This window comes from Sphingobium sp. FW306-1B-F04DB (assembly GCF_058781925.1).
In genome coordinates this window covers 1-57671 of record NZ_JBYSXE010000006.1, presented here as the reverse complement: position 1 = coordinate 57671, position 57671 = coordinate 1, and the positions used below count along the sequence as shown (strand labels likewise).

The 57671-nt window shown below is 59.7% G+C and carries 49 protein-coding genes, 1 tRNA gene and 1 pseudogene; 27 read left to right on the top strand and 24 right to left on the bottom strand.

Annotated features, from left to right (window positions below; all coding sequences use genetic code 11):
* Nucleotides 1-49 precede the first annotated feature (49 nt).
* Nucleotides 50-124, top strand: a tRNA-Val gene (locus AC3WJD_RS05240).
* 41 nt (nucleotides 125-165) lie between these two features.
* Here AC3WJD_RS05240 and AC3WJD_RS05235 read toward each other — a convergent pair.
* The 8 genes from AC3WJD_RS05235 to hppD all read right to left on the bottom strand — a co-directional run bounded on the left by AC3WJD_RS05235 (nucleotide 166) and on the right by hppD (nucleotide 8960).
* A complete protein-coding gene (locus tag AC3WJD_RS05235; RefSeq protein ID WP_492745170.1) occupies nucleotides 166-288 on the bottom strand; it encodes a DUF2474 domain-containing protein in 123 nt (40 codons plus the stop codon).
* Nucleotides 288-1298, bottom strand: coding sequence for a cytochrome d ubiquinol oxidase subunit II (gene cydB / locus AC3WJD_RS05230; RefSeq protein WP_492745168.1), 1011 nt, complete (start codon nucleotides 1296-1298; stop codon nucleotides 288-290). Before cydB ends, AC3WJD_RS05235 begins: the two co-directional genes overlap by 1 nt.
* Complete coding sequence (locus tag AC3WJD_RS05225) at nucleotides 1295-2695, bottom strand: cytochrome ubiquinol oxidase subunit I (RefSeq protein ID WP_492745167.1); 1401 nt, start codon at nucleotides 2693-2695, stop codon at nucleotides 1295-1297. The genes cydB and AC3WJD_RS05225 overlap by 4 nt, the downstream gene beginning before the upstream one ends.
* Nucleotides 2696-2814: 119 nt before the next feature.
* Entirely contained in the window at nucleotides 2815-3552 is a 738-nt protein-coding gene (locus AC3WJD_RS05220) for a 3'(2'),5'-bisphosphate nucleotidase CysQ (RefSeq protein WP_492745166.1), read from the bottom strand.
* Nucleotides 3549-5456: a sulfate adenylyltransferase subunit CysN gene (cysN, locus tag AC3WJD_RS05215; RefSeq protein ID WP_492745165.1), complete on the bottom strand. Its 1908-nt coding sequence runs from the start codon at nucleotides 5454-5456 to the stop codon at nucleotides 3549-3551. Before cysN ends, AC3WJD_RS05220 begins: the two co-directional genes overlap by 4 nt.
* On the bottom strand, nucleotides 5456-6379 hold the full coding sequence (cysD, locus tag AC3WJD_RS05210) for a sulfate adenylyltransferase subunit CysD (protein WP_492745270.1): 924 nt from the start codon (nucleotides 6377-6379) through the stop codon (nucleotides 5456-5458). Before cysD ends, cysN begins: the two co-directional genes overlap by 1 nt.
* Before the next feature lie 159 nt (nucleotides 6380-6538).
* Nucleotides 6539-7804: a homogentisate 1,2-dioxygenase gene (gene hmgA, locus AC3WJD_RS05205; protein WP_492745268.1), complete on the bottom strand. Its 1266-nt coding sequence runs from the start codon at nucleotides 7802-7804 to the stop codon at nucleotides 6539-6541.
* A 73-nt stretch (nucleotides 7805-7877) separates the two neighbouring features.
* Nucleotides 7878-8960 carry a 4-hydroxyphenylpyruvate dioxygenase gene (gene hppD, locus AC3WJD_RS05200; RefSeq protein ID WP_492745164.1) on the bottom strand — a complete coding sequence of 361 codons (1083 nt, stop codon included), beginning with the start codon at nucleotides 8958-8960 and terminating at the stop codon, nucleotides 7878-7880.
* Nucleotides 8961-9050: 90 nt separating this feature from the next.
* Between hppD and AC3WJD_RS05195 the strand changes: the two genes are divergently transcribed.
* From AC3WJD_RS05195 to AC3WJD_RS05100, 20 genes are all read left to right on the top strand, one after another.
* Nucleotides 9051-9545, top strand: coding sequence for a MarR family winged helix-turn-helix transcriptional regulator (locus tag AC3WJD_RS05195; protein ID WP_492745163.1), 495 nt, complete (start codon nucleotides 9051-9053; stop codon nucleotides 9543-9545).
* Between the two features lie 160 nt (nucleotides 9546-9705).
* Nucleotides 9706-10713, top strand: a complete 1008-nt coding sequence (gene pseB, locus AC3WJD_RS05190; RefSeq protein WP_492745161.1) for a UDP-N-acetylglucosamine 4,6-dehydratase (inverting) — start codon at nucleotides 9706-9708, stop codon at nucleotides 10711-10713.
* Nucleotides 10706-11872 carry a UDP-4-amino-4,6-dideoxy-N-acetyl-beta-L-altrosamine transaminase gene (pseC, locus tag AC3WJD_RS05185; protein WP_492745159.1) on the top strand — a complete coding sequence of 389 codons (1167 nt, stop codon included), beginning with the start codon at nucleotides 10706-10708 and terminating at the stop codon, nucleotides 11870-11872. The genes pseB and pseC overlap by 8 nt, the downstream gene beginning before the upstream one ends.
* Nucleotides 11873-11874: 2 nt before the next feature.
* Nucleotides 11875-12747 carry an aldo/keto reductase gene (locus tag AC3WJD_RS05180; protein ID WP_492745157.1) on the top strand — a complete coding sequence of 291 codons (873 nt, stop codon included), beginning with the start codon at nucleotides 11875-11877 and terminating at the stop codon, nucleotides 12745-12747.
* Nucleotides 12744-13427, top strand: a complete 684-nt coding sequence (locus AC3WJD_RS05175) for a class I SAM-dependent methyltransferase (RefSeq protein WP_492745155.1) — start codon at nucleotides 12744-12746, stop codon at nucleotides 13425-13427. Before AC3WJD_RS05180 ends, AC3WJD_RS05175 begins: the two co-directional genes overlap by 4 nt.
* Nucleotides 13424-15472 (top strand): aminotransferase class III-fold pyridoxal phosphate-dependent enzyme, encoded by a 2049-nt coding sequence (locus AC3WJD_RS05170; protein ID WP_492745153.1) that lies wholly within the window; start codon nucleotides 13424-13426, stop codon nucleotides 15470-15472. The genes AC3WJD_RS05175 and AC3WJD_RS05170 overlap by 4 nt, the downstream gene beginning before the upstream one ends.
* A gap of 5 nt (nucleotides 15473-15477) precedes the next feature.
* The gene (gene pseG, locus AC3WJD_RS05165; protein ID WP_492745151.1) at nucleotides 15478-17007 is read left to right on the top strand and encodes a UDP-2,4-diacetamido-2,4,6-trideoxy-beta-L-altropyranose hydrolase; all 1530 of its coding nucleotides are present in this window, start codon (nucleotides 15478-15480) and stop codon (nucleotides 17005-17007) included.
* A complete protein-coding gene (gene pseI / locus AC3WJD_RS05160; protein ID WP_492745149.1) occupies nucleotides 16997-18055 on the top strand; it encodes a pseudaminic acid synthase in 1059 nt (352 codons plus the stop codon). Before pseG ends, pseI begins: the two co-directional genes overlap by 11 nt.
* Before the next feature lie 34 nt (nucleotides 18056-18089).
* Nucleotides 18090-18620, top strand: a complete 531-nt coding sequence (locus AC3WJD_RS05155; protein ID WP_492745147.1) for an acyltransferase — start codon at nucleotides 18090-18092, stop codon at nucleotides 18618-18620.
* 231 nt (nucleotides 18621-18851) lie between these two features.
* The gene (locus tag AC3WJD_RS05150; protein ID WP_492745145.1) at nucleotides 18852-20192 is read left to right on the top strand and encodes a class I SAM-dependent methyltransferase; all 1341 of its coding nucleotides are present in this window, start codon (nucleotides 18852-18854) and stop codon (nucleotides 20190-20192) included.
* Nucleotides 20193-20202: 10 nt separating this feature from the next.
* Complete coding sequence (locus AC3WJD_RS05145; protein ID WP_492745143.1) at nucleotides 20203-21057, top strand: phytanoyl-CoA dioxygenase family protein; 855 nt, start codon at nucleotides 20203-20205, stop codon at nucleotides 21055-21057.
* Between the two features lie 3 nt (nucleotides 21058-21060).
* Nucleotides 21061-22374 carry a lipopolysaccharide biosynthesis protein gene (locus AC3WJD_RS05140; protein ID WP_492745141.1) on the top strand — a complete coding sequence of 438 codons (1314 nt, stop codon included), beginning with the start codon at nucleotides 21061-21063 and terminating at the stop codon, nucleotides 22372-22374.
* 31 nt (nucleotides 22375-22405) lie between these two features.
* On the top strand, nucleotides 22406-23758 hold the full coding sequence (locus tag AC3WJD_RS05135) for a capsular polysaccharide export protein, LipB/KpsS family (RefSeq protein ID WP_492745139.1): 1353 nt from the start codon (nucleotides 22406-22408) through the stop codon (nucleotides 23756-23758).
* Between the two features lie 101 nt (nucleotides 23759-23859).
* Nucleotides 23860-25068, top strand: coding sequence for an O-antigen ligase family protein (locus tag AC3WJD_RS05130; RefSeq protein ID WP_492745137.1), 1209 nt, complete (start codon nucleotides 23860-23862; stop codon nucleotides 25066-25068).
* Nucleotides 25069-25156: 88 nt separating this feature from the next.
* Nucleotides 25157-25840 carry a class I SAM-dependent methyltransferase gene (locus tag AC3WJD_RS05125; protein ID WP_492745135.1) on the top strand — a complete coding sequence of 228 codons (684 nt, stop codon included), beginning with the start codon at nucleotides 25157-25159 and terminating at the stop codon, nucleotides 25838-25840.
* Nucleotides 25841-25896: 56 nt separating this feature from the next.
* Complete coding sequence (locus AC3WJD_RS05120; protein ID WP_492745133.1) at nucleotides 25897-26904, top strand: glycosyltransferase family 4 protein; 1008 nt, start codon at nucleotides 25897-25899, stop codon at nucleotides 26902-26904.
* Between the two features lie 189 nt (nucleotides 26905-27093).
* Nucleotides 27094-28509 carry an O-antigen ligase family protein gene (locus AC3WJD_RS05115; protein WP_492745131.1) on the top strand — a complete coding sequence of 472 codons (1416 nt, stop codon included), beginning with the start codon at nucleotides 27094-27096 and terminating at the stop codon, nucleotides 28507-28509.
* Complete coding sequence (locus AC3WJD_RS05110) at nucleotides 28475-29272, top strand: polysaccharide biosynthesis/export family protein (RefSeq protein ID WP_492745129.1); 798 nt, start codon at nucleotides 28475-28477, stop codon at nucleotides 29270-29272. The genes AC3WJD_RS05115 and AC3WJD_RS05110 overlap by 35 nt, the downstream gene beginning before the upstream one ends.
* Before the next feature lie 34 nt (nucleotides 29273-29306).
* The gene (locus AC3WJD_RS05105; protein ID WP_492745128.1) at nucleotides 29307-31532 is read left to right on the top strand and encodes a GumC family protein; all 2226 of its coding nucleotides are present in this window, start codon (nucleotides 29307-29309) and stop codon (nucleotides 31530-31532) included.
* Nucleotides 31533-31537: 5 nt separating this feature from the next.
* Complete coding sequence (locus AC3WJD_RS05100; RefSeq protein ID WP_492745126.1) at nucleotides 31538-32755, top strand: tetratricopeptide repeat protein; 1218 nt, start codon at nucleotides 31538-31540, stop codon at nucleotides 32753-32755.
* A 66-nt stretch (nucleotides 32756-32821) separates the two neighbouring features.
* Here the strand turns inward: AC3WJD_RS05100 and AC3WJD_RS05095 are convergent, their stop codons facing one another.
* A complete protein-coding gene (locus AC3WJD_RS05095; RefSeq protein ID WP_492745124.1) occupies nucleotides 32822-34372 on the bottom strand; it encodes a hypothetical protein in 1551 nt (516 codons plus the stop codon).
* Nucleotides 34373-34785: 413 nt separating this feature from the next.
* Here AC3WJD_RS05095 and AC3WJD_RS05090 point away from each other — a divergent pair, with 413 nt between their 5' ends.
* Complete coding sequence (locus AC3WJD_RS05090) at nucleotides 34786-35793, top strand: glycosyltransferase family 4 protein (protein ID WP_492745122.1); 1008 nt, start codon at nucleotides 34786-34788, stop codon at nucleotides 35791-35793.
* Between the two features lie 205 nt (nucleotides 35794-35998).
* Here the strand turns inward: AC3WJD_RS05090 and AC3WJD_RS05085 are convergent.
* The 7 genes and pseudogenes from AC3WJD_RS05085 to AC3WJD_RS05055 all read right to left on the bottom strand — a co-directional run.
* Nucleotides 35999-37117 (bottom strand): annotated as a pseudogene (locus AC3WJD_RS05085) (IS256 family transposase); the annotation flags it as partial.
* Between the two features lie 192 nt (nucleotides 37118-37309).
* Complete coding sequence (locus AC3WJD_RS05080; protein WP_492745120.1) at nucleotides 37310-38104, bottom strand: TorF family putative porin; 795 nt, start codon at nucleotides 38102-38104, stop codon at nucleotides 37310-37312.
* Nucleotides 38019-39290, bottom strand: coding sequence for a S8 family peptidase (locus AC3WJD_RS05075; RefSeq protein ID WP_492745118.1), 1272 nt, complete (start codon nucleotides 39288-39290; stop codon nucleotides 38019-38021). The genes AC3WJD_RS05080 and AC3WJD_RS05075 overlap by 86 nt, the downstream gene beginning before the upstream one ends.
* Nucleotides 39287-39931: a zf-HC2 domain-containing protein gene (locus tag AC3WJD_RS05070; protein WP_492745116.1), complete on the bottom strand. Its 645-nt coding sequence runs from the start codon at nucleotides 39929-39931 to the stop codon at nucleotides 39287-39289. Before AC3WJD_RS05070 ends, AC3WJD_RS05075 begins: the two co-directional genes overlap by 4 nt.
* Before the next feature lie 10 nt (nucleotides 39932-39941).
* Complete coding sequence (locus AC3WJD_RS05065) at nucleotides 39942-40541, bottom strand: RNA polymerase sigma factor (RefSeq protein ID WP_492745114.1); 600 nt, start codon at nucleotides 40539-40541, stop codon at nucleotides 39942-39944.
* A gap of 87 nt (nucleotides 40542-40628) precedes the next feature.
* Nucleotides 40629-41882, bottom strand: a complete 1254-nt coding sequence (locus AC3WJD_RS05060) for a nucleotidyltransferase family protein (RefSeq protein WP_492745112.1) — start codon at nucleotides 41880-41882, stop codon at nucleotides 40629-40631.
* Nucleotides 41883-41885: 3 nt separating this feature from the next.
* Nucleotides 41886-43604: an ATP-binding cassette domain-containing protein gene (locus tag AC3WJD_RS05055; RefSeq protein WP_492745110.1), complete on the bottom strand. Its 1719-nt coding sequence runs from the start codon at nucleotides 43602-43604 to the stop codon at nucleotides 41886-41888.
* Between the two features lie 331 nt (nucleotides 43605-43935).
* Here AC3WJD_RS05055 and AC3WJD_RS05050 point away from each other — a divergent pair, with 331 nt between their 5' ends.
* A complete protein-coding gene (locus AC3WJD_RS05050; RefSeq protein WP_492745108.1) occupies nucleotides 43936-44295 on the top strand; it encodes a cupredoxin domain-containing protein in 360 nt (119 codons plus the stop codon).
* Nucleotides 44296-44299: 4 nt separating this feature from the next.
* Here AC3WJD_RS05050 and AC3WJD_RS05045 read toward each other — a convergent pair whose 3' ends face one another.
* The 8 genes from AC3WJD_RS05045 to AC3WJD_RS05010 all read right to left on the bottom strand — a co-directional run bounded on the left by AC3WJD_RS05045 (nucleotide 44300) and on the right by AC3WJD_RS05010 (nucleotide 52775).
* Entirely contained in the window at nucleotides 44300-45046 is a 747-nt protein-coding gene (locus tag AC3WJD_RS05045) for a TylF/MycF/NovP-related O-methyltransferase (RefSeq protein WP_492745107.1), read from the bottom strand.
* A 17-nt stretch (nucleotides 45047-45063) separates the two neighbouring features.
* Nucleotides 45064-46431 carry a hypothetical protein gene (locus AC3WJD_RS05040; protein ID WP_492745105.1) on the bottom strand — a complete coding sequence of 456 codons (1368 nt, stop codon included), beginning with the start codon at nucleotides 46429-46431 and terminating at the stop codon, nucleotides 45064-45066.
* A 74-nt stretch (nucleotides 46432-46505) separates the two neighbouring features.
* The gene (locus AC3WJD_RS05035; protein ID WP_492745104.1) at nucleotides 46506-47564 is read right to left on the bottom strand and encodes an amidohydrolase family protein; all 1059 of its coding nucleotides are present in this window, start codon (nucleotides 47562-47564) and stop codon (nucleotides 46506-46508) included.
* A gap of 1 nt (nucleotide 47565) precedes the next feature.
* Nucleotides 47566-48243 carry a class I SAM-dependent methyltransferase gene (locus AC3WJD_RS05030; RefSeq protein WP_492745103.1) on the bottom strand — a complete coding sequence of 226 codons (678 nt, stop codon included), beginning with the start codon at nucleotides 48241-48243 and terminating at the stop codon, nucleotides 47566-47568.
* A complete protein-coding gene (locus AC3WJD_RS05025; protein WP_492745102.1) occupies nucleotides 48240-49763 on the bottom strand; it encodes a B12-binding domain-containing radical SAM protein in 1524 nt (507 codons plus the stop codon). Before AC3WJD_RS05025 ends, AC3WJD_RS05030 begins: the two co-directional genes overlap by 4 nt.
* Nucleotides 49760-50566: a class I SAM-dependent methyltransferase gene (locus tag AC3WJD_RS05020; RefSeq protein WP_492745101.1), complete on the bottom strand. Its 807-nt coding sequence runs from the start codon at nucleotides 50564-50566 to the stop codon at nucleotides 49760-49762. The genes AC3WJD_RS05025 and AC3WJD_RS05020 overlap by 4 nt, the downstream gene beginning before the upstream one ends.
* Complete coding sequence (locus tag AC3WJD_RS05015; protein ID WP_492745266.1) at nucleotides 50563-51375, bottom strand: class I SAM-dependent methyltransferase; 813 nt, start codon at nucleotides 51373-51375, stop codon at nucleotides 50563-50565. The genes AC3WJD_RS05020 and AC3WJD_RS05015 overlap by 4 nt, the downstream gene beginning before the upstream one ends.
* Nucleotides 51375-52775 carry a B12-binding domain-containing radical SAM protein gene (locus AC3WJD_RS05010; RefSeq protein WP_492745100.1) on the bottom strand — a complete coding sequence of 467 codons (1401 nt, stop codon included), beginning with the start codon at nucleotides 52773-52775 and terminating at the stop codon, nucleotides 51375-51377. The genes AC3WJD_RS05015 and AC3WJD_RS05010 overlap by 1 nt, the downstream gene beginning before the upstream one ends.
* Between AC3WJD_RS05010 and AC3WJD_RS05005 the strand changes: the two genes are divergently transcribed.
* From AC3WJD_RS05005 to AC3WJD_RS04990, 4 genes are all read left to right on the top strand, one after another.
* On the top strand, nucleotides 52765-53775 hold the full coding sequence (locus tag AC3WJD_RS05005) for a hypothetical protein (RefSeq protein WP_492745098.1): 1011 nt from the start codon (nucleotides 52765-52767) through the stop codon (nucleotides 53773-53775). The genes AC3WJD_RS05010 and AC3WJD_RS05005 overlap by 11 nt on opposite strands.
* Complete coding sequence (locus tag AC3WJD_RS05000; RefSeq protein WP_492745096.1) at nucleotides 53772-54905, top strand: glycosyltransferase family 4 protein; 1134 nt, start codon at nucleotides 53772-53774, stop codon at nucleotides 54903-54905. Before AC3WJD_RS05005 ends, AC3WJD_RS05000 begins: the two co-directional genes overlap by 4 nt.
* Entirely contained in the window at nucleotides 54902-56020 is a 1119-nt protein-coding gene (locus AC3WJD_RS04995; protein ID WP_492745094.1) for a glycosyltransferase family 4 protein, read from the top strand. Before AC3WJD_RS05000 ends, AC3WJD_RS04995 begins: the two co-directional genes overlap by 4 nt.
* 287 nt (nucleotides 56021-56307) lie before the next feature.
* Nucleotides 56308-57582, top strand: a complete 1275-nt coding sequence (locus AC3WJD_RS04990) for a tyrosine-type recombinase/integrase (protein WP_492745092.1) — start codon at nucleotides 56308-56310, stop codon at nucleotides 57580-57582.
* Nucleotides 57583-57671 lie beyond the last annotated feature (89 nt).

The following is a 57671-nucleotide window of genomic DNA, read 5'->3' as shown; positions in this document are numbered from 1 at the left end:
AGTGACTTGCGCGAGTCAGTAGGCCCCGCTAAAGCCCGCCTCCTCGAGTGGGCGTGTAGCTCAGTGGTAGAGCACTGTGTTGACATCGCAGGGGTCGCAAGTTCAATCCTTGCCACGCCCACCATTTTAAAAAAACCGCCGAGATGCGGGGTTTTTTATTGCCTGCTACCATCTGAGCCAGAGCCGGATCAGCATTGCCACGAGGCCGAGTGCTGCAACGCTGCTCGCCCAGATCAGCACCATCCAACCGAGGCGCTTCCACAGCGGGGCGGGGACTTCGCTGTCCATCAATGATAGCCCTCATGGGCGACCTTGCCGCGGAAGACCCAGTAGGACCATCCGGTATAGGCTAGGATCAGCGGGATCATCAGCCCCGCGCCGATCAGCATGAAAATCTGGCTGCGCTCGGACGCGGCGGCATCCCAGATCGTCACGCTGCCAGGCACGACATAGGGGAACATGCTGATCCCGAGCCCGACAAAGCACAGCAGAAAGATGAAGAGCGCGATCAGGAAGGGCGCGCGTTCCCATCTCTTGCGCAGTGCGATGAGGAAGAGCACCGAGGCAATCGCGACGAGCAGGGGTACCTGCGCCGCGAACAGCACATTGGGCATTTCGAACCAGCGCTGCCAGTAGGTTGAACCAAGAAAGGGCGTGGCGAGGCTGACCGCAGCGATGGCAATCAGCGTGGCGGGACCGAGGATCCAGGCGAGCCGCCAGACATGCGCCTGCACCGCGCCCTCGGTCTTCATGATGAGCCAGGTGGCACCGAGCAGCGCATAGCCGATCGCGACGCTAATCCCGGTCAGGAGGCTGAAGGGGGTGAGCCAGTCGAGCCAGCCGCCCGCATAGGCGCGATCGACCACAGTGATGCCCTGCAGCAGCGCGCCGAGCGTGATCCCCTGCGCCAGTGCGGCGGTAAAGGAACCCGCGGTGAAGGCGAAATCCCAGAAGGCGCGGTGACCCGGATCACGCCAGCGGAACTCGAAGGCGACGCCGCGAAAGATGAGCCCGAGCAGCATCGCGATGATGGGGGGGTAGAGTGCGGGCATGACGATCGCATAGGCGAGCGGGAAGGCGGCCATGAGGCCGCCGCCGCCGAGCACGAGCCAGGTCTCGTTGCCGTCCCAGACGGGCGCGACCGAATTCATCGCGGTATCGCGCTCGGTCCCCACCCCGAACACCGGGAAGAGGATGCCGATGCCGAGATCGAAGCCGTCCATCACGACATAGGCGAAGACGCCGAAGGCGATGATGAAGGCCCAGATCGTGGCGAGATCGAAATTGACGTCGCTCATGACGCTGCCTCCACCGAGCTTGCGGGGGTGATGCCGGCGGTCCGGATGGGCGCGGCCTCGAGCGGTTCCTCGTCGGTGTGCGGCGGCTTGTGCATCAGCTTCAGGATGTACCAGGTGCCGATGCCGAACACCGCGAAATAGACGACCACGAAGGCGATAAGCGAAGTCGCGACAGCGGGTGCGGCAAGCGGTGACACCGAGTCTGCGGTGCGGAGCAATCCATAGACGGTATAGGGTTGGCGACCGACCTCGGTCGTGACCCAGCCCGCGATCACCGCGACGAAGCCCGACGGCGCCATCAGGAGCGCGAAGCGGTGGAGCAGCGGCCAGTCGTAGAGCGACTTGCGCCAGCGCGCGACAAGGCTCCACAGCCCGAGCGCGAGCATGAGCGTCCCGATCCCCACCATGATCCGGAACGACCAGAAAATGATGCTGACAGGCGGTTCCTTGTCGTCGGGAACCGTATCCAGCCCCGCCAGCGGCGCGTCCGGATCGTGCTTCAGGATGAGCGAGCCGAGCTTCGGAATTTCGATCGCCCAATCGAGGCGTTTCTGATCCGGATTGGGGATGCCGAACAGGTAGAGAGGCGCCCCCTCCGGGTGGCTCTCATAATGGCCCTCCATCGCCATGATCTTCACCGGCTGATGCTCGAGCGTGTTGAGCCCGTGCTGATCGCCGACGAGGACTTGGACGGGGGCTACGAGCGCGGCCATCCACATCGCCATCGAGAACATCTTGCGCGCATGCGCGTTGGTCCGGTCGCGCAGCAGGTGCCAGGCGCCGACGCCGCCCACGACGAGCGCAGTGGTGAGATAGGCCGCGATCACGGTGTGGACGAGGCGATAGGGGAAGCTGGGATTGAAGATGATCACCCACCAGCTTTCGCCGGGAACGAACTGGCCCGCAGCGTTGATCTCGTGCCCGACGGGCGTCTGCATCCAGCTATTGGCCGAAAGGATCCAGAAGGCGGAGATGAAGGTGCCTAGCGCCACCATCAGCGTCGCGGTGAAGTGCAGACCCTTGCCGACCTTTTTCATCCCGAAAAGCATGACGCCGAGGAACCCCGCCTCGAGGAAGAAGGCCGTCAGCACCTCATAGGCCATGAGCGGCCCGATCACGCCACCGGCCTTGTCAGAGAATACCGACCAGTTGGTGCCGAACTGATAGGACATGACGATACCCGAGACGACGCCCATGGCGAAGGCGACCGCGAAGATCTTCATCCAGTATTTGAACAGGTCGAGATAGAGCGTCTTGCCCGTCCGGAGCCACAGCCCTTCGAGCACCGCGAGATAGCTGGCGAGCCCTATCGAGAAGGAGGGGAAGATGAAGTGAAAGCTGACCGTGAAGGCGAACTGGATGCGTGCGAGCAGCAGTGCGTCGGCATTGTCGAACATAGCCATCCCCTTGAAGGACGGTCCCCGGTTCGTCGGGGATCGAAGGGCTTGGCCCTCGCCCGACGCTAATGCGCCTTTGACCGCACGATCTCAAGAGGCTGGCGCTGAGGCAAAATGTCTCAGGGGGTGGTACAGCCCGCGACCAGGTGAAGAATCTCGGCGGCACGCTCGCGATGGCAGATGAGCAGGTCGGGCAGGTACGGGTTCTCGCAGTTGTAGACGAGCGGGCTGCCGTCGATGCGCGAGACGTGGAGACCCGCGGCGAGCGCGACGGCCGCGGGCGCGCAATTGTCCCATTCATACTGGCCGCCGGTGTGCAGATAGATATCGGCTTCGCCGCGCACCACCGCCATTGCCTTGGCACCCGCCGAGCCCATCGGCACGAGCGCCGCGCCGAGGCTCTCGGCGATCGACACTGCCTCGGCCGCGGGGCGGGTGCGGCTGACGAGCATGCGTAGCGGCCGGGCCTCGGGGCAGAGCGTGGGGGGGGCGTCGGATGCGAGCGTAAGGCCCAGCCCCGGCAGCGCCACTGCGCCCACCGTTGGCACGCCATTCACGGCAAGCGCAACATGGACCGCCCAGTCGTTGCGGCCTTCCGAATATTCGCGCGTGCCGTCGAGGGGGTCGATTACCCATACGCGGCTGACCGCGCAGCGGGCGACATTGTCCTTTTCCTCCTCTGACAGGATCGCGTCGCCGGCGCGTTCGGCGCGCAGCCGATCGAGGATGAAGCAGTTGGCGGCGCGGTCGCCTTCCTTGCCCAATTCCTTGCCGCCCGCGGGCCGCGCGGCGCGAAGCTGCAGCAGCAGCGCGCCGGCCTGTTCGGCGAGTTGATGGGCGAGCAGCGCGTCGTTCACCCGAGCAGCCTTTCCACGATCAGTTCGGCGGCCTGATCCGGCGTCATCTTCGTCGTGTCGATGCGGATTTCCGCGTTTTCGGGTGCCTCATAGGGGCTGTCGATGCCCGTGAAGTTCTTGAGCTTGCCCGCACGCGCCTTCTTGTAAAGGCCCTTGACGTCGCGTGCCTCGGCTTCGGCGAGCGGGGTATCGATATGCACCTCGATGAATTCGCCGGCGGGCATCATGTCGCGCACCATCCGCCGTTCTGATCGGAAGGGTGAGATGAAGGCGGTTATCACGATCAGACCGGCATCGGCCATGAGCTTCGCGACCTCGCCGACACGCCGGATATTCTCGACGCGATCAGCATCGGTGAAGCCAAGGTCCTTGTTCAGCCCGTGGCGAACATTGTCACCGTCGAGAAGATAGGTGTGCCGGTTCATCCGGTGCAGCCGCTTCTGGACGAGATTGGCGATCGTCGACTTGCCCGCGCCCGAAAGCCCGGTGAACCACAGCACCGCGGCCTTCTGGTTCTTGAGGCTGGCGTGGTTCTCGCGGGTGATGTCGATCGCCTGCCAATGGACGTTCTCGGCTCGGCGGAGCGCGAAGTGGATCATGCCCGCCGCCACCGTGGCATTGGTCAGCTTGTCGATCAGGACGAAGCCACCAAGATCGTGATTGGCCTCATAGGACTCGAACACGAGCGGCTTGTCGGTCGAGAGGTTGGCGACGCCGATGGCGTTGAGGTCGAGCGTCTTGGCGGCGAGATGCTCGAGCGTGTTGACGTTGACCTGATATTTGGGGTGCTGAACGCTCGCGGTCACCGTCTGGGTGCCGAGCTTGAGCCAATAGGGGCGGCCGGGAAGCATCTCCTCATCGGCCATCCAGACGATCGTCGCTTCGAACTGGTCGGCGGCCTGGGGCGGGTTTTCCGCGGTCGCGATGACGTCGCCGCGCGAGCAGTCGATCTCGTCGGCCAGCGTCAGCGTCACCGACTGGCCGGCGACCGCCTCGTCGAGATCGCCTTCCATGGTGACAATGCGCGCAACGGTCGAAGTTTTGCCTGAGGGAATGACGCGGATCGTGTCGCCCGGCCTCACGGTGCCGCTCGCGATCAGCCCGGAAAAGCCGCGGAAGTCGAGATTGGGCCGGTTCACCCACTGGACGGGCATGCGGAAGGGCTTGGCCTGATCGATCGTTGCATCGACCGGGACCGTATCGAGATGCGCGATCAGCGACGGTCCGCCGTACCAGGGCGTGCTGGCCGAGGGGGCAGTTGTGATGTTGTCGCCCCTGATGCCCGAGATCGGGATTGCGGTGAAATCGGCGATGCCGATGCTGGTTGCGAATTCGCGGTAATCCCTGACGATCGCATCGAAGACCGCGCGGTCGTAATCGACCAGATCCATCTTGTTGACCGCGAGCACGATGTTGCGGATGCCGATCAGGTGGGCGAGGTAGCTGTGGCGCCGGGTCTGGGTGAGCACGCCCTTGCGTGCGTCGATCAGGATGACCGCGAGGTCGGCGGTCGAGGCGCCCGTCACCATGTTACGCGTATATTGCTCGTGCCCCGGCGTGTCAGCGACGATGAACTTGCGTTTTTCGGTCGCGAAGAAGCGGTAGGCGACGTCGATCGTGATGCCCTGTTCGCGCTCGGCGGCAAGGCCGTCGATGAGCAGCGCGAAATCGATCTCCTGCCCCTGCGTGCCGACGCGCCTCGAATCCGCCTCGAGCGCGGCGAGCTGATCCTCGAAGATCATCTTCGAGTCATAAAGCAGCCGCCCGATCAGCGTGGATTTGCCGTCATCGACACTGCCGCAGGTGATGAAGCGCAGCAGCGACTTGTTCTGGTGCTGCGCCAGATAGGCATGGATGTCCTCGGCGATGAGCGCATCGGCCTTGTAGGAGGATGCGTCCGCCATCAGAAATACCCCTCCTGCTTCTTCTTCTCCATGCTCGCGTCACCCGCATCCTTGTCGATCGCGCGCCCCTGACGTTCTGAGGTGGTGGTGAGCAGCATCTCCTGGATCACCTCGGAAAGCGTTGATGCCGCGCTCTCGACCGCACCGGTAAGCGGATAGCAACCGAGCGTGCGGAATCGGATCGAGCGTTCGACGGGAACCTCGCCTTCCTTCAGCGGGAAGCGTTCGTCGTCGACCATGAGGAGCAGCCCGTCGCGCTCGACGGTCGGGCGCGGCGCCGAGAAATAGAGCGGCACGATCGGGATGTCGTTCAACTGGATATATTGCCAGATGTCGAGCTCGGTCCAGTTGGAGATCGGGAAGACGCGGATGCTTTCGCCCTTCGCCTTTTTTGCGTTGTAGAGGCGCCAGAGCTCGGGCCGCTGATTCTTGGGATCCCAGCGATGATTGGCCGAGCGGAACGAGAACACGCGCTCCTTGGCGCGGCTCTTTTCTTCGTCGCGCCTGGCCCCGCCAAAGGCCGCGTCGAAGCCATAATGGTCGAGCGCCTGCTTCAGTCCCTCGGTCTTCCACATGTCGGTGTGGAGCGGGCCGTGATCGAACGGGTTGATCCCGCGCGCCTTCGCCTCGGGGTTCTGATAGACGAGCAACTCCATGCCGCTTTCCGCCGCCATGCGGTCGCGTAGCCGGTACATGTCCTGGAACTTCCAGGTCGTGTCGACGTGCAGCAGCGGGAAGGGCGGCGGCGAGGGGTAGAAGGCCTTGCGCGCCAGATGCAGCATCACCGCCGAATCCTTGCCGACGCTGTAGAGCATCACGGGGCGTTCGGCCTCCGCGACGACTTCGCGCATGATATGGATGCTCTCCGCCTCGAGACGCTCGAGATGGGTAAGTGTCTTGGAGGTCACGCCTTCACCTGTCATCGCCACCCAGAGTTGAACGCCCTTGCATCGCGTGCAAGCACGGCGTTGGGCTACCCCGAAATAGGGGGGCGCCGCAAAATGCGAAGCGAGGATTAGTTGCGGGCGCGAAAGTGGTGGTTGCCGGGTCCATCCGCCGATGTGGCGTGACAGGCACCTGCATCAGGGCAGCTTGGCCTTTTCGAACCCCGTCCAACAATCGTCATAGTCGAGCTGGCATGTCGGCGACTGCATTGCCGCGATGCTGGGCAGAATCGGCAGCCGCGTCTCGAACATGAAGGCCATGGTGTTGTCGATCTTGTACGGCTTGAGGTCGGCCTTGACCGCGCCGTCATAGCTCGCCTGGTCGGGTCCATGGCCGGACATGCAGTTGTGCAGGGATGCGCCGCCGGGCGCGAAGCCCCCGGCCTTGGCGTCATAGGCGCCGTGGATCAGTCCCATGAACTCGCTCATCACGTTGCGGTGGAACCAGGGCGGGCGGAAGCTGTGTTCGGCGACTATCCAGCGCGGCGGGAAGATCACGAAATCGCAATTGGCGGTGCCTGGCGTGTCGCTGGGGGAGGTGAGCACGGTGAAAATCGACGGATCGGGATGGTCGTAGCTGACCGTGTTCATCGTGTTGAAGCGCGCGAGGTCGTATTTCAGCGGCGCAAGATTGCCGTGCCAGGCGACGACGTCTAGCGGCGAGTGATCGAAAGTCGTCGCCCAGAGGTTGCCGGCATAGCGCTGGATCACTTCGGTGGGCTCGTCCACATCCTCGAAGGCGGCGACCGGCGTCTGGAAGTCCCGCGGGTTTGCGAGTCCGTTGGAGCCGATCGGCCCCAGATCGGGAAGCCGGAAATGGCTCCCATGGTTCTCGCAGATATAGCCGCGCGCGTGGCCGTCGATCAGCTCGACGCGAAAACGCACGCCACGGGGTATCAGCGCAACCTCGCCGGGTTTCGCCTCGATCACCCCCATTTCGGTGACGAGCCGGAGCGCGCCTTCCTGCGGAACGATGAGCATCTCGCCATCGGCGCTGTAGAAGCAGCGGCGCTCCATCGACGCCGTTGCCACATAGAGATGGATGCTGGCGCCGATCTGTTCGAGGGGGCTGCCGTTGCCCGCCCAGCGGAGAAGGCCGTCGATGAAATCGACCAGGTCTTCCGGATAAGCCTGCGGATCCCAGCGCAGCCGATTGGGGCTCGGCGGCAGGGCGGACTGCTCGGGCTCGCGCGGCGCGCCATAAGGCTTGTATGGCGGGTGATTGGCCGAAGGTCGCAGCCGGTAGAGCCAGCTCCGCCGGTTCTCGCCACGGGGCGCGGTGAAGGCGCTGCCCGAAAGCTGCTCGGCATAAAGGCCGAACGGCGTCTTTTGCGGTGAGTTCTGGCCCTCGGGCAGGGCGCCCGCCACCGCCTCGGTCGCAAAGTGGTTGCCGAAGCCGGACATATATCCGGCTTCGGCGTTCACGGTGTCGCGCTGAACCTGTTGCAGCATTCTAGCGCTCCCCTCTCCAAACCTATTATGCCTCTTCCTTCGCGGGAAGCACGCCGCGGCGAATCTGGTCGAGTTCGATCGATTCGAACAGCGCTTTGAAATTGCCCTCGCCGAAGCCCTGGTTGCCCTTGCGCTGGATGATCTCGAAGAAGATCGGGCCGACCATGTTCTCAGTGAAGATCTGGAGCAGCAGACCTTCGCCCGTCTCGGGCGAGCCGTCGATCAGGATCTTGCGCTTCCGCATCTGCTCCACGTCATGGCCGTGGCCGGGCAGGCGCTTGTCGATCAGGTCGAAATAGGTGTCGATCGTGTCCTGGAAGCGGATGCCGTTTGCACGCAGTCTGTCGACCGTCTCGAAGATATTGTCGGTGGCGAGCGCGAGGTGCTGGATGCCTTCGCCTTTGTAATCCTTGATGAATTCCTCGATCTGCGAATGTTCGTCCTGGCTTTCGTTCAAGGGAATGCGGATCTTGTCGTCGGGCGCGGTCATCGCCTTGGAGACGAGCGCGGTCTGCTTGCCCTCGATGTCGAAATAGCGGATCTCGCGGAAGTTGAAGATGCGTTCGTAATAGTCGGCCCAATAGTTCATCCGGCCGCGCTTCAGATTGTGCGTCAGGTGGTCTAGCGTGTGGAGGCCGACGCTGTTGTCGTTGACGCCCGCGCCCGGAACAGGCTCGAAATCGGTGTCGTAGATCGTCTCGTCGCCATATTTGTCGACCAGGTACAGATTGGCGCCGCCGATCCCCTCGATCGCGGGGATATCGAGCTCGCCGGGGCCGCGCTCGGCCTTGACCTCGATCGCGCCGCGCTCGACCGCAAGCTTGAGCGCCCTGTCGGCATCAGCCACGCGGAACGCCATCGCATTGGCCGATGGGCCATGCTGTTCGCGGAACTCGGCGACCTGGCCACTGGGCTCCATGTTGAGCAGGAAATTGATGTCGCCCTGCGCATAGCGGCGGACATTCTTGGTCTTGTGCGTCGCGACATGCGTGAAGCCCATCGCGGTCAGCAGCCCGGCGAGCGCCTCGGGATCGGGGCCGGTGAACTCGACGAACTCGAAACCGTCCAGGCCGAGCGGGTTGTCGTGCGGGGTGACGGGGGTGGCCATGGAATCGACTCCGATGTCATGAAAGTTTCAAATGCAACTACATGCAGAATCCCTCTTCTGTCAACGCGCGGCGGGGGTAAAAGCGACGACATGCGCGACGATCACGAACAGCCGCCGGTAACGCTGAAGCTCGACCATTTCCTGCCCTACCGACTGTCGGTGGCTTCCAATGCGGTGAGCAGTCGCATCGCGAGGACCTATCGCAAGCGCTTTAATCTGAAGATCACCGAGTGGCGACTGATCGCGATTCTGGCCGAGCATGACCGGATGACCCCGCAGGCGCTGACGCGGGCGACGCGGATGGACAAGATCAACGTCAGCAGGGCGGCGAAGGCGCTGATCGCGCGCGAGCTGGTCGCGGCGGCGCCCAATGGCGAGGACGGGCGATCGCACTTCCTGTCGCTGACCGCGGAGGGGCGAGGGCTCTATGCGGAGATTGCGCCCGAGGCGCTGGCGATGGAGCGGGCGTTGCTGAGTGGATTTTCGATTGATGAGCGCTCTACGCTTGAAATGCTGTTGCGAAAGGTTGAGGCGGCGGCGGAAGGTGGGCGCAGGTTCCCGGCAGATAGCGACGATATTGGCTAGGCAGTTCGTGCGAGAGCGGATCCGTGGCCGTTATTTTCAAGGATGTATCTCTTGTAGTTCGCCTTGCCAGGTTGTAGCAGGCCCATGCCTTTGGCGCCGATAGCTGCATGGAAAGCTACTCCGGACCGTCACAAGATTCTGAGAAAGACCGCGTACAGCTATGTTAAATGCTAAATCTATTCTGATAACTGGTGGAACTGGTTCTTTTGGAAAAAGGTTTGTCGAGACGATACTGAATAACACTGATGTGGAGCGCATCGTTGTTTTCAGTCGTGATGAGTTAAAGCAATTCGAAATGGCGACCATGGAGCCATTTAAATCGAATCTGCATAGATTGCGCTTCTTTATCGGTGATGTTCGTGATTTGCATCGGCTTGAAATGGCGATGGAGTCCATAGACGTGGTGGTTCATGCTGCCGCCCTCAAGCAGGTTCCTGCCGCGGAGTACAATCCGTTTGAGGCAATCAAAACGAACGTCATAGGCGGCCAGAACGTTATTGATGCCTGTAGGCGAAACGGCGTCAAGCGCGTCATAGCGCTGAGCACTGACAAGGCGGCGGCGCCGATCAATCTTTATGGCGCGACGAAGCTCTGTTCCGACAAGCTGTTCATCGCCGCGAACAATTATACTGGCCGTCACGACGTGCGCTTTTCGGTGGTGCGCTACGGCAATGTTCTTGGCAGCCGGGGTAGTGTTGTTCCCTTTTTTCTTCAGCAACGTGAGGCGGGCGCTCTGCCGATTACCGACGAGCGTATGACTCGGTTCAGCATCACGCTGCAACAAGGTGTTGATTTTGTGCTTGCCTGTCTCGAGCGCATGTGGGGCGGCGAACTGTTCGTGCCCAAAATTCCGTCTTACAAGATTCTTGACGTGGCAACGGCCGTGGCCCCCGATTGTGAGATGCGCGTAGTGGGTATTCGCCCCGGTGAAAAGCTCCATGAGGAAATGATCACGGCAACGGACGCTCTCAGCACCATCGAGTTCGACGATTATTTCGTGATTCTGCCCTCGACCCCGCTATGGGATATTGAAAAGTTCCGTCTGGAAAGCGGGTGCAATCCAGGAACTCAGGTTTCAGACTCGTTCAGTTATCATAGTGGTGCCAACCCTCACTTCCTGACGATCGCGGAATTGCAGCAGTTGGTGAGCACCGAGCTCCATGTCTAGCGACTTCATTCCTTATGGTCGGCAGAGCATCGATGAAAGCGATGTGGCTGCCGTGGTTGAGAGGTTGCGGTCGGACTTTCTGACCCAAGGCCCCGTGATCGGTGAATTCGAGGAGGGCATCGCAGCGTTGTGCAATGCGCGTTTTGCGGTCGCTGTGAACAGTGCCACGTCCGCGCTTCATATTGCGTGTCTGGCGCTGGGTATGGGTCCGGGCAAGCTGCTTTGGACTGTCCCCAACACCTTCGTAGCCACGGCAAATTGTGCACGGTACTGCAACGCCGATGTCGATTTTGTGGATATTGACCCGGCGACCTACACGATTTCGGTAGCAGCTCTCGAAGAGAAGCTTCAGGCTGCGAAGGATGCTGGGAGACTGCCGGACGTCGTGGCCGCGGTGGACTTTGCAGGTCAACCCTGCAACTGGTCGGCGCTGGTCGAACTTAAGTCCCAATATGGCTTCGCTTTGATCGATGACGCGTCACACGCGTTTGGCTCCAGCTATCGCGGCCAGCTGGTGGGCAGTCTGCCGGGCGTAGACATCACGATTTTCAGCTTTCATCCCGTAAAGATCATTGCGACCGGTGAAGGCGGTGCTGCTGTGACGAACGATTCGGAGCTTGCTGCAAGCCTCGCTAGACTTCGAACGCACGGTATCACGAAGGAAGCGAGCGAATTCGTCATGCCGTGTGACGGAGACTGGTATTATGAACAGCAGGCCTTGGGCTACAACTACCGCATGACCGAGCTTCAGGCGGCGCTCGGTGCAAGTCAGCTGCAGCGACTGCCGACGTTTCTGGGTCGCCGTAGGTCGCTGGCCAGCCGCTATAACCGGCTGCTGGAAAATGTTCCGGTCAAGCGCCCGCATCAGCACGACGACAGCGTGTCCGCTTGGCACCTTTATGTTGTTCAGACGGAGGCTGCGCTGCGGAAGCTCGTTTTTGACGGTTTGCGCAAGGCTGGCATAGGCGTTCAGGTCCATTATATTCCAGTGCACCTTCAGCCCTACTATCAGAATCTGGGATTCCGCGAGGGTGACTTCCCGGTAGCGGAGGCTTATTATCGGCGAGCGATTTCGCTGCCAATGTTCGCAGATCTCACCGAGGCGCAGCAGGACCGCGTCGTGCAAACACTTTCGGCGCTGGTGACAGGCAGGGATTAATTATGCCAGAGATTGCGATCGGCACCGCGCAATTCGGGCTCGATTACGGCGTAGCCAATCGAAATGGCCAAGTAGGCGCGTCCGTAGTGCAGACCATTCTCGGCCATGCGACTATTCGTGGATGCAACTGGATTGATACGGCCGTTGCCTATGGCGAAGCTGAGCGGGTGCTTGGCCAAGTCGCGGCGACCGAGGCCTTCCACATCTGCTCGAAAGTCGGTGCCGATGCGAGCGGCGATCCGGACGACCTCGAGCATGAACTGACGAAGAGCTTGGCGCGTCTCGGTCGAAGCTCGCTCGATATACTTTTGCTTCATCGATCAGATTGGCTGAGGGATGATCGTGCATCGACCGTCAGGGAGTGGGCGGAGCGTGAGCGATCAGCGGGCCGCATTCGGGCTTTTGGCGTCTCAGTCTACGGTGTCGATGAGATCGACGCTGTGCTCGGAGGAGGCGTAGATTGGGTCCAGCTGCCGGTCTCAATTTTGGCGCAGGACTGGCTGCGGACCGATTGGCTTGACCGCCTTCGGACCGCCAATATTCGAATTCAGGCGCGATCCATACTGGCTCAGGGCCTGGTGGCTGTCGATCCCGCCGAACTGCCGGCTCCGCTTGCGGCTTTGCGAGAACCGCTTGCTGCTCTTCACCAGGCGGCGCGCCAACTTGGGAAGAGCCCGGTGGCGCTGGCGCTCCGCTTTGCGGCGCGGGCGCCGATCGACATGATGGTGATCGGGGTCGAAACGCGGGAACAGCTCGACGATTGTTTGGACGCGGTGCATGACTGCTTTGAATTGCCATGGGCCGAATTCGCTTGTGCCGATGCTCGTGCAACCGATCCGCGCTTCTGGCCAAAGGGAATGAGAGTCGCAGCATGAGCATCGATCAGGACAACGTTTTTGAGCAGACCGAAGGAAACGCATGGTTTCGCAGAAATGCGTTGGCATTGGACGGTGTGACGACGCCTGACGTAGTTCTGCAATTGTTGGATCAGATCGATCCGAGGCGTCTTGGCAATATGCGGTCAGTCTGTGATGTCGGCTGCGCAAATGGCTGGCGGCTGGCGAGGTTGGCAAGCCGGATGGCCGGACTTTCCCGGCTCTGTGGCTTTGACGCCAGCGGGGACGCGGTCACGGCGGGGAAGGACGCCTTTCCGCAACTTGACCTCCAGTTCGGCTTGGCGCACGAACCGCCGTTTCAGGAGCAGTTCGATCTCGTCGTTGTAAGCTTTGTTCTGCACTGGATCGATCGGCAGCGTCTGGCCCAGGCCGTGGCTTCGATCGATCGGCTAGTGGCGCCGGATGGTTTGCTTGTGGTGTCCGACTTTCTGCCGGACCGTCCCTGCGCCAGGCGCTATCATCACCGACAGGATGTCGAGCTATTCACATATAAACAGGATTATGTCTCAACCTTTTCTGGGCTTGGCCTTTATCGCGAAATTGCCAGACTGACATTTTCTCACGATCAACATGGCCTCAGTCTCGGGCCTGCCGATGATCAGGACCGCGCCGTTTGCGCGATATTGCACAAAGGCGCCGACGCCTACCCAGTGCTATGACCATTTTGGCGATTCTTCAGGCGCGATTTTCGTCCACGCGCTTGCCGGGCAAGGTGATGCGGCCGCTGTACGGGCAGCCGATGCTGGCCCGGCAGATCGAGCGCATCCGTCGTGCGAATCGGATCGACAATCTGATCGTCGCCACAAGCGATCAGGCGGATGATGATGCAATCGCCGCCCTTTGTGTGGCCCTTGGCGTCGGGTGCTTTCGTGGATCCCTCGACGATGTACTAGACCGTTTCGTGCAGGCGTCGCGGGGACATGACGCGAGCTGGATCGTCCGGTTGACGGGCGATTGTCCGCTAATCGACCCCGATGTGATCGATGAAGCTGTTTTGACGGCGCTCAGCGGCGATTACGATTACGTCACCAACGCAGTTGAACCGACATATCCGGACGGGCTGGACGTTGAGGTGATCCGGTCCGACGTACTCGAGCTGGCCTGGAACGAGGCGCGCCTTTCCTCCGAGCGTGAGCACGTTACCTCGTTCATCCATCAGCGGCCGGAGCGGTTTCGCATCGCCAGCCTAAAGCGCACTCCTGATCTGTCTCATCTACGCTGGACCGTCGACGAAGCTGCCGATTATGAAGTGGTGTCGCGGATTTACGAGAAGCTTTACCCTATCAATCCGGCATTTAGCACCGACGATATACTTCGCCTTCTTCACGGAGAGAGCGAACTTGCCAGTTGGAACATCGCGCACAGCCGCAACGAGGGCTACGCAAAATCAAGGGCGGAAGACAGAATGATTTCTAATTTCTCGCGTTACGCCAAATCGGAAGCACTGCTTGATCGCGCGTTGAAGACCATACCGCTGGCGTCACAGACCTTTTCCAAGAGCCTCACGCAATATCCCCTTGGCGTCTCGCCTTATTTCATAGATCGCGCCTTGGGTTCACGCGTATGGGACGTCGACGGAAACGAGTATATCGATTTCATCAACGGCCTCTGCGCCGTAACGCTGGGTTACAATGATCCCGATGTCACGACTGCTGTTCGTGCACAGCTTGAGGACGGTGTCATTTTTTCGCTGCCGCACAGGATCGAAATGGAGGTTGCGGAGGCGATCGTCGAAATGGTTCCGTGCGCCGAAAAGGTCCGGTTCGCCAAAAACGGATCGGACGCAACCGCCGGAGCGGTGCGAATTGCGCGGGCCTTCACGAACCGGGACCGAGTGGCGGTATGTGGCTATCACGGCTGGCAAGATTGGTACATTGGTGCCACTGCGCGGAATAGGGGGGTCCCGCAGGCGACACGGGATCTGACTCATCCTTTCACCTTCAATGACTCAAGTTCGTTGCACCGCCTCTTTGCCGAGCATCCGGGCGAATTTGCGGCGGTCATTCTCGAGCCGATGAATGTGACCCATCCTAACCCTGCCTTCCTGCGGGAAGTTCAGGATATGGCTCGCGCGCACGGAGCCGTGCTCATCTTCGACGAAACGATCACCGGCTTCCGCTTTGCGAACGGCGGCGCGCAGGAACTCTTCGGCGTTACACCTGATCTGGCCACATTCGGCAAAGGCCTCGCCAACGGATATCCTCTGTCCGCAGTCGCGGGGCGCGCGGATATCATGCGTTTGATGGAAGAGGTATTCTTCTCCTTCACATTCGGCGGCGAGACGTTGTCCTTGGCCGCGGCTGGTGCGACGCTCGCGAAACTTAAGCGCGAGCCAGTCATCGAGACTCTCCGGGGGCAGGGGCAAAAGGTCATCGACGGCGTTGCCGCGCTGATCGCCAAGCACGAAGCCCACAGTTTCCTGTCAATCAGCGGCGACCCGACCTGGTCGTTCCTGACGATCAAAGATGCCGCCCCCTATTCGCTGTGGCAGCTGAAGACACTGTTCATGCAGGAGATGTTCGCGCGCGGCGTGCTCGCCTACGGCACGCACAACATGTCCTATGCGCACGCGGACGCCGACCTGTCCCACCTGTTGTCAGTCTATGATGAGGTTTTTGGCCTACTGGTTCGCGTGATCGCCGAGGGCTCGTTGGAGCAGGCCCTGCATTGCGACCCGCTCGAACCGCTTTTCAAAGTACGCTAGACGCCATGAAAATTGCGTTCCGGGTCGATGCCTCGATCGAGATTGGCACAGGGCATGTTGTTCGGTGCCTGACGCTTGCCAATCGCCTCGTCGAAGCGGGTGCCGAGTGCCGGTTCATTATGAGACGCCTGCCCGGCAACCTGATTGAGCATGTCCGGGCACTGGGGCATGCGGTCACGGAATTGGCCGAACCGGTCGCGCCTGTTCGGGACGATGCAGGATCGCCCTATGCAGCGTGGCTCGGCGTGGACTGGCGTGTTGACGCCGACGAAACTGAACAGGCCGTTCGGGACAGCGAGCCCGTCGCGTGGCTGGTGGTCGATCACTATGCGCTGGACGTCCGCTGGGAGCAGCGGCTTCGGTCCAGTGCGCAAAAGATGATGGTGATCGACGATCTCGCCGATCGAATTCACGACTGCGATATCCTGCTGGATCAGAATGCCGTTGCCGATGGCGACCGGCGTTATGATGATCTGGTGCCGCAAGCCTGCCGGAAGTTGCTGGGCCCACGCTTCGCTCTGCTTCGACCGGATTTCGCAGACTGGCGAGCAAAAAAGCGGCCCGTCGGGGCGACGGCTGCCCGCCGCGTCCTGATATATTTTGGCGGGGTGGACAAACCCAACCTGAGCCTGAGGATTCTCAAAGTTCTGGCTGCCATAGGCGCAGATGATCTTCAGGTAGACCTCGTCGTCGGTGCTTCAAATCCGCATGCGGGAGCCCTGGCTGCCTGGTGCGCCAATTGGAAATGGATCTGCGTCCATGGATCGGGCACCGACATGGCTGCTTTGATGGCGCAGGCAGATGTTGCAATCGGAGCAGGCGGAACAACTATCTGGGAACGTGCCTGCTTGGGCGTTCCCAGCTTGGTTGTGGCGCTTGCGGCCAATCAAGAGGCTGGCAGCGCCTGGCTGGCCCGGCAAGGCGCTATTTTTTATGTCGGCACTCAGGATGTTGGTGCCCAGGACATTGAAGCTGCCCTGCGCATGTTGCTTCGCAATTCATGGATGCGCGAGATGCTCGGGATGACAAGCGCTACGCTGGTGGATGGCGGTGGCGCAGAACGAGTCGCGCGCGCGATGCTGCGCCCCGCAGTTTCGCTTCGACACGCCGTTATAGGCGATAGCGCCAATCTACTTGCGTGGCGCAACGCGCCACATGTTCGCGCGCATTCGCTGTCCATAGCCCCCATTTCACCGGCACAGCATGAACGTTGGCTTCATGAGACGCTTGGTGATCCGTCGCGGGATCTTCTAGTGGGCGAAATCAACGGTATGCCGGTCGGAGTACTGCGCTTCGATCACGAAGGTCCCAAGGCGAGAATATCCGTTTACCTTGCGCCAGGTATGGCTGGCCGCGGTATCGGTCCCGCCTTATTGAAGGCTGGCTCATGCTGGCTAGGGGCGCGGCGCGGCGAATGCAAAATCATCGAAGCCGAGGTTCTGTTTGACAACATTGCCTCGCATCGGGCGTTCGTCGAAGCCGGCTACGTACCATTTTCACAACTCTATCGCCTTGGACTTGCAGATGAACATTGAACCCATTCGTATTGGCCAATTCGAGCTGGCGCCGCATAAGCCTCCCCTCATCATCGCAGAAATGTCGGGCAATCATAATCAGTCGCTGGAGCGCGCGATGGAAATCGTCGACGTTGTGGCGCGAGCGGGGGCGCAGGCGCTGAAGCTGCAGACCTATACGGCCGATACCATGACGATCGACAAGGAGGACGGAGAGTTCTTCATCGCCGACGAAAAGAGCCTGTGGAAGGGGGAGTCTCTCTACGCGCTTTACAAGAAGGCCTACACGCCCTGGGAATGGCACAAACCGATCTTCGATCGATGCCGTGAATTGGGTATGATTGGTTTCTCGACGCCCTTCGATGTGACGGCCGTGGATTTCCTAATGGAACTTGACGTTCCGTGCTTCAAGGTGGCGTCGTTCGAGAACATCGATCTGCCGTTGATCGCCAAGGTGGCGGCTACAGGCAAGCCGATGATCATTTCGACAGGAATGGCCACCGTGGCCGAGATCGACGAAGCGGTGCGCACGGCCCGGGCGCATGGCTGCAGCGATCTTGTTTTGCTGAAGTGCACCAGCAACTACCCGGCTAGCCCGGAAACGTCGAACCTAGCGACGATTCCTCATATGCGAGAGCTTTTTGGGTGTCAGGTGGGTCTTTCGGACCATACGCTCGGCATTGGTGCCGCGGTTGCCAGCGTTGCTCTTGGAGCAGTTGTCATCGAAAAGCATGTCACGATGAGCCGCGATGACGGCGGGGTAGATTCCGCATTTTCGCTAGAGGCCGAAGAACTATCGGCGCTGGTCCGCGAGACCGCCACGGCCGCTAAGGCGCTTGGCACGGTAAATTACGGTCCGACCGATGCCGAGCTCAGCTCGCTGGTGTTTCGGCGTTCGCTCTATGTTGTGCGCGACCTTGAGCCCGGTCAGGAACTAAACGCCGACAATCTTCGCGCGATCCGGCCTGGCTTAGGTTTGCCGCCGAAATATCTGGATGGCCTTTATGGCAAGCGCGTGTCGCGACATATTATGCGCGGAACACCCATGTCCTGGGACCTGATCGGCTGACCATTGTTGTTGGAAAAGGGACGGGCGGCGCCACATGAACGAGAGTTGGGAAAAGCTGTTGTTTGCACGCCCGGTGCTCTGGGTTCTCGATCTGTTTGAAAAGTTGGGCTATTACATTCAGCGCTTTCGCACCTATGCCCGCATTCGGAAGATGTTTCCTACTTCGCGGTTCAATTGCGATATCACTACAGTTTTCAAATACCCTGAGAATATCACAATTGGCGATCATGTTCTCATCGGGCCGTATGCTAGCATTGGCGCAATGTCGGCTGTGATTCTGGAGGATCACGTGCGAATTTCGCGCGGAGTGACCATCGAGACGGCAACGCTTGCGATCGGGGAGGCGCTTCCCTACCCACATGAGGCGCAGCCAATTCGGATCGGGCGGGGCGCGTGGATCGGAGCCAATGCCATGGTCTTGGGAGGTGTATCGATTGGTGCGCAGGCGGTGGTGGCAGCGGGATCGGTTGTCACAAGGAACGTGCCGGCGGGTGCAATCGTCGCCGGAGTGCCAGCGCGGGTAATCGAGCAGCGGGCAGAAGCAACAGCGATGGAACCAGTATGATGCTCGGCTGCTGCGCGCTGATCACCCGTCACGGTGAAGTGGCAGCTCGGCAGAGCCCTGGCGCAATCCCATATGGTCTCACAAAAAATCTGGACGGACTCTGTGGCAAGCGCGTATCGCCGAATGACGACTTCTAGCCGTAATTGTTTTGGGATTGGATCGGCATGATGAGCCTGGCGGAGCTTGCTGCGGTGCCGGGCGCACATTCGGTCTAGAACATGGACGCTGCGCATGGGTGTTGCAAATCTAGTGAGCCGTGGGGCTCACCGGCTGCAGTCAATGGGCTCCCGACGATTTCTCAGATTTCTGTCGGAACGCTACCTTGAGCCTGTCGTTGAGCAGTTCCTGTTTTCTGGACGGCAACACAGCTACAAGATTGGAGAGACGTTTCGGATATCGATTCCGGTCTTTGATGACGGAGAGCTGGCCAACGTATTCGAGGATCTACGGGCCCTTTCGGAGGTGGCGCACCGCGCGAGCGATATCGAAGCGACCGTTGTGTTGATGCGCCTGGACGGACGCGCGCCGCCGCACGTGCCGCCCTTCAGCTTTCCGGTACATGTCGACTGTGTCGAAACATCCCGCCTAGTGTTGAGCGTGGTACTGTGGACGGGCAACATCTACATCCCCAAATATATCGAGTCCAAACGCGCTGCAGAGTTGCGGGAAACTCTTTCGAAGCTCGGCATGCATCCGATTTGCTCTCGCGACGAGCTGTGCGACGCCTATCGCAAACGAACAGTCGTGCAGCTGGACGGCGTTGGTCGCAGTACGCGCTTCCTCTATGCAAATCTGCAGCAAAACCTCGAGGGCGTGCACTATGGTTTTCGTGAACAGCTTGATTTAGATCTGATCAAACATCTCCCCGGAAAGTACGAATATTTCTGGAAAAATTGCGAAATTAACTATATGCCGATCCGGGATTTGAATAAATATCCGGGTCGTGTGTCGCGGCAATACGTTGTTGGCGATATGTATAAACATCCTTATCTTTCGACCGCTTCGGTGTTAGACGTCGGTTGTGATATCAGGGGCGTCAGCGAGCGTATAGGACCACAAACGAAATATGTCGGTGTAGATATACAAGGGCTTGGTGACTATCTTATTGATCTCGACAAGGAAGACTTGCCTTTTGGTGATCGATCGTTTGATACCGTACTTTGTTTCGAGGTGCTTGAGCATTTAAATAGAATACATCAATGCTTCGATAAAATGCTTTCTATCTCTAATGAGTATTTTATAGGTAGTCTTTTTATCGAAAGTGGCGTCTGGAAGGGAAAATCGATTAATAAATTTGGCGATCCGTTGGGAAATATGTATTTACCAATTGCGCCAATATTCGATCGCCATGAATGGATATTCAGTGCCAATGACGCTCTTGATTTTATTTTTTATCGTGCAAAACGAATGGGGTTTAAGGTGGTCCGAATAGACCTGTTTTACGATGATATTCGGCCGCGGCTGTTTCAAGTTCAAAGACTGAAGCGCGCTTTCCGCCGAGGCGACGTTCATTATCTGTCAAAAGAAGTTTTGATGATCGGTTTTGCGCTGCAGCGTGAAACTCTAGCATAATCGCGGCCGTGTGGAGAAGGCGCTGATGTTTGCGCGACGTTTGATGAATCATATGCAGGAACGGGTCAGGCGCTCCGAGCAACGCGAGGCGCTCAATCGCGTCGTTGCGCGTTTTTTGCCATTGCCTCTTCCGCTCGCTGATGAGGCGGCCGGCCTTCTCGCGGAGCTGGATGAGGCGGGCAATGTGGTGCTTCCCCCTCTGATGCCGATCGACGTTCTTCGGGCCTTGCGCGCGGAGCTGGCACAAATGCCCTGCTTCGATCCTTGGAATCCCGAATTGGGTGATTTCGATTTCGCTGATGCGCCGCCCGGAACCAATAATGCACGCATTAGGGGGGTCTCTCAACTCCCGCTTGCACAGCGCGTTGCGAATCATCCACTGGTTTTGTCAATTGCGTCCAGCTATCTCGGATGCCTCCCCACGATCGACGACGTAATCGCGTGGTGGTCGCTGCCAAATCGACCGGCTCCAAAGGAGGAGCAGTTTTTCCATCGTGACAACGATGCAATCCGCTTCGTCAAGCTGTTCGTCTATCTGAGCGACGTCGGGCATAGTGACGGCGCGCATGTTTTTGTGCGCGGAAGCCAGCGCGACAACAGGCTGATCGAAAAGCGGAGGCGCTATCGGGATGCGGAAGTCCTTTCTGTGTTCGGAAACAATGCGTCGCGTGCGATGACAGGCGAATTCGGAACTGCGTTCCTGGAGGATACATTCGGGTTGCACAAAGGGGCGGTGCCAACGGCTGAGCCGCGCCTGCTGTTTCAGGTGCGATACACGAGTTTTCCGAGCGTCTTTGCGCGGGCGCAAGCCGTGAGCCATGCTGAGAGCGAATTCGACTCCTATATCAATCGCTATATCGCTTGATTTATGCAGAGCTTGATTTCGCTCATTTTGCGGCTTTCTGCTGTCGGCGGAAAATTTGTCGCGTTGGCAGTGTTGGCGGATGCCAGTGGAGCTCATGAGGTTGGCGCTTTTGGCCTCTTTTTCGGGCTTGTGAACATCTTCCTGTTTGTAATTGGCCTAGACTTTCACTTGTTCAGCATTCGCGAGCTTATTGCCCGGCGAACGATGGCGGGGCGCGCGCGTGTGATTGTCGGCCAGGCGGCGCTTGACGGAACCATATATGCAGTGGTGCTCATCCTAGGGTTGGTGGGAGGAGCGCTGTCGTTCTCCGGCATGCTGGGCATACCTTTGATATGGTTCGTCAGCATCCTTGTTTGCGACCATCTGGCGCAGGAACTGTCCCGAGCCTTTCTTGTCCTGAAGCGGCCCAATGCGGCCAATATCATCTACGCGGTGAAAACAGGCCTGTGGGGTTGGGCAGGCGCGGCCGCGATCTATCTTCGGATGATGAGCGCGTCCGCAGAAAGCTTCTATTTCATGTGGCTATGTGCGGACTTGTCAGCCATCGTTCTGGGGACCGTCCTGCTATTGCATACCTTTCGAGGAACGCGCACTGGATTACCGCCCCACTATGGCGCTTGGATCAGGCGAGGGTTGCATGTCAGCAAGGTTTTCTATCTGACGTCCGTTGCGACCATGTGTCTTGCCTATCTCGACCGTTTCGTGATTGCGCAACAGGTCTCGCTCGCTCAGGCTGGACTTTACACGTTTTGGCAGAGCATCGCAGCGTTGTTGCCTGTTGTCGTGTACGCAATGGCGGGGATGCATTTTCTTCCGCGCATGGTTGAAGCCTACAAACGCAAACGCGACGCCGAGTTTCTTCAACTGCAGCGCCAGTTTCTCAAGCGCACGGTGATGATTTCGATCGTAACAGGGCTGGTGATACTGCTGCTGGCGGCTTGGATCCCTATACTGCTTGGCAAGGACGAGTTTTCCGCAAGCCCGACGTTCGTTGCAATACTGGTCGCGGCCGCCGCATTGAATGCCTTGTGGCAGATGCCATATCAAACGCTCTACAGCGTTGGGCAGGATCGATATCTGGCGTCGACGCTCGTCTTTGTTACGCTGCTGGCGCTCTTGCTGAATGTGCTTGCTGTGCCCGGGTTCGGAATCACGGGAGCCGCGGTGGTTAGCGCCATTTCCAACGGAACGGTGTGCCTTGTTTTAGGGTGGCAAGCGTATCGCTATCAGCGCGGGCGCAGTCTGACGGAGCCTCCCGCTCAGGCCGATGGCTCCCCGCAGGCGCATATGCCTTCCGCGCTCCATTCCGACACTTGATGTTTGCGATATCTCGAAGGCGAACAGTTTAATGACGATCCGTAATATCGATTTCGTATATATTACGTCCTATAATGAATGCGACGTCCCGCTGATATGCGGACTGCGCGACTCCTTGTCACGTTTAGGCAAATCTTTCGCTGTCGTCGGCTATGTGAGCACCTATGTCGAACGGCTGCACAACGAGGCCGGGGTCGAGTTCCTGAATCTGCGTCAGCCTGGGCCGCTGCAACCGCTCGACGAATCGGAATGGGCGGCGCTGGAAGCCCGACTCCCAACCACGTTGCGCGATTTCACATTCCCTGAGCAGCGTTACTATATGACGCGAAGGCCGAAGCTTGCTCGGCGCGCCGCCGCGATACTGGATGGCTTTGCACGGTTGCGCGGGGACGTGCGCATTGGCTGCATGATCCACAAGTTAGGTGCGGAGCTTATCCGCCAGTGCGCCGTCCACGAGGCAAAGACGACCGGGGTACGCACAGTTTTTTTCGGTACGTTTCCAGGGCATTTCAAGGGACGCACGTTCCTTCACGGTAGCATCTGGTCCGAACGTGACGAGGAGGGGCCGCCTCAATCCAATGTCGCCGACGAGGTGTCGTTTGATGATTTTCAGGAGTTGCTCGTTCGGATCAGGGATCGTCGTGAGGTCGTGCATTATCCGCTGGTCGGGATGCGGCAATGGTCCGAGGGAAGTGCGTTCCTGAGATCGCTGGTAAAAAACAAGGAATTTGAATTCATTGATGATCTCGTGCGTCGCCGGCTCGAGATGCAATGGTTTCGGTTTCGCAACGCAATTGCTAATTTCAGGGCCACGCGAACAATTCCCGATGAACCCTATTACTTTTTTCCGCTGCACGTTTTTGACGACTCCCAGATCACCGTGCGCAATCCACAATATTATGATCAGGCTTGGGTTCTCGAGCATCTTAATCGTGTCATGCCGAACGGGATGAAGCTTGTCGTAAAGCTCCATCCCGGTCTCGATGGCGCGGTTCCCTTGTCGTTTTTGCGGGCGATATCAAAGCTAGACAGGGTTGTGTTGCTGCAGGGTTCGGTCAACGCACATGAGGTCATCAAGCGCAGCGCTGGCGTGATTGTGATCAACTCGACCGTGGCGTTCGAAGCCATGCTGCACCGCAAGCCTGTGCTGGTGCTGGGCAACTGGACGTTCGGGCGTCTCGGCATGACCGAGCATCTCGACGATCCGAGGGACCTGCCCAAGAAGCTGCTTGCCCTGCGCGACCGGAAATGGGATCGCGAAGCGGTTGATCGCATTTTATACGACCTTTACGGCGAAATGAAGCGTTGCAGCTACAATCGTGACCCGATCGATTATAATGCGATTGTGTCGTCCATACTGGATCACCTCGGAGACACCCCCTGAGACGTTCGACCTTTCTGCCCACGCTCATACTGTTCTGGGCATGGCTTACCTTTCGCTTCATATCGGACTGGCCCCGCGGCGCGGCGGCGAGCGGAGAAGCTGTGGATGAATGGGGGCGTCAGCTCAGCTATTTCGGAATTATCCCGTGGTTGATTCTTGCCACCCCGTTCATGTTGATGATAGGCGGCTGGTCTCGCATGATTTACAACAGCCCGGTCGCGCGCGCCCATCTCGCCTTTATTGTTTTTCAGTTTGTAGGATTGTTCATTAGTACGCAAGAATTCGGTAATGAAGGATTCTTGGCTGGAATGTATATTTTGGCAGTTTGCCTAAGCTTTTTGTATATTTATGTGTTCGGTGTGTATATCGGAGGCATATACAACGGTCAGCCGATCGACGGTGTGGCAGCGCGCGGAATAACTATTTTGACATGGGCAATGTTGCCGACAATAGCTATTGCGTTGATGCAGCTTGCTACAGGCACGGGTCGAGACGTGGGCGGCATTATGCGCGTATACGGCGGCACGTCGAGCCCCAACGTCATGGCGGCCATGCTCCTTGTTTTTGCGGGTATTTTGATGTGGAGCAGCCGGGCCCGTCTTAGCGCTCTACGACGTGTAATAATATTCGTAGCGATTTCGCTGCTAGTGGCGTGTTTTTCGATGAGCGGCATGGTCGCCTTTGTGTTCTCGCTCGCACTGTATGTTGTAATCCGCGCGCGCGCGGCGGGAACCCTCAAACTCCGCTTTTCCTGGATCGTGGCGGCAGTTTTCGGAATTTACCTATTGGTGCTGTTCGCAGAGAATGTACTCGCACTTCGTATCAGCGAGCTTGGGCAGGACGACAATTCACTGACGTGGCGTGCACGGACTTGGCTCAGCTACCTCGATTTTCTGTCCGAACCGGCATTCCTGATGCTGGGTGGCGGATTGGGTTTTGACCATTTGGGGCTCGATCAGGAGCCGCACAATGAATGGCTGCGTGTGCTTCTTGAGACCGGTCTGGTTGGGTTGTTTCTGTTCGCCCGAATTTGGTGGAAACTGCTCGGCTCTCTGTGGCAGATCGCCAAGCAAGGCGATGCGTTGCTGCAGCGGCAGGCATGCGGCATGATCGCGGTGACCGGAGGTTTGCTGCTTTGGGCAGCGGTGGATTCGGTCGCGCGAACCGCCCCCTCGGCATTGCTCCTCTGGGGCGCCGCCGGAATGCTGGTCGGCATGTCTAATGCCCATTTGAAACGTGTGTCATCCGCTCAGCGGGTTCCGCATCCGCTTCGAAAGCGTGCGTCACCTAGCTTTGCAAGGCTGCTATAGGCGCTGTTGTTTAATTCTATTGGGGACGATCATCTTGCTAAATCGTATTGCGCGTCGGCTACCGGGATATGCCGAACTGCGAAGCCTTATGGATTCATCCGCGACAAAGCAGGTATCTGCGCGAGAGCTGGCCTCGGAGCTTGCCCTCAAGATGGGGCCAGGGTTGCGCGTCCTAGATCTTGGTTGCGGTGAAGGTGCGTCCGCTGCTTGGTTCTGCGAGCTGGATCCAACCATCGCATGGCACGGCGTGGACATCGAAGACTCTCCTGAGGTCGCTTCGCGAAGGCAGGCCGACCCGCGGATGGTAAGCTTTGACGGAATCCGCATCCCTTTTGACGATGAGAGCTTTGACATGGTTTATTGCCACCAGGTTCTCGAGCACGTGCGATACCCGCATGAATTGATGCGTGAGGTTCGGCGCGTTCTTAAGCCTGACGCGGTTTTTGTTGGATCGGTCGCTTATCTTGAGCCCTATCATTCTTTCAGCGTTTTCAACTTTACGCCGTTCGGCATGGCGTTTATTTTGAAAGATGCGGCCATGAAGCCCGTTGCTCTGCGGCATTCCTCGGATGGATTCTACAAAATTTTCCGACAAATGTTGGGCGGTTTTGGCTTCTGGTCTTTCTTCTCCCACTGGTCGATTCCCTATGCGTTGCTTGATGCACTCGGCTTCGTTTTCGGCTCAACGAAGGAGGACATCAATCTGCTCAAAATTCAATATTCGGGGAGCTTCTGCTTTATCGCGGAAAAATCTAGCTCTAAGAAGACTTGATCATCGTGAAAATTGCACTTGTAAATACGACGCTGAGGCCTGGAAGAGGGTCGGACTTGGTCGTTCAAAAGTTAGCAGAATCGCTTTCCGATCATAATGACGTGTCCGTTTTTGCACCGTTTGGCGGAACGTTGACAGTCCCGGGGTGCAATTTGATCGTGGCACCGACGATTGGTGGCGTATTCGAGCGCTGGAGGAATGCGGTCGCGTTGGTTTGGGCGTTGTATCGGCAAGCTGACAGATTCGATGTCATTAATTGCCATCACGCGCTATTGAGCTTAATTCTTCCCAAGCGTCGCCTGATTACGACCTATCATGGCTATCGTGGACGACTCAATTTCATGTTTGGCCGCAGCGTAGCTGAATGGATCAGCCGCGCGGTCCGTGATGTCGCTATTAGGCGTGCGCTGCGCAGAAGCCGCGCGGTGACCCTCGTCAGTCAATCTCTCGAAGCAGAAGCGCATGCGGCGGGCAGGGGGGATGCTAGTGTTGTCTATAATGGCGTCGAATTTTTGCCCAACTCCACGGAGGCGCCGCATGCTGGGATTGGCGACTATTTTTTGTATGTCGGTCGTATCGATCCGGACAAGTCGGTCGATCAGCTTATCGCGTTCTACTGTGCCACGGCGGTGCAGATTCCGTTATGGATTGTGGGTGACGGGGCGGATCGCCAGCGACTGGAGAGCAACTGTAGAGATCCGCGGGTTCGGTTTCTGGGCGTCAAAACCAGAGAGGAGCTTCCTGCCTTGTTTTCTCGAGCGCGTGCTTTTGTGACCGCCTCGACCTACGAGACTTTCTGTCTTCCGGTAATCGAGGCAGCTCAGTTCGGGCGCCCGTCGATAGGACCCGCGAGCGGTGCACTTACCGAGGTTATCCGTCACGAGCAAACGGGTTTTCTGTTCGGGGCGTCGAACTTTGCCCAGCAACTGGAAAGGCTAGCGTGTATGGATGCCGCTGATTTCGAACAGATTGCGGATGCCTGCCGGAAATGGGCTGCGCATTTCACTTGGTCGAAAACGGCCAGCGAGTATGAATTCGTATATCGCACGGTCTGTACATCCTAAGGGGGGATGTGTGACCTCCATCCGCGTCGTCGTTCCGGGCACGCCCGCGCACGATTTCAGTATTTGTTTTGGGCCCATATGGACCCGAGGCCACTGTTGCCAACGGGCCGAGCATCGGCCATGGAGGCACATGATTCTGCCTTGGTGCAGAGACGCTCCGGCGGATGACGATATGATCAGGTACGGTTTGTGGTGAGACGACATTTTCTTGACCGATTCCGCGATGCACTGACGTTTAACGTGTTGGTGTTTTTTCTCGGCGTTGTATTTCTTATGGGCGGAAGCGCGAGGAGTGATGTTCAGTCGCTCGCTATCTTGCGGCCCGTTGCCGCGTTGGCCATTTGTTTCGGGTTATGGGAGCTCACGCCGGCACATATCCGGACCCATCGTTACCTTTTTGTATTTGCGGGTGCCGTTTTGGTGCTTGTGGCCATTCACCTGATACCTTTGCCTCCCTCGGTCTGGGCCGCGCTGCCTGGGCGTGAGCTAGCCGCCGAGATAGACAAGGTGGCCACGCTAGGTGAAGTCTGGCGGCCGATTAGTCTTGTTCCTTCTGCGACGTGGAACGCGCTTTATTCGTTGCTGGTGCCGCTGGCGGTTCTCGTGCTGGCAGTGCAGGTCAACCGTCACCAGTTGTTCCAGTTGCAGCTCGTCCTGATCATCATCGGGCTTTTCAGTGGGTTTCTGGGGTTGTTGCAATCCATCGGGCCTGCTGAAGGGCCGCTCTATTTTTACCGGATCACCAATAACGGCTCGGCCGTGGGCCTGTTTGCGAACCGCAATCACCAAGCGGTTCTACTCGCCTCGCTGTTTCCGATGCTTGCCGTCTATGCTTCCACTGGTTTGAAGTCGGTTGAGCAGGCGCGGATCAGGTTGATGATCGCGGTCGGTGCTGGTGTCGTGCTGATTCCCCTGCTGCTAGTGACGGGGTCACGCGCGGGGTTGATAGCCGGTCTTGTCGGCCTGAGTTCGGTTGCGTTGCTCTACCGCCGCCCGCGTTTTGAGAAACCGGCAAAGCGCAAGCTTCACAAAATCGCTCCGCGTTACGTATATGGGGCGCTGCTAGTACTAGGGCTGGGGGCGTTGACGATCCTCATGTCGCGCGCCGAAGCTCTGTCCCGGTTGATTACGATTGACCCGACGCAGGATGTTCGCCTTGCCTATTGGACGCCCATTTTTGCAATGATCGGGAAGTATTTCCCGGTGGGGTCAGGCGTTGGAAGCTTCGTCGAAGTTTTTCGTCTGGATGAACCGTTGAACCTTATCGAGACTTCATACGCGAATCATGCGCATAATGATTTACTCGAGATTCTCATGACCGGGGGGCTTCCAGCATTACTTCTCCTCCTCGCGGCTGCGGCAGCCTGGGGTTGGGCGAGCATTCGGCTTTTCAGCAAGCAGCGCTCAGGTGGCAGAGGTCTAGTGTTCGGGCGTCAGGGTGCCGTTCTCATCTTCATATTGGCCTTTGCCAGTATCGTGGACTATCCCTTGCGCGTTCCCTCTCTGGCCAGCCTATTGGTCGTCGCGGCCATGTGGATGGCGACGGCGTTTTCGGGCCAGGAAGTGCGTGATGACCCTGCGTCGAGAATTGGTGAACGTGCCTGACTCTTTTTTCGGAAGCAGGCGGGAAATGGCATTTAAGGGTGGATTGATGATCGGAAGAATTGCGTTGTGTTTGGCTGCACTTACGCTCGCGGCATGCGCGGGGTCTCCCAACCTGGGTGGTAGTCCGAATCTCCAAGTCGCCCAGGCCGGTGTGCTTCCCCCGCCCGGACGCGCGGACTTGTTCGAACAGAATCGCCCATATTTGATCGGGCCCTTCGACAAACTCACCATCGATGTCTTTGGCATCGAGGAACTCAGCAACAAGGAAATCCAGACGGACGCTGGCGGCCGGATTTCCTTTCCGCTCGCCGGCGTTGTCGAAGCTGCCGGAAAAACGCCTGCTGAGTTGGAGAATATTCTGGAAGAGCGCCTCCGCGGGCGCTTTGTGCGGGACCCCCAAGTCACGGTTAATCTCAAGGAAACTGTCAGCCAGGTGATGACGATTGATGGAGAGGTGGAGGAACCCGGTCTGTATCCGGTGGTTGGCCGAATGACTCTGATGCGAGCGGTAGCAACCGCCAAGGGCACCGCGGAGTTTGCCAAGCTGAACGATGTCGTTATTTTCCGAACAGTCAACGGTCAGAAAATGGCGGCGCTCTACAATCTGAAATCTATCCGTCGTGGCTATTATGATGACCCGGAGATTTACGCGAACGATGTGGTCGTGGTCGGCGATTCGCAAGCGCGCAGGATTTTCAAGGATGCGCTGGCGATCATGCCTACGCTTACTTACGTCGTTGTGGCGCTGTTGAATAGAAACTGAAGCCTGATTTGATCAAATCAAGAATTCGAGAAATATGATGCTGCAAACAACAGGCCCCTTGGGCAATTCACAAACGGTCGTCGGCTTCGAAGGGGCAGACGACGAACAAAGTGCCCAGCCGTTAGCTCCTCCTCTGCTGCTGGAATATTGGCAGATCGTTGTTCGCTGGAAGTGGGCTATTATCGGCATAGTTGCGGCTTCTGTTGTGGCGGGTCTGATCATTACGCTGCTGATGACGCCTCAATATTCTGCAAAGGCTCGTATCGAGATCAGTCGCACTCAAAAGAATATTACCCAGGTGGAAGGGGTTGAGTCCGAAGAGACCGGGCGGGATCTCGAATTTTATCAAACCCAATACGCGCTGCTGGAGGCGCGATCGCTAGCCGAGCGCGTGTCGAAGGAATTACGGCTCGCGACCAACAATGGCTTTTTTGATGCGCACGGTGCGTCTGCTGGCGAAAGTTCGCTGTTCACTGACAGATCAGGTCAGCCGCTTACAAATGCGGAAAGGGCGAAGCGCGAAAAGGCGGCTGTTGACCTTTTGCTGACGCACATTGAAATTTCTCCAATTCGCGGTTCTAGCCTCGTCGATATTAACTACACATCGGCATCACCTGAGCTGTCAGCGCAGATCGCGAATAGCTGGACGCAGCAGTTTATCGAGGCAAGCATGGACAGGCGCTTTGCTTCGACATCGGACGCTCGGAAATTCCTGGAGCATCGGCTTGCAGACCTTCGTTCGCGCCTGGAACAGTCAGAACGCGACCTTGTGGGATATGCTTCGAACAAGGGTATCGTGTCTCTCAGCAAGACCGAGGGGCCGGACGGCAAGACACGCACTGATCGGACGCTGGTTTCGGACGATCTTCAGGCGTTGAATGACGCACTCGTGAAGGCTACCGCCGAACGCGTCGCCGCCGAAAGTCGGTCGAGGCAGAGCGGTGGTGGTGTGTCATCGGATGCGCTGTCCAACCTCGCTATCTCATCGCTTCGACAGAAACGAGCAGAGGTGGCTTCCGAATATGCGAAGCTGCAGGTCCAGTTCGAACCGGACTACCCGACCGTGCGCGCGTTGGCGGAGCAACTGCGCGCGCTTGATGTCAGTATTGCGCGCGAAGAAAACCGCGTCTCGCGGACGCATAATGCTGAATATAGAGAGGCGCTTGATCGCGAACGTGGCCTGCGGGGTCAGGTCGATGTGCTGAAAAAGCGGCTGGACCTACAGCAGCGTGACAGCATTCAGTACAATATCTATCAGCGTGAAGCGGACACTAATCGGGAACTCTATGACGGCCTGTTACAGCGTTATAAGGAGATTGGTGTTGCCGGTGTGGGCGCAAATAACATCGCGATCGTAGATCTGGCGAAAGTGCCTGAGAGCCCGTCGGCTCCAAGCCTCCCGCTTAACCTGGCTCTCGCGATACTCGCTGGATTGGGTGTGGCGGCTGCTGTAACTTTCGCGCTCGAACAAATCGACGAGGGTCTGCGGGAACCTGGTCAGGTTGGCCGACTCCTTCAGTTGCCGCTTCTCGGCAGCGTACCCGATGTGGAAGACCATGACGCACTCGAGATGCTCGGTGATGCAAAGTCGATGCTTTCCGAAGCTTATCTTAGCATCCGATCTAACTTGGCTTTTTCGACGGACCATGGATTACCTCGGGCACTGATGGTCACCAGCACTCGGCCGACCGAAGGCAAGAGTACGACGAGCTTTGCGCTTGCAACTGTACTCGGTCGGACGGGCAAAAACGTCCTCATTATAGATGCTGATATGCGTTCGCCCTCGCTCCACTCCTTCATCGGCGTAGAAAACAAGGTCGGCTTGAGCAACTTTCTTGCGGGAGACAACAGCTGGGAGCATCTGATCACTCCGACTCCATTTAAGGGGCTCCGACTGATGTCTGCCGGACCAATGCCGCCGAGCGCCGGTGAACTATTAAGCAGCGATCGGATGTTGATGCTTGTTCAGCGTCTCATTGAGCATTTCGACCATGTCGTGATCGATTCACCTCCGATACTGGGTCTTGCCGATGCGCCGCTCTTGTCGCGCGCGGTGGAGGGCTGTGTGTTTGTGATCGAAGCCGAAGGGGTCGCCATTCGCGGCGTCAAGGCCGCGCTGGACCGTCTGCGCTCGGTTCATGCACACATATACGGTGCCGTGTTGACCAAGCTCAAGCATCGGCAGGCGGGCTATGGCTATGGCTATGGCTATGGCTATGGCTATGGTCACAACGCGACGACAGAGTCGGCCGGCCGATGAGGACGGTGGCCGCCACGCTGGCGAGATCCAGCGGCAAAGGCAAGATTCAGCGGGGGCTAGTTCTGCTTTTCGGCGGCGTGCTGACGTGGTTTGCGTTTGCGAACGCGGTCGCCGCCATCACCCGCACGAAAAATCCAGCATTGGCCTTAAGGCTAATCCCGGACGATCCCGTAGCGTTGGCTGTTCGTGCAGATGGGTTGCTCGGAAGCACCCCGAGCGGCGCGGCGATGACCAAGGTGGACAATCTGGCTCGAAAGTCGTTAGTCGAACAGGGGGTCAATGCCCGTGCGCTGCGTCTACTGGGGTATGCCACCGAGGCACGAAATGAGCTGTCTAAAGCGCATCGCTTGATCGAACTGGCAGCTCGGGTGTCACGTCGTGAAGTCGGTGCACAACTGTGGCTGATCGAATATTCTGTGCGGGCTAATGACGTAAAGGCAGCGCTTAGCCACTATGACGTAGCCCTTCGTTCCACCCCCGAACTCGGTCAGACGTTTTTTCCCATCTTGGCAACTGCGATAGAGGATCCGGCCATTCAGGCGGAGTTTGTGCGGCACGTTAAGGCGGCGGCGCCCTGGATGCCGTATTTTCTGAGCTACGCCATCAACCAGGACAATAGCGCCCCGGTCGTGGCTGCAGTTGTCACCCGCGCGGGAGGTCTGCCGGATCAGGATGTCTATCGCGGCCTGGAAAGTCAGGTCGTGGGACGGCTCGCCGCGACTGGGAAGTTTCTCGATGCGCAGAAATTCTATTTGAGCTTGAAAGAGGGGCGCACAAAAGTCCTCTCCTCGACGGCCTTCGACAAGGATAGCACAAACGTCCGCTTTGTGCCGCTTACATGGCAATTGTTGGATACTGCATCCATCAGTACGTCCTTTTCCGAGATCGATGAAGGGGCTGCGCGAACATTGCATGTGTCTGCGGCTTCTGGCGAACGAGGTCTCGCTGCCCGAAAAATGCTGTTTATTCGTGAAGGCCCGTATCGCTTCAACGCGAAACAGAATCTCGCGCGATCAAGTAATGGTGCGAGCTCTTATTGGGAAATAAAATGCTTGCGCGGCACCGATGCGACTTCGATCTGGCGCAGCGATGGCAGGCAAGGCGATCCCAAAGGGCCCACGATTTCATCGAACTGCCCTGTTCAACTCCTCGAACTCAATGTCGACGGCGGCGACGGACCCGACGGCGCAGAATTGGTTATTGAATCAGTTTCCCTCCGTTAAGGTGGGATCGGAGCTAAACCTTCCATTTCTATGACACGGAATTAATTGCTCGTGCGCGGCATGGCGTCATTTGTCGGTCGCAATTGTTTTTAAAGTACCGTCGGCGAAGCACACTTTTAGGTTGCCGTCCGCGCGATCTATGAAGAGGATGGCATGCCCGCGCTTCGCTTGAGGCCGCGGCACGCCATCCAAAAGGCCCAAGCCTTGTACGCCAGTCAGATCGTGGCCGTTCATTTCGAGATTATCGATTGCCGGTGTGAAGAAGATTGAGCGCGCCCCGCCGACAAAAGCGCGGAAACGCCCCAATGCCTTCTGATAGTTGAAGGAGCCTTCCACGTCGGGATCGCTTGCAGAAGCGGGCGCAATCGCGCGAGCTCCCCCCATCCGCACCAACCCGCCTCCCGAGCTATCGAGATAAGTAACGGCGTTGTCGGACTCATTCTTCAGAGCACCTCCGTACATTCCGTAAACCGCGGCAGGGATGCGCAGGAAATTGCCTTTGGATCCGTTGAAGTCCATGAATGTGTTTGCGGACGATCCGACGCGCCCTTCTATTCTTAGAAACTCTAAGTCTATTCCATATGCTTGGGGATGTAGAGTTATCAGCGTAGTGTTTTGAAATATTCCTTCGACTGATAGAGCTCTTCCGTGAATCATTGAGCAACTATCGTGAAATTTCAGAAACGTCTTCATACCGATATCGCCGAACCGGCACCAGTTTATATTATCTATTATTAGATTGTTTGCGTCACCAAGATTGAAGCAATTAACGCCACATTCAATCTCAATATCCTTGCACGTATTCCAATATGCGCTGTTCGAGAAATAAAAGACTTCATCGAACAAACCTCCAGCTGACAAGAAGCGTAAATTTCGGAAGTTGCAATATTGCCAACGATGGCCGTTGATAGCCTTTGCTACTTTGGTCGCGGCTTCGAAGTGCAGTCCTTCAATATTTACGCGGGATAAAATGCCGTCCGTGCCGTTCGTGAGCATTTCTCCGGCATGATTGGCGCGTAGGCTTCCGCCACCAGTAATGGTCAGATTGGATGGAAGCGCGAGCGGACTATCCAGCCGATATACTCCATTCACCATTAATGGACGCTTGAAGTCTGCAGCAGCCTGAACGGCAAGCGTTAGTTGTGCCGTTGCATCGTCGCTGCCGCCCTCAGGTGCCATCATGTCACCCGGCGCTACAAACGCTTCGCGCAATCGCGCCGATATCGATCGGGATATCGCGCCGTTGCCACTCGGAAGAAACTCGAGCTTTTCTACAATAGCGTGAATTTCGTGCTTATTATTGGTAATCTGAGCGGCGGTATCGAGCGTAAATGATCGTCCGGAACCGCCGACGGCAAGTGGTTCGCCGGAAGTGCCAAATCCAAGATACTTACCCGAACGTTTCGCGGCGTCAGGGAGGGGGGCAACGGTTTCTTCCAAGGGAACCCGCAGCGCTGCCGCGTCCGACGCTGCCGCCTTGCCAATACCCCTCCCCAAGTTGGCGTCGGTGGCCTGCACCTTCCTTGAGGTCGCTTTGCCCAATGAATGGGCATGTGATCCGGCAGACGTGCCAAGCAGCCCAAATAATAATGAGCTTAGGAAGTTACGGCGCTTCATGGTTCCTCGCTATAAATCGGAAAGGCATGACAGACGGTACTCTCTGGCCTGATCCATCTAGTGGTTGGTGCGTTCGTCGTCGCACACTTGTCGTCTGGCGACCCACCTCGCCGGAAATGGATATGAGCGCTTCTAGCTGATCAATCTCATCTCAAAACCCGTTTTAGCATGCCTAACTATTCCATGCTGTCCAATTCCTCCTTAGGAAAAAGATCGCACGTTCGGCGTTTATGCTGCCGCGGGACCAATCTCGTAGCGGTTGGCCGGGAATAGCGGCTGGCGGAGGACGAGAGCTCGGACTAGAAGGCCCAAGTTACGAGAATCACCCCGATTGTCTGGTGAAGTGCGAGGCTGCTATGCAACCGATGGACGTCACGGTCAAATGAGTGGCAGTGAATGGGATGTCAGATGGCATGATCTCAATTGATACATATGTTATGTTGTTAGCTGGCGTTTTCACAATCAGCTTATGTCTCTTGGGGCCTCGCCTCGCCCCTGCCATTGGATTGGTGGATATTCCAGGTGGGAGAAAGGCGCATGCTCATCCGACGCCCTTGCTGGGCGGATTGGCCCTTGTCTTCATTTTCTTCCCGGCAGTTCTCGCTATTTGCGCGATTAGTATCGGCGCGGTGCGGCCGATGCTGCTTTCAATGGCTACGTGCACAGCGGCCATCGCGGCGCTTGGAATGGTCGATGACCGCCATTTGGTTCATCCTAATAAGAGATTGATAATATCGACCGCAATATTCGCAATGGTGACATTTTCATTCCGAGATTTAACGATAGGCGTCATAAATTGGAATGGTAATCGAGATGGAATAATTCTCGGCTCACTCGCGCCTTTGATTACTACTGTTGCGCTTGTCGCATTCATCAATTCCGTAAATCTTGCTGACGGAAAAAACGGGCTTGTGCTGGGTATAAGCTTGGGGTGGCTCGTAATGTTGGGTGTGGCTGCTCCTGAAAATATATATGTGTTCATTTATTTGCTGTCTTTAATTGTTTCAATATTGTTAATTTTCAATTTAAATGGTCGCTTATTTTTGGGCGATGGAGGAAGTTACGGTATCGCTTCCGGCGTCGGACTATTGGCTGTATACGTCTATCAAAATTCGGATGTTATGCGCTCCGCCGATCAGGTCGGTTTGATGTTCATGATACCTGTTGGTGACATGATTCGGCTGATGGTTACGCGAACCCGGGCTGGGAAATCTGCGTTTTCGCCCGATCGTGATCATTTACACCACCTTTTGCTGGAAAGGTTTGGTTGGGTCAGAGGGCTGCTGAGCTACTGGTTCATGGTACTTGTTCCCGCTGGAATTTCGTTAGCATTTCCGAGCATTACAATGATTCTGGTGGTAGCATCCTTTACCCTGTATTGGGTCGTGATCGCGATAGCTCACAGGCGGGCGTCTATGTGAACCTCCCAGTTCGAACGCGGCCGGCGACAAGTGCAATCGCTGCTCCAAGCTGAGGTCATCGGTCGGAACGCGGGGAGGCAGTGCGGATTCAGCTGTGATCCATTGTGATGCCGTCAATACCTTCAGTTGGAAGGAGCGGAGCCGACGGTTACAAGGTGCATCAAGAGGCCGCTCGGCTGGCTCAAGCTATCGATCCTTCTGCCCTTCCTGAGAGACCGGTGATAGCATCCTCGTTGGGGAAGATGCCGACGACGTCGGTGCGCCGCTTGATCTCGCCATTGAGCCGCTCGAGGGGATTCGTGCTGTGCAGCTTGGTGCGATGCTGGGCGGGAAAGCTCATATAGGCGAGCACGTCTTCCTCGGCGGTATCCATGAGCCTGGCGAGCTTGGGGACGGTCGGGCGGAGCTGGTCGGCGACCTTGCGCCACTGCGCCTTGGCGGCCTCGGCGGTCTCCTGCGCATAGGCGGTGGCGATGAAGGCCGAGACGACGCGGCGACCGCTGCGCCCGGCATGCGCCAGGGCATTGCGCGCGAAATGCACGCGGCAGCGTTGCCAGGTCGCGCTGAACACGCGTGACACCGCGGCCTTGATCCCCTCATGCGCATCGGAGATGACGAGCTTGACGCCGCGCAGCCCGCGCCGGGCGAGGCTGCGCAGGAAGTCGGTCCAGAATATCTCGGCTTCCGACGGCCCGATCGCCATCCCCAGCACCTCGCGCCGACCGTCGCCGTTGACGCCGACCGCGACGATGACCGCGACCGAGACGATGCGCCCCGCCTGGCGCACTTTCATATAGATCGCGTCGATCCAGAGGTACGGCCAGTCGCCCTCGATGGGCCGATCGAGGAACGCTTTCACCCGGCCGTCGATCTCCTAGCACAGCCGGCTGACCTGGCTCTTCGAGATCCCGCTCATCCCCATCGCTTTCACCAGATCATCGACCGAGCGTGTCGAGATCCCCTGGATATAGGCTTCCTGGATCACCGCGGTCAGCGCCTTCTCGGCTAAGCGCCGTGGCTCGAGGAAGCAGGGGAATTGAGCAGGTTGCCTGTCCCCCAGACAGGATAATCCGCTCAATCTGCCGGTGCGCAGCTTGGGGATGCGCAGCTCGACCGTGCCGGCGCGTGTCTCCCAGTCACGGTCGCGATAGCCATTGCGCTGCGCCAGCCGCTCGGCGCTCTTCTCGCCATAGCCCGCACCCGTCAGGCCGCCGACCTCCAGCTCCATCAGCCGCTCGGCGGCGAAGCCGATCATCTCGCGCAGAAAATCCGCGTCCGGGCTCTTTCCCAACAGCGCCTGCAGGTCCATCTTGCTCTCGGTCATCGGTGGTCTCCGTAAGTTGAGTTTCGCAACCCAAGCTTATCCCAAGATCGCCGGTGACCACCCGCGAAACTGACCGCCCGCTACAGCGCTTGTGGATAGCGCGCGGTCGGTCAGCTTCGCTACCACCGAGCTACACCACCATCAGGGACACGACCCTGATCCTTCGCCTTGTCTGTTCGGACGGCCAGTGGATCAGAATGTGTAGGTAACGCCGAAGATGACCCGGCTTTTGCTGTGCAGACGGTGCGCGTAATAATCCCGATCGGGCCCTCCGCTTGTCCAGGCCAGTTGGACATCGAACGGACCGAAACGCCTCGCAGCTCCGATCCGCACGTCATATTGAGTGCTGTTCACATAAGGGTTTTTTGGCCCGCCCACCTGCGTCAGCAAGCCGACATGCCCGGTTACACGCAGGTGCGGGGCTGGGTGAACCACCGCCTCGAGATCACCATAGATGGTTTCCACTCCACGCCTCAGATAGTTTGGCGAGAAATAGACATGCGAGGAGAGATGCTTGGTAACGATACCAAGATAAATCTCGGTGTAATCCCTGGCGCGGCCGCGACTATATTGAGACGTATACTCCGTATGCACGATCCCGAGATCGACAACTGGCCCTGAACCGACGCGCCTGGCGTAGCCGAGGTTTCCCGTGGCGCCAAGCAAATCAGGGCCGCTCTCGGGCGACCACACGCCCATGATCGATCCGTTCGCATAGATTCCGGAAGCGTCGTCATAGGATGCCACCACGTCCAGCACCGGCCTTTCCCGGCTGATCGAATAACCGCGGAACCTGTATTCGCTAAGTACAGTGGCGCTCGCGGCGACCTGCGCCTCTACCGGCGAAGCGTAAAGTGCCAGCACCAGGCTCGCCCAGGCAGCGCGTGCCGCGCTCCGTGATTTATCGGCGCTGAGCGTCTGTCGGACTGGTGTCAGCGCACGAGTGCTCACCAAGCCTGGCGGCGCGGACAAGCGATGCGCAGGCATTGATTGCGCCGCCGCCTGTTCTTGTGGAGACAAGGGAACGGGAAGCGGGCCCCGACGCGGTCCGTTCGCGGAGCAACGCAACCAGCCCGCTGACGTGCGCGGCCGCATAGGAGCTGCCGTTGACCAGATACCATCGTCCTCCTGGCTGTGTCGTCGGCACATCCCGTCCCGGCGCAGTGTAGACGCCCGAGGGCGAAGCGGGCAAGGCGGCGTCGGACACCGCGACCACCCCAGGCTGCGAGGCCGGAAAACCGCCCCGCGGAAGTTGGGGATCGACCGCCGCAACGATCACGATGCCTCGCGCCATGCCAGTTTTCAGGAGCTTGGTGAGCAGCTGATCTGGCGGACCGCTCAGGCTCATGTTGATGACGCGCGCATTGTGTTCGATCGCGTAGGACAGCGCCCTTGCGAGGCTGAGGCTGTCACAAACTGCATCCCTCGACCCCGCGCTTTGTTCCGGATTCTGCCAGCAGGCACGCAGACTCATCAGGCGCGCCCGGGGAGCCACGCCAGCGATCCCCACGCCGTTGTCGGCAATCGCCGCGATCACGCCCGCGACCGCCGTACCGTGCCGCTCCGCCGCCGCAGCGCGGCCGACGACAAAGTCCTTACTTGTAGCAACCTGACCCCGCAGGTCGGGATGTCCACCATCGATTCCACTGTCGATGACGGCGACGGTGACGCCGCGGCCGGTTGCCATCTCGTGGAGGTCGGCCAGCCGCCATTCTCGCGCTGCCGGTTGCAACGCAAAGAGCGGATCGCGGAGCCCTGAGGCCGAGCCCAGTACACGATACATCTGCAGCGGCTGCGACCAGGCAACAGCAGCGTTGCGGGACACCTTCTCCACCACCTCTTCGGTCGTCCGGCTGTCGGTGACGGCCATGATGAAGCAATCGACACCGAGCATCGGCATCGGCCAGTTGTCGACCAGCCTCAGTCCGTAATCCCGGGCGATCCGTGCTGCCTGGCGTCGCCGAGCCTTGCGGTAGACATCCTCGCCATAACCGCCGCCATAGTCTGAATTTGGCCGGTAGTGCTGCTCGGCGAGGCGCAACATCACCAGAATTTGCGACTCTGGAGCGATGACCTTGGTCGGTTCGGCGTGGACAGGTACAATGAATGCCAGGCAAATGGCCGCCAAAGTGAAGGCGAGTGCGCTGATCAGTCTGCGCCGACGCCCGTTCACTCGCGTTCGCTCGCGTCGATGGGTTCTGCAAGGACGACGTCCGCCTGTGAGCGCAGCTTTGCCAGCGCCGCGGCACGCCCGGCTTCGGCCACCCGCAGCACATAGGCGTCGGCAGTTGTCGGGCCATCCACCAGGCGTGCACCGGAATCTATAAGCAAACGACGCAACTCGCGCTCGGGCGTTTCGGGCCGGAAAACCACGATCATGTTGCCGGCATTCGATGCGGAAGGTGGGCCGAGCGCATGATACTGCGCCGACCTGTCGGCCTCCGGAGCAGCGATGACGAGCCCGAGAACAGCGATCGCTGCAGCCTGCGCGCCTAATATCCACCGCGCCATGATGGGCCAGCATACTGTACGCAGGACCGCAGTATTGGCATGGCTCCGTGCAGCCTCGTCGCTCGGTAGCTGGATCCGCTGACGAAGCGCGGCCCAGCCACGCTCGACATCGATTGACAGACACGAGACCTGATTGCCCAGCGCGCGTTCCGACTGCAGTTCCGCCTGAAATTCGGCACAGCCGGCCAGATGGGCTTCAAGCTCTGCTGCCTCGTCAGCGTCGAGCTGCCCGATCACGTACCACGGGAGCAACTTCTGCACTTGTTCGTGCGGCTCCTCGTGAAACCTGATGATGCGATCCATATTTACCTTTCTACAGCCAGTCCGCCAACTCGCCGGCCAGCACCCGTTTGAGGTGGCGCCGCGCGTGAAACATTCGTGTTTTCACTGTATCGACAGGACAATCCATGATCTCCGCGATCTCGCGATATCCGAGCTCGTGAAAATAGGTCAGGTCCACAACAGCACGGTGATCGGCTGAAAGGCCGTTGATGGCGTCCATCAGAATTGCCCGCGACCGCCGTTGTCCGAGTTGCCCGTCGGGACCTGGCTCTAGGCTGACGCCTTCTGCTGCCCGCCCGTCTTCAACCGGTTCATCCTGGCGCCGCAGTGCCTTCATCGCCTGTCGATAGGCGATCGCGAAAATCCAGGTCGATAGCTTGCTGGCGCCATAGTAACTGTCGGCCCGATTCCACACGACCATCATCGTGTCATTGAGAACCTCCTCCACGATCTGCGGTCGACGAACAAGGTTGGACAGGAACCGCGTGAGACGTGGGTAATAGTCGCGATACAACTCCTCGAATGCCTGCACGTCGCGCGTACGCACTCGCGCAATCAGATGCTCGTCACGAGCCGTTTTCAGACTTGCAAGCGCCCGGTATCCGCCGCTCGCCGCGCCCTGTCTTGTCAACGATTGCTCTCCAGCGTTAGTGACCTTGAACCGCGCAAAGGTTCAATTCCCTAGCTGCGTCATTGAACATGCATCCTGACTTTGAACTCACCGCGTCACGGTTCGTCGCATCAAGCGCCAGAAGCGCGTCCGATAGATACTGTAGAAATCTGACAGCGACGCAACGCCAGGGGGTATGAGGTCGCGCGGAAGTTGCTGCGCTCTCAATGCCCATGTATCGGCCCACATGTAGCGCTCGGCGATCGAGCAGCGCTCGACGCGCTGCGCCAGCGCGGGCTCGAGGCGATCGACTATCCTCCGGACGCTCTCGGGAGCTGCCCGCCGGCACTGGTCAAGAACGTCCACGGGAATGGTGCTGGGTGAAATCCTCGCGCAGCATTGCAGCGCGGGGTACGTAAGGGCCAGGGTCCCCGTGCGTCGGCCCAGTTCTACAAACGCGCCCCATGACAACGAGCCCGACGCCCGATCCTGCCTGGTGATGCTAATCAGTTCTACCATGCGCAGCAGCGTCAGGCTTTCAAAACTGCAGCTGGCATGGACGGCCAGGTGGAGAACGCAGAGCGGTTGATCGAGCACCACGGCTCTAGGATCGCACGTCCATCGCGCCCCATTGAATTCGGGCCTTACCTGCTCCAGCCGCGCAACACGACCACCGACTGGCGTGCGACGGTTCAGTGACGTATGCAGATCAATCGTCCAGGGGTCGTCTGCATGCACCAGGCATAGCGTTCGTGGCGCCTGCGGTGTGCCTCTCAATCGCCAAACGCGCTCGGCGGGCCAGCGACTGGCTTTTCCCGGCTCGAATGCCATCAATGAGAGCACTTCCCCGGCAGCCGCTTCGTCCGATGGGCGCACGAGCAGGTCAATGTCGGACTGGGGACGCGCGCCGGGTTCGGGGAAATAGGTGTGTGCCGTATGCATTCCCTTGAGGACCGTGACCTCGACGCCCTTCGCCGCGAGAGCGCTCACAATTTCGCGCGTTACCGATGTCATGCGGGCAATGCGCAACCGGTTGTGCGCGAGGTGCAACGCCAGTAAGGGCGCAACAATTGTAGTAGGGGAGATCAGACCTCGCTCGGCCCAGTGACCCAGCAGTGGTCCGGTTCCGGAGGTGTAGCATGCGACACTCAGAGTATCGGGATCCGCGTCGAGCGGTTCTGTGTCTGCACCATCTCGCAGCACTGTCGCAATAGTCCTTTCGATCGAGCGAAGGGCAGCCTGCCAGCGTTCGATGGTCACATCTGGCCAAAGCCACATCGGGGATCCGGATTCCCGTGCCGACTCAAAACGTAGACCGACCTCGTCGGGGGGCAGGTCGAAGGTGTCGAGCGCGAGTTCCACCGACTAGCTCCGGAGCATCGATGCCCGATCGGACGCGGGCGGGTGCTGGGGGGGGGCGAGCCTGATGCCCCGTTTGACGGGTCTCGCAACGGATGAAAAGCACGGACCCGGGAACTCCAGGATGTGATCGCACATGCAGATGCTTTCGTTGCGATGCGCGATCATGAAGATCGTTGTTCTCGGCGTCAGCGAGGCGAGCCTTTCCAGGATCAGTCGCTCGCTTGCGACATCGATCGCGTTAGTTGCCTCGTCGAGCGCAAGAAAACCGGGTTCTCGCAAAAGGGCCCTCGCCAGTGCCAGCCGCTGCCTTTCGCCCGCCGAAATCAGCAGGCCTTTCTCGCCGATCATGGTGTCAAGCCCGTGGCCGGCCCGGCGAACCAGATCGCCGGCGCCGACGAATTCGATTGCCGCCCATATTTCCGCGTCAGACGCGTCCGGCCGCGACCAGCAAAGATTGCGTCGCACCGTGTCGTCGAAAAGAAAAGGTTCCTGTCCGACATAGGCGAGGTGCCGCCGATGCTCGGCCATAGTGGAACCCCTGAGCTCGCGACCGTGCACATGTATCGTACCGGATTGCGCCGGAACGATGCCTGTGACCAGATCAAGGAACGTTGTCTTCCCGGCGCCGGACGGACCGACGATACCCACGAAGGAGCCGGCCGGGATGATCAGACTCACATTCTCCAGCCCTGCGCGCCGTTCGTCCGACGGTGTCTGGCGGAACGTCACATTGCTCAGGACGATGGGCCCGTCTTCTACCACCCCAGGGGCATCCACGGCTGCCGCCTTGTCAGCCGGAGACACGCCGGCAAGCTCGCTTTCCAGCGACAGAATCACGCCGTAGGCAGGCAGGCTGTGCAGAATCTGCTGGGCACCTTGCTGAATGACCATCGCGGGCGCGCTCATTCGCGACAGAATGAGGATGAGTGTGATCAGGACCGCGGGCGGGAGGTGAAACATGGCTACGCCGATCAAAAGCGTCACCGCTCCTACCACCGCCGCCAGCGTCGCGGTGATGTTCCGGAGGTTGGTCTGAAGGCGCATGAACAGGAGCCTGTCGCGCACGGCGGCGGACGAAACCGCTCCATATTCCGCGACGAAATCCTGCTGGATCCCCTGTGCTGTGGCCAGCTTCAGGCCGTTGAGGAAAAGAATGGCGCCGTCGGTCATCCCGAAATGTGCTTCGGTGATCGCCCTGCCCAAAAGCTGGGCCCGCCGCATAAAGGGTCGGCTGATCACGGCGCCCAGAAATGCAAATGCGAGCGCGAGCGAACCGGCCAGCGGCGCCAGCAGCAATGCAAGCGCGGAATGGCCGATCAGCATGACGAGCGCTACCGATGACAGGAGGGCCGCATTTGCAGCGATACCGATCTGGTGCATCTCGACGCTCAACGCCTGCACCACCCGCGCATGTTTGATACGCGCTACGTTCTGCCAGCCGGCGGCGGCAAGGCGATCAACCAGGCGCATTCTGATGGATTCGACGAATTCCACTTGCAGGTGATTGATCGCGCGGTCGCGCCTGGAGATCACGATGCTGCGAATGACCATCAAAAGCGCGAATATGCCGAGAAGTGTCAGCAGCCGCCCGGTCTGGTCATAGCCTTGCAGGAGGCTAAACACGGGCGCTGCAAGACTATCCCCTCCATCCACCCCATTGCGGTGTTCCAGTGCGACGCCCAGCAACGGAATCAGCAGCAACAGGCTGATGCCATCAAACACGGCACCCAGGCCAACTAGACATGCTGCATGTGCCGCGCGCCAGCGGGCGAAGCGGAGGAATGCCTGAACGAAGGCCCTTGCGTCTTCGCGGGTTCTTCCTCGAAGCTGGTGCAAGTTGGGTCCCTCTGGCGGCCATACCTCGCGCCAACCATGGTGCGCGCTTTCCACAAGCCAATCAATAGCCGATGGCGCTCATTACGGTCGAATAGCGGACGGTCGCGCGCGGACGGCGGCGGGCAGATTTCTCGGGTCTTGTGCATCCGACATTGAACCTTTGCCGATTCTGAAGGCACCAACAGTGCAGCAGGGGGCCCTTGGAAAGGATCCGATCGTGAGGAAGCTGATCCCGGCGCAGAGGAAGCGGCGCGCATTGATGATTGGTGCGGTTGCACTGGGGGTTACCGCAGTCGCGGGTACCGCAGCGCTTCAGGCCGCGTCGCGCGAGCATGTTGTTACGATGAGGGGGATGAGCTTCGGCAAGATACCCTCGGACGTCAAGGTTGGCGACACGATCGTCTGGTCCAACAACGACACCGTCCTGCACTCGGTAACTGCGCGGGACAGGAGCTTCGACCTGCGAATATCGCCACGCAAGAGTGGGCGCATGACCGCAAAAAAGGCGGGAACGTACCAGCTCTATTGCGTCGTCCACCCTTCGATGCGCGGAACGCTCAAGGTTGCAGCGCAGTGACCGGTTAATTGCGGGGCGCAGCCCATGAGGATGACAGGCCCGGTCCGGCCCCCTGTCTGACCACCATGACCTGGCGCCACGGCAGGCCGATGACGGTGTCATCAAGGCCGTCGAAGTAATCGGCAAAGACACTTCGAACGCCGGGATCGTTGTAGTCGTCGCCGATGATGATGCCGCCTGCAAGCATCCGAGGCTGGAAGAAGGCGAGTGCGTCGCGAGTGCTCGTAGGCAGGTCCATGTCGATGTGGACGAAGGAAAACCGCGTGTTTTCCAGACCCGTGGTGGATTGAGGAAAGATGCCCGGGTGCAGATGAACGCCCCCGTAAGGCACCAGCAGTCGCTCCACCTGATCCCGACATCCGTGAACTTCTCCAAAATGCGCGCGAATCCGGGCTTCTGCAGGCGTTTGCGGCTGATCGGGTGCCTGGAGTGTCTCGAACACGTCAAACAGATGCAGGCTGGCGTCGCCTTTTGCTTCGCAGATCAGGCGGGCGCTGCCGCCCATCAGCACGCCTGCCTCGGCCATGGCACCGTCGAGCCGCCTGGCCGCACGCACGCAGGCCTGGATATGCAACGCCGCAGCATCGCTCAAGAGCAATGGCACCCGCCTTCGGGTATCGCGTACGATCCCAAGATTGGCCTGCCATTCGGGGCCCAGGTTCGAGAGGATCGAACCGCGGCGCGCGAGAAGCGTGCGCAGCAGCGACCCCGCGGTGATCCGGGGGCGTAGTCCTGGCGGTCCCGACGCCATATGGGGGATCCGACCCATTACAACCTCAGGCGAAGCGAGGCCTGAAAGACGGTTTGCGACTCCTCCGCCGGCAATCCGAGATTGCGCCGAACGCCGCGCTCGCTCCAGACGTGCAGCGCCTCCACGAACGCCGTCAGATTATCGGTGATTGCCCAGCGTCCGGCGGCGGTAAGTGCCCAGCCGTCTTCGCTCTCGTCGCGCGACATTTCGCTGCCTCGTTCATCGGTTTCGAATATCTCTGCGCGGCCGGTAACGGCGCCCTTGCCGATCTCATGCGTCAACAGCATGAAGGCGGATCTGAAGTGCGTGTGGACCCACCGAACACCCTCCTCCTCGAATCCCATGATCGTCGAGCCGGTCATGCCCTGTGCGACCAGCCTGGTGCCGGGGGCGAGATCGGCATCGAGACCGACGTTCAGGAAGCGGGTGCGCCAGCCCCATTGGCCGACCATCGTGAAGGCCTCGGGGTCGCCGCGGTTGTCATAGTAGAAGACCGACAGGCCGAATGGCCATGGCGGACGCCAGTCGAGCCTGCCGTAGAAGCCCGGGCGATCGTCGATTTCGATGAGCGACCGTGTCCGGTCTTCCTGGAGATGGACGATGAAGTCGTTGAGCGGTGGAAGCGGAAAATGGCCGAATGCCGTCGCCTTCTCGTCATGGAGCGCCCATCCGCGGAACGAAAGCAGCGTGCCCGAGGTGTCATCGAACCCAAATACGCCCCCCGTTGCCGACAACCGATGTTCTCCGAGATTCGCACTGAGTGTCGCTTCGACGCCAATGAGTTTCACCTCTTCGCCAACCCAGCTGTTGATGGCCGATGGCGTGATCGTGTTGACGACGCTCCACGCGCCGCCAGTGGAATGCTCGAGCGAAATTTCCGGCCACATAAGCCCGGCGCGCGCGGAGAAGTTCACGTTTCCCGTCTGTTCGGGGAGAAAGGAGACGAACGCCTCGATCAGATCGAAGTCGTTCTCCTGGTCCCGCTGCCAGCCCGCGGAAACATTTGCGCTCAATGAGCCGGTGAAGCGCGGCGTCCATATCAGCGCAGCCTCGACGGGCACGATGCGAAGCTTGGCATCCCCGTCCGAGCTGCCCTGGAACCGCGTCTTGCCCAGCCCGCCATTCACCCAGGACCTATTGCCCTCGGCCATGACATAGCGTCCGTCCAGCAACAGATAGAGGCTGTTCCTGGACAGGATGTCGGTCTCGGAACCGGTATCACCCGCACCCTCGGCTTGCGCCTCTTCCTCTGGCGCTGCGGCTGGATCCTGCTGATCCGCGGCCGGCGTGTCTTCGGTTTCACCCGGTACATTCTGCGCTGAAGGGGGGGCGGTTTGCGCCGCGGCGGGCACCGCGCTCGCAAGCCAGCCGAGCGCCAGGGCCACCGGGATGCTGCTTCCGGCTCCGCTGGCGGAAAGAATGATCCCCCGGGGGCGACGTTTTTCCATTCGTGACGCCATCATAACAACCTCCCGTCATACGCTTTGGAAGCGCCTGTACTGGTCCAGCGGACCACCGATCCGGCTTTCATTTCCTTGCCATCGTCAGCGAGACCTTTCAGCCGCGGCACAAGCTCCGGTTTCGCGACGCGCGGGGAGCCCCCGATCATGACGAGGACGACGTCTTTGGCCGTGGCCTCAAGGAGCGGCTTTGACAGGAGAAAGAGGTCGGCGGCCGCGCCTGCGTCGAGCGTTGGCTGGGCAATCCCCAGCCGGCGAGCGGCGATGCGACCGACTGCGTCCTCCAGACGATCATCGCTGAGGACACCGAGCGCGCGCGCGTGTCTGAGTTCGTCGAGCAGGTCGCCTGCTCCAGTAAGGAGCGAATCGCTTCCGAGAAGCACGTCCGTTCCTCTGCGCAGAAGCGAGTCGGGCGCCGTCCGGCCGAAGAGGAAGAGATTGGAGGTCGGGCACCAAATCAGGGCAGCGCCGGCGGCGCGGAAGCGCGCGATGCCATCCTCATCAATGCCAACGCCGTGGACGGCCATCAGCTCGGCCGTCAGCAGACCCTTCGCATCGAGTGTGCGGACCTCCTTGGCCGCTTCGGAATCAATTCCTTCGGCAAGGTGGAGGCAGAAGGGGCCGCTCCCCTCAATTGAGTCTAGCCATGGGGTCATGCCGAGCGAGTCGGCATTGCGGACGTGCGGCACGCGCAGCGGAAAGTCCTGCTCGAAATCTTGTTCCCACGGGTCGTGATGGACCACCGTGGTGACGCCGGCGAAGAGATTCTTCCAGGCGCCGTGGAGCAGCGCTTCGCGCCGCGCGATCCGCCGCTGCCGCGCGATATGGTCGGCGTAGCGAAGCTGGATGTCCTGTGCCCAGTGATAGGCGTTGCGGTAGCGCGGCTTGCCCAGGCGACCATAATGGTTCCGGTGAAGATGATCATGGGCATTGATCAGCCCCGGCCGGACATCCGCGTCGGGGAACTCCAGCACAATGTCGAAGGGTCCTTCGGGCTCGACGATATATCCGTCTTCCACCGCGACGGCGCGATTGCGGGCAGCGATGAGGAGCCGCATCTCAGCCCCCGCACCGAAAGGCTAGGGCGAGGACGACCGGAAGGCCCAGATGCTCCTCGTAAAGGCCAGGGCGGCCGGCGTCGTCGTAGAAGGGGCGAACGTCCGGGCCGATCTTCGCTTCGCGGATTTCAGCCAACTCTAGGCCCACGCCACGCGCGGCCGCCAGATGGTCACCAACCTCGTGAACGTGATGCTCCACTTCGTGCACGCTTTGCTGATGTCGGAAGGTTCGCCGATGGCCGGCGGCGTAAGCCGATGGATGAAAATCGGTGACGATCACGTGCGCCCCGGCGTCGGCGACGCGTGCGAGTTCGGCATAGGCGCGGCGACACTCGGGCAGATGGCCGATCACGAGCCGGCACCAGATCACATCGAAGGCACGATCGGGCAGCGGGAGCGCGCGCACATCACCGATCATCGTCTGGACGGTCGCCTCATGGCGCTCGCTGCCCAAGCCTGCATTCAGCATCTCCGGACTAAGGTCCACGCCGACCGCCGACGCGGCATCGGCGTCGCGGAGGCGGCGCCCCGTGCCACATCCCGCGTCGAGCAGACGTTGGCCGGCAAGCGGCGGCGTCATGTCGGCGACGAGGTTCTCCTCGAGATGCGAGATTGCCGTTTCGCCGGCATAGGTTGGCGCCCAGAGCCGATAGCCATCGCGTGCACTCAGGACGCTCATGCCCCGAACTCCATATGCGCGCCTGCAGGACGGAGGTGGCCATAGGCCTGCCGGTCTTCGGGCGCTCTTTGCGCCAGCTGCCGAACGTTCCGAAGCAGCTGCGGGTTCGCATAATCGGCTCGATCCCAGCGCCGCCTCGCCAGAACCTGCCCGAGAGCCTTGCCCCAAGGTCGCGTCTTGTAATCGTGCACCGAGGGAAAGCGGCTCCTGAGCACGGTCTCGAAATCCTCGACCTGTGCTTTGAGTCGCCGGTTCATCCACGGCACGATCGGGTCTTCATGGGTCATCCAGTTGACCCATTCGGGCTCGCTCCACACCTCCAGATCATCGGGCGTTCCGGTCAGCGGGTCGACATTGCCATAGGTCGCATCCCGCTGCGGCGTCGGGGTGTAGAAATAGCTGATCAGCTCCATCCGCGGGTTGATGCCCTTCAAGCGGCGGATGAAACGCAGCGTGTTCTCGATCTCGCGTTCGGGCTCGTCGGGATCGCCGAAAACGAAAGAGAACTCCGGAATGATGCCATGTTCGCGGGTTTTTGCGGCAACCTCGACAACCTGATCGGTCGTGATTCCCTTGCTCATCTTCGCAAGCACGGCGTCTGAACCGGATTCCGCGCCGCAAAAGACCATCTTCAGGCCAGCATACTTCAGAAGGCGCCAGGTGCTGTCTGAGAAACGTGTCAGGGCATCGACGCGCGCCTCGCACCACCAGTTGAGACCAAGCGGCATCAACGCCCTCGCGATCTCCCGCGCATGGGCTTCGTTCAGGAAGAAATTGTTGTCGTAGAAGTGGACTGAGTCCATTCCGTGGTTGCGCGCAAGAAATTGAAGATGCGCAGCCGTCCGCTCGGGCGGCTGGATTTTCTCGCGCCGGCCGAAGACCGAAATCACGCCGCAAAAGCTGCAGGCGTATGGGCAGCCGATCGAGGCCTGATACACGCCGGATCGGCGGCCGAGAAAGGTGGGGTGGAGATATTCGCCCACATCGATCTTGTGATAGGGAGGATCCGGCAGTTCAGCGGGCCCGACCCATATGCGCTCCGATCCGATCCAGTGCGATCCGTCGGCCTCGCGAAAGGCGAGCCCGGGGACTGTCCTGGGGTCGAGCGAGCCATCGAGAACCTTGAGCAGATCGAGGAACGTCTGTTCCCCCTGTCCGCGGATCAGCCAGTCGACATAGGGCGCATCGAGGACCGGCGCCGGATAGAGGCTGCCGAAATTGCCTCCCCAGACGATCGGGATGTCCGGATGACGCTGCTTGAGCCCCCTGGACAGCGGCACCGCGTTGACGAGCTGCGGCCCGGGCATGACGGTCACCGCGATAAGGCGGACCGGATCAGGAACTGCGGCGTGGGCATCCACAAGATCGGCGATAGTGGCGAGGACGTCGATGTCAGGCAGGTTTCCGTCCACGATCTCCCAGCCGATCGACTGCGGAAGCGCGGCCCCGATAGCCATCACGCTCAGCGGGAAGCGACGGTTCTTTGGCCGAGTGGCGCGAGGGTTGACGAACAGGATCATGGCAGTGTCGCGATCCAGAGATCGAACCTGGACGGCGCTCTTTTGCGACGGAGGAAAGCGACTGCCGGCCGCAGCTCGTACCAAAGGGGATAGGATACGCGCCGGTGATGCCAGATGAGGCCGTGCGCGACCGAAGCCTGTTCGAGCCGTTCCGGGGTCAGGAACTCGATAAAAGGCAAGGCGAGCAGGTCTTCCGCCCGAGCGCCGAACTGGACGTGCGCCGAAGCGTGTTTCTCGGCGACCATGGCATCGCCATCCTCGGTCCTGGCGTAGAACGGGGAGTCGAGGATCACAATCCGCCCGCCCGGGCGAACGACACGCACGGCTTCAGCGATCGTCGCTTCGAGGCCGGTGGAATAATGGAGCGATGCGTTGAACACCGCGAGATCAGCGAAATCCGCGCTAAGCGGCAAGTCTTCGAAGGATGCTACCAGGCATTCGAAACTGGCCCGATCAATGAAACGCGCCGCCGCACCCAGCCCGTCGACCGAATCGTCCCGGATATCGACCGCCGTGCAGCCATGCCCCTCGGTCGACAGGCGATAGCTCAGCCATCCGTTGCCAGCACCCAGATCGAGTATCTGGAGCGGCCGTCCCGCGGCGCGGCCCATCGGCCGGACTACATGCTCCAGGAAGGCATCGAAGGTTCGGGCACGTACGGCCCATTGCCGCGCCAGTGGGCCGGTTTTTAGATAAGGCAGGCTCAACAGCTCGTCGCCCCAATAGTCCCGCCCCTCGGCGGCGCGATGGGCGCCGTATTCGCGGCGGAAGCGTTCAACCGCCTGAGGAAAGGTCGGCGTCATTGCGGGGCCACCGCGTCGCCAACACGCTCGAAGGCGTAGAGGACATGATCTCCCAAGAAGGCGAGCGGTCGTGCGGCCAGCCGGTCAATCGCCTCCAGCGCCCCAAGCAGGTGCGGATGGCGCGAAATCCACGGTTCCGCCGCACTTGGCGGCACCAAGAGGCCGATTGCCCTGGCGCCCAGGGGACGGAACCAGGGTGCCAGTGCGGCCCGCACATCGCGTCGCCGATGATAACGCACGGTGAAGTGCCGGCCGCCAAGTGACGCCGGCACGTCGTCTCGCGCGAAACGACGAAACATGTTGCGGAAGCGGCCGCGGGCAGCTTCGGTGATCATCTCGCCTGGCGAGCAGCAGCCGAAAACGACCAACAGGACACGGCCGCGGGGCCGGATCATATGGGCCAGGCTCTCCCCTACTGGCGCAAGATCGGCGACGCAGTTCAGCGCTGCGAAATTGGAGAAGGCACCGTCAAACCGTTCGCCGCGCGTAACCAGGCGGTCGAGATGCTCTGCGGCCACCACTTCGGCGGCTCCGTCGCCCAGCTTCCGTGTGGCAGCCCTGACCATTGCCGGCGACGCATCGGTTAGCAAAACGGAGCGATTCCGGGCCACCATCCACGCTGCGTCAATGCCGGTGCCACCGCCTATTTCGAGCAGCCGTGCCCCTTCCGGAAACGCGGCAACAAGTTCCCGACGCACAGCCCGCCGTTGCGCCGCCACGCTCAGCCAAGGCTCGAAGCGTGTGTCGAAGCTGTCGGCAATGGCGTCGAATGCCTGGCCGGACGGAAGAAGCTCGGCGTTCGACACCATCACGCCGGGAATCCGGCACGCAGCGGCGCCGGCGTACGGTGTGCCGCCGCCTGCCTCGCCAGATCGTCCCACAGATCTTCGTCGACTGCCCGGGACGTAACGGCTGCGTGCAGCGCGTCGCGGACCATGCGGTAGAAGGCCGAATCATACGTCCCCTGAAAGAGCATCGCGAGATCGCCGGTGTCGCTCCAGTTGCGTCGCGCGCCAAGCTGCGCGGAAACGCGTTCGTAAAAGACGGTGCCGGGCAGCGGATAGGAGACCGAAACTCCGACTTCGTCGGGCGCCTCTTCGCGAACAAGGTCCCGCGTCATCAGAATATCCTCCCATTCTTCCGAGAGGTAGCCGAGCTGCAGAAACCACCCGACACGGATACCGTGCGCCTTGAGCGCCCTGGTTGCGAGGCGTGCGTCTTCGACGCTGGTGCCCTTGTCCATTGCATCAAGTATCTTCTGCGACCCTGACTCAACCCCCAGCCACACCTCCTCCGCGCCCGCGGCCAGCAGCGCTTGGGCAACGCGAAAATTGATGAGATTGGCTCGCGACTGCATCATGAACGGAATAAGCGCGTCGCGCGCCGTTACCTCGCGCGCGAAGTCGAAAATCCATTTTTCGGTCATCCCGAAAATATCGTCAGAGAACCAAATATGGTGGGGTGCGACGTCTACCTTGAGGCGCCGCATCTCTTCGGCGACTGATGCGGCCGAGCGCTGCGTGTAGCGGCGCCCGAACGTCGGCTTGGCGCACCAGTTGCAGCTGTAAGGGCAGCCGCGCGAGGCTGCCATGTTCCATGACAAATAGCCATGCGCGCTCGTCCAGACCTGACGGTAAGCGTCGGCGTTCACCAGATCCCAGGCCGGCAAAGGCAGGATATCCGGATCCTGCTCCCGTCCACGCGGCTTTGTGTGGCGGATTTCACCAGCTACGCCGCGAAGGATCAGCCCGCTGATACGCTCAAGCCCACCATCGGCGCTGTCAAACGCTTCGGCGAGATCCACAACGCCAAACTCCCCCTCTCCGACGAGCACAGCATCAGCCCCGGCTTCGAGATACCGACCTGCCTGATCGGAAGCGTCTGGACCGTTCACTGCCACCTTGCATCCACGCAAGTGTGCCGCGCGGATCATGTCCAATGCATCCCGTCGCCGGTTTTCCGTGCACATCTTGGTGATGAAGTTGAAATTGTCCTCGACAAGCAGGACGATCGATGGCTCCATTCGATCAAGCGCGACCTCGAATGCCTTCGCGGATGGCTCGAATGTGCCATCGAACAGCGCCACGCGATGGCCACGATCGCGCAGGACAGCGGCTGCGATAAGTGTTGCCAGCGGCGGGTACGGTCTAAGCCGCTCCAACTGCTTAGGGTCTCGCTGAAGGAAGAACGAGTGAGCGATGAGAATCACGACGCGGCCCCGACCAACTTCTGTAGGTTCCCCGCCGCCGCCGGGAGGTTCAAAATTAATTCGATATAGCGGAGAAGCGTCGGCCGACGATTGCGTCACTGGCGCGTTTTTGCCGCTCGGAATCCCGCTTGCAGTGGAAGGGACCCGACCAGAATTGCTCGCGGCCGTGGCCGAGGCCTGTCGTGGCTGGGAAGCCGATGCCGACGGCACCGCAAAACCCATACGCCTCAATCTTGCGCTTAGTCGCGATCTGCACCGCGCCGACGATCCCGAGATCGAGGTGGAGGGGCAGCGCCTCTGGATCCGGGGCGGGGGAGTGGAAGCTTGGGCCGATGCCGACAGCGGTTGCGCCGAATGTCTGATAGACGAGGAGCTTCTTCGCGATGCGGAGAGGCTACGTCAGGAGGTCCTCGATCCCCTGATACTCTTTCTCGTCACGCGCAGGGGTCGCACTCCGCTTCATGCTTCAGCTTTCGTGGCGAGAGAGCTTGCGGTGCTTCTTGCCGGCCCCAGCGGTACGGGCAAGAGTTGCCTGGCGCTTGCAGCCTACGAGGCCGGTTTCAGGGTGTTGTCCGACGACGCGGTTTATATCCAGTTGGAGCCGGAATTGTGCATTTGGGGCGTGCCACGCCCCATTCACCTATTTCCCGAAGACGCTCCGACCGGCAGCGGGAACGCGACTCGTATCCGCAGCGGCAAGCTCAAGCATTCTGTGCGACTGGACTCGAACTACCATGCCATTTTCACCCGCAGGGCAGTGCTGTGCGTCCTGAATCCAGGAACCAAGGCCTCGCTACAGCGCATCGGCAACGAAGAAGCCATGCGTGCCCTGGGCGAGTTGGATCCCGGTTTCGATCTCTTGCGCGGCGACATAGAGGTCGCGCTTGAAACTCTTGCGCGGCACGGTGCCTGGCGACTGACGCTTTCGGCCGACCCGGCCGAAGCCATAGATCTCTTGCACCGGAACCTGGCCCTCCTGGGCTCGATTGCCGCGCCATGACGTTGCGCGTGGTGCAGGTGAGCTGCGTCATCGACCATCGAAGCCGGGATCCGGAAGCATTGCTTGAGGCGTGGCCGACGCTGCCGGCGGTTGCGACCGCGACCGCGCGAGCCGGCGCGGACGTGACAGTTCTGCAGGCGAGCAAGTTGATGGCGGAGTACCGGCGCGACGGCGTGGTCTATCGCTTCGTGCCCGAACCAAGGTTCCGCAAAGGATCGGGTCCCGGAATTCTGCCCTGGCGACTTGCGGCAGCAATCAAGCGGGAAGCACCCGACATCGTGCATTTCAATGGTCTCGACTTCCCGTTTCATGCCCACGCCGCCAGCAGCCTTGGCATCCCGATGCTGGTGCAAGATCATGGGAGCAGGCCTGATAGCCGGCTCAGTCCGCTTCGTCGCTGGGGATATGAGCAGGCTGCAGCAGCCGCGTTCACATCGCGCACCCAAGCCGAGCCCTTTCTGGGGAGGAGGCAATTGCCCGTGGGAATTCCTGTCGTCGCGATTCCCGAATGCACAAGCGGCTTCACGCCCGGGGACAGCGAAGCGGCGCGTCGCGAGACGGGTGTGTTCGGCGATCCCGCCTTACTCTGGGTAGGACATCTCAACCGGAACAAGGACCCTCTGACCATTTTTCACGCAGTGCGAAAAACGCTGTCGCAGCTTCCCGACCCTCAACTCTGGTGCGTCTTTATGGGCGCGGAGCTGCTGCCCGAGGTGAAAGAGCTGCTCCGGAGGGATCGGACTCTCGCCGCGCATGTCCATCTGATTGGCCGAGTTGCGCATGAGCGGATCGAAACGCTTTGTCGCGCCAGCGACTTCTTCCTGCTCGGCAGTCACCGGGAAAGCACGGGCTATGCGTTGATCGAGGCGCTCGCCTGCGGTCTGCCGCCGATCGTCAGCGACATACCCTCCTTCAATGCCTTGACCGGAGGGGGAGATGTAGGCGCTTTGGCGCCGGTCGGCGATTCCGATGCATTCGCCAAAGCAATAGTAGCGCTCGCGGCAAGGCCACGTGAGGCGTTGCGGCTCAATGTCGCGAACCATTTCGCGCGGCACCTGTCTTTCGATATCGTCGGCGCGCGCCTCATGGCCGCCTATGAGAAGATCGCCGCAAATTCGAGACGGTTGTGAAGGTCGCAATCCTCACCCCCGGCGGCGTCGACCGCAGCGGGACGGAACGGGTCATTCCCTGTTTCTTGTGGCTCATCGAGCGGCTCGTGCGGGCCGGTGACGAAGTCCATGTCTTCGCGCTGAATCAAGAGCCCTCGCCGGGGCGGTGGTCACTGCTTGGCGCGCAAGTTCACAATGCGGGGCGAAGACCACAGACACTCACGCTCCTGTCGATGCTGCTCACTGAGCACCGCCGTTGTCCGTTCGATATAGTCCATGCTTTCTGGGCGGTGCCTCTGGGATTGGTCGGGGCTGCGGCCGCGCGCCTGCTCGGAGTGCCCCTTCTGCTAACGCTCCCGGGCGGCGACGTGGCGAGCCACCCGTCCATAAATTATGGCGGCGTACGGAACTTTCGCGGCCGCTTGGCGCTCCGCCTCGCAACAGCGGGGGCCGACATGATCACGGTGCCGAGCGACGTGATGCGCGAGCAGGCCAAACGGGTGGGGATCGCCGCCGTAACGGTGCCGCTTGGCGTGGCCCTGGATCGATGGCCGCTGCGTCCGCCCCGGGCTCGCAATGGATCCAGACCGATACGACTGCTACACGTCGGCAGTCTGAATCCCGTAAAGGATCAGGATACGCTGCTGCAAGCCGCAGCCATCCTCAAGGATCAAGGGATTTCCTTTGAGCTGCAAGTGATTGGCTGGGACACACTCGGCGGCGCGATCCAGCAGCGCGCGATCGAGCTCGGCCTTGCAGACCGCGTCTGCTTCCGGGGTTTTTTGCCACATGCCGAGCTGCGCGCATGGTTTGAATGGGCAGATCTGCTGGTGGTCAGTTCCATCCATGAAGCTGGTCCTCTGGTTATGCTTGAGGCAGCCGTTGCAGGTGTACCGACTGTCGGCACATCGGTGGGGCATGTTGCCGATTTTTCACCGCATGCGGCACTCGCCGTGCCAGTCGGAGATAGCGTGAGTCTGGCGAACGCGATTCTTTACATCGCTCTCAACGAAGATGAACGACTTCGTCTTGCGACCAAGGCGCAGGAGCGTGCGCAACGCTACGACGCTGATTTCACTGCTGAGCGCTTCAGGCGGCTTTATCAGGATGTAGGGGCTGGCGGCGCTTCGATGTGAAAATATCGCTCGGGGCAGGGGGTGTGCGACTGCGCCTCCAACCGGCTTTCGCGGTCAACCGGAAGGTGATTTGTCACTAAGTTGTCGTTTTTTTCGCGAGACTTCCGGATTATAACTCAGAGACCCACTGATTAAAAGAAGTCAAATTGAGAAAAATTTGCGTCCATGACTGTATGAATTTGTCCGTAGTTGTGTAAATTTCCTAGATCATGTCAGTTTGGCATTAGTGATGTCTTGATATGACTTTTACCTAAGGTAAAATGATGTCGCAGGTGGAGTGTGGCATCATGGCCAAGGCGGTACTGTTCACGGATGCCAAGCTCGCTGGTCTTAGGCCGCCAACGTCGGGTCAGATCGAGTTCAGCGATTCCAAGGTGCCGGGATTGCGAATCCGCGTGGGCAAGACGGGCGCCAAGACGTTCATCCTCCGCAAGCGGATTGCCGGCAAATTACGTAACGTGTCACTTGGGCGATACGGGCCACGCTTTGGCCTGGCGGATGCCCGCAAGAAGGCGCGCCAGTTTCTGTCGGACATTGAAGCTGGTGTGGACCCCGCAGTCGCTATCCTCCCCGTCCGTAGTGCGGGTTCATCGCTGGTCACGATTGAAGGCCTTTGGCCCCATTATCGTGGCGCCAAGCAGCACCTGCGATCCATCCGCGAAGTGGAGCGGATCTTCCAAAAGTACATTCTGCCGCGCCTTGGCGCGCGCATGGCGGACGCTGTCACGCGTAGCGAAATCACGCGCGTCATCGATGAGATTGCCGTGACGTCGCCCGTTATGGCGCGGCTGGTGCACGCGCAACTGAGCAGCTTCTACAGCTGGGCGATGCCGCGGCTGGACAGGTTGCCATCCAACCCCTGTCGCGACGCCGGCAGACCCAGAAAGCCGCCGCCGCGGGACCGGGTGTTAAGCGAACGCGAAATCTGCGCCTTGTGGCGCGTGGCCTCGAGGCAGCCATATCCCTGGGGGGAAGGACTGCGGCTCCTGCTTCTGACCGCGCAGCGACGCAGCGAGGTCTTTGACGCAGACAGGCACGAGTTCGATCTGGAAAGGGCGATGTGGACGATTCCGCGCGCGCGGGCGAAGAACAATGTCGAGCATCTGGTGCCTTTGGCCCCTGCGGCCACGAATTTGTTACGCTCGCTGACCACGAGACATGATGAGATCAAACTCTTTCCGGCCAGGGGAAATGTCAGAAATGGGCCGGGTGGCCTCTCCAAGGCGGTCACCCGCATCAGGGCCGAGCTTGAGGTCGAGATGGGGTGCGCGGTGCCACACTGGTCGCTGCACGATCTGAGGCGAACCGTCGCCACAGGTATGCAGCGCCTTGGCGTTCGGCTCGAGGTCGTCGAAGCGATCCTCAATCACGTCGCCGGATCTCGCGGCGGGATAGTCGGCATTTACCAGCGCCACAGCTACCTGAATGAAAAGCGTGAGGCACTGATGCTGTGGGAAGTCGATCTGGATCGCATCTGTTCCGGCGCCGAGCTGGTCGGGCATCGTCCTGCATCCGCCCCCGACACCAGTCGGCGCATCGCGTTGTTCGAACCTTCGGTTTGACAATACCGCTCCCATGGCTCGCGCCATCCGCGCTCCCGCGCGGGTTTGCTGGTTGGCCGGTCCGGCCTGAGCGGGATGGGCGTCGCTTG

Bases quoted from the DNA above. Each gene is read 5' to 3' on its own strand.
- AC3WJD_RS05235 (WP_492745170.1), bottom strand. From the start codon at position 288: ATGGACAGCGAAGTCCCCGCCCCGCTGTGGAAGCGCCTCGGTTGGATG.
- cydB (WP_492745168.1), bottom strand. From the start codon at position 1,298: ATGAGCGACGTCAATTTCGATCTCGCCACGATCTGGGCCTTCATCATC.
- AC3WJD_RS05225 (WP_492745167.1), bottom strand. From the start codon at position 2,695: ATGTTCGACAATGCCGACGCACTGCTGCTCGCACGCATCCAGTTCGCC.
- cysN (WP_492745165.1), bottom strand. From the start codon at position 5,456: ATGGCGGACGCATCCTCCTACAAGGCCGATGCGCTCATCGCCGAGGAC.
- cysD (WP_492745270.1), bottom strand. From the start codon at position 6,379: ATGACAGGTGAAGGCGTGACCTCCAAGACACTTACCCATCTCGAGCGT.
- hmgA (WP_492745268.1), bottom strand. From the start codon at position 7,804: ATGTCCGGCTTCGGCAACCACTTTGCGACCGAGGCGGTGGCGGGCGCC.
- hppD (WP_492745164.1), bottom strand. From the start codon at position 8,960: ATGGCCACCCCCGTCACCCCGCACGACAACCCGCTCGGCCTGGACGGT.
- AC3WJD_RS05195 (WP_492745163.1), top strand. From the start codon at position 9,051: ATGCGCGACGATCACGAACAGCCGCCGGTAACGCTGAAGCTCGACCAT.
- pseB (WP_492745161.1), top strand. From the start codon at position 9,706: ATGTTAAATGCTAAATCTATTCTGATAACTGGTGGAACTGGTTCTTTT.
- pseC (WP_492745159.1), top strand. From the start codon at position 10,706: ATGTCTAGCGACTTCATTCCTTATGGTCGGCAGAGCATCGATGAAAGC.
- AC3WJD_RS05180 (WP_492745157.1), top strand. From the start codon at position 11,875: ATGCCAGAGATTGCGATCGGCACCGCGCAATTCGGGCTCGATTACGGC.
- AC3WJD_RS05175 (WP_492745155.1), top strand. From the start codon at position 12,744: ATGAGCATCGATCAGGACAACGTTTTTGAGCAGACCGAAGGAAACGCA.
- AC3WJD_RS05170 (WP_492745153.1), top strand. From the start codon at position 13,424: ATGACCATTTTGGCGATTCTTCAGGCGCGATTTTCGTCCACGCGCTTG.
- pseG (WP_492745151.1), top strand. From the start codon at position 15,478: ATGAAAATTGCGTTCCGGGTCGATGCCTCGATCGAGATTGGCACAGGG.
- pseI (WP_492745149.1), top strand. From the start codon at position 16,997: ATGAACATTGAACCCATTCGTATTGGCCAATTCGAGCTGGCGCCGCAT.
- AC3WJD_RS05155 (WP_492745147.1), top strand. From the start codon at position 18,090: ATGAACGAGAGTTGGGAAAAGCTGTTGTTTGCACGCCCGGTGCTCTGG.
- AC3WJD_RS05150 (WP_492745145.1), top strand. From the start codon at position 18,852: ATGGGTGTTGCAAATCTAGTGAGCCGTGGGGCTCACCGGCTGCAGTCA.
- AC3WJD_RS05140 (WP_492745141.1), top strand. From the start codon at position 21,061: ATGCAGAGCTTGATTTCGCTCATTTTGCGGCTTTCTGCTGTCGGCGGA.
- AC3WJD_RS05135 (WP_492745139.1), top strand. From the start codon at position 22,406: ATGACGATCCGTAATATCGATTTCGTATATATTACGTCCTATAATGAA.
- AC3WJD_RS05125 (WP_492745135.1), top strand. From the start codon at position 25,157: ATGGATTCATCCGCGACAAAGCAGGTATCTGCGCGAGAGCTGGCCTCG.
- AC3WJD_RS05110 (WP_492745129.1), top strand. From the start codon at position 28,475: ATGACCCTGCGTCGAGAATTGGTGAACGTGCCTGACTCTTTTTTCGGA.
- AC3WJD_RS05105 (WP_492745128.1), top strand. From the start codon at position 29,307: ATGATGCTGCAAACAACAGGCCCCTTGGGCAATTCACAAACGGTCGTC.
- AC3WJD_RS05095 (WP_492745124.1), bottom strand. From the start codon at position 34,372: ATGAAGCGCCGTAACTTCCTAAGCTCATTATTATTTGGGCTGCTTGGC.
- AC3WJD_RS05090 (WP_492745122.1), top strand. From the start codon at position 34,786: ATGATCTCAATTGATACATATGTTATGTTGTTAGCTGGCGTTTTCACA.
- AC3WJD_RS05080 (WP_492745120.1), bottom strand. From the start codon at position 38,104: ATGCCTGCGCATCGCTTGTCCGCGCCGCCAGGCTTGGTGAGCACTCGT.
- AC3WJD_RS05070 (WP_492745116.1), bottom strand. From the start codon at position 39,931: ATGGATCGCATCATCAGGTTTCACGAGGAGCCGCACGAACAAGTGCAG.
- AC3WJD_RS05045 (WP_492745107.1), bottom strand. From the start codon at position 45,046: ATGGCGTCGGGACCGCCAGGACTACGCCCCCGGATCACCGCGGGGTCG.
- AC3WJD_RS05035 (WP_492745104.1), bottom strand. From the start codon at position 47,564: ATGCGGCTCCTCATCGCTGCCCGCAATCGCGCCGTCGCGGTGGAAGAC.
- AC3WJD_RS05030 (WP_492745103.1), bottom strand. From the start codon at position 48,243: ATGAGCGTCCTGAGTGCACGCGATGGCTATCGGCTCTGGGCGCCAACC.
- AC3WJD_RS05025 (WP_492745102.1), bottom strand. From the start codon at position 49,763: ATGATCCTGTTCGTCAACCCTCGCGCCACTCGGCCAAAGAACCGTCGC.
- AC3WJD_RS05020 (WP_492745101.1), bottom strand. From the start codon at position 50,566: ATGACGCCGACCTTTCCTCAGGCGGTTGAACGCTTCCGCCGCGAATAC.
- AC3WJD_RS05015 (WP_492745266.1), bottom strand. From the start codon at position 51,375: ATGGTGTCGAACGCCGAGCTTCTTCCGTCCGGCCAGGCATTCGACGCC.
- AC3WJD_RS05005 (WP_492745098.1), top strand. From the start codon at position 52,765: ATGAGAATCACGACGCGGCCCCGACCAACTTCTGTAGGTTCCCCGCCG.
- AC3WJD_RS05000 (WP_492745096.1), top strand. From the start codon at position 53,772: ATGACGTTGCGCGTGGTGCAGGTGAGCTGCGTCATCGACCATCGAAGC.
- AC3WJD_RS04990 (WP_492745092.1), top strand. From the start codon at position 56,308: ATGGCCAAGGCGGTACTGTTCACGGATGCCAAGCTCGCTGGTCTTAGG.